This is a genomic window from Streptomyces sp. NPDC045678, assembly GCF_056432085.1.
Window position 1 is genome coordinate 1,207,794 of sequence record NZ_JBWKJS010000001.1, and the last position, 57,311, is coordinate 1,265,104.

Consider the following 57,311-nt stretch of genomic DNA (forward strand, 5'->3'; position numbering starts at 1 on the left):
TCGCCGCCACCAAGCACGTCGAGGACCGCATCGTCCCCGCGCTGAGCGGCCGCCAGTCCGCGATCGTCCTGGTCGACGGCCTGGAGGAGGGCCTGCGGGTCGTCGACGCGTACGGCGCCGAGCACCTGGAGATCCAGACCGGTGACGCGGCCGCCGTCGCGGGACGCGTGAAGAACGCCGGCGCGATCTTCGTCGGCCCGTGGGCGCCCGTCTCCCTCGGCGACTACTGCGCGGGCTCCAACCACGTCCTGCCGACCGGCGGCTGCGCCTGCCACTCCTCGGGGCTCAGCGTCCAGTCGTTCCTGCGCGGCATCCACATCGTGGACTACTCCCGCGACGCCCTCGCCGACGTCGCGCACCACGTCGTGACGCTCGCCGAGGCGGAGGACCTGCCGGCGCACGGCGCGGCGATCAAGGCGCGTTTCGAGTGGAAGGTGCCGAGGACCAAGTGACCGGAATCGACGACCTGCCCGTGCGCGACGAGCTGCGCGGCAAGTCCCCCTACGGCGCACCCCAGCTCGACGTGCCCGTACGCCTCAACACCAACGAGAACCCCTATCCGCTGCCCGAACCGCTCGTCGAGCGCATCGCCGAGCGGGTCCGCGAGGCCGCCCGCGACCTCAACCGCTACCCCGACCGGGACGCCGTCGAGCTCCGCACCGAGCTCGCCCGCTACCTCACCCGCACCGGCGGCCACGAGGTGACGCGCGCCCACGTGTGGGCGGCCAACGGGTCGAACGAAGTCATCCAGCAGCTGCTGCAGACCTTCGGCGGACCCGGCCGCACGGCCATCGGCTTCGAGCCCTCGTACTCGATGCACGGCCTCATCGCCCGCGGCACCGGCACCGGCTGGATCTCGGGACCGCGCCACGACGACTTCACCATCGACGTCGACGCGGCCACGGAGGCCATCGCCGGGCACCGCCCGGACGTCGTCTTCATCACCACACCCAACAACCCCACGGGCAACGCCGTCCCGGCCGACGCCGTCCTCGCCCTGTACGAGGCGGCGCAGGCCGCGAAGCCGTCCCTCGTCGTGATCGACGAGGCGTACGTGGAGTTCAGCCACGGCGACTCGCTGCTCCCGCTGATCGAGGGCCGGCCGAACCTCGTCGTCTCCCGCACCATGTCGAAGGCGTTCGGCGCGGCCGGGCTGCGCCTCGGCTACCTCGCCGCCGACCCGGCGGTCGTCGACGCGGTGCAGCTCGTACGCCTGCCCTATCACCTGTCGGCCGTCACCCAGGCCACGGCGCTCGCCGCCCTGGAGCACACCGACACGCTCCTGAAGTACGTCGAGCAGCTCAAGGGCGAGCGCGACCGCCTCGTCACCGAGCTGCGCGCGACGGGGTACGAAGTGACGGACTCCGACGCCAACTTCGTGCAGTTCGGGCGGTTCCCGGACTCGCATGAGGTCTGGCAGCGGATTCTCGACCGGGGCGTCCTCGTCCGGGACAACGGAGTGCCGGGATGGCTCCGGGTATCCACCGGAACCCCCGCAGAAAACGACGCGTTCCTCGATGCGGTACGCGAACTGAAGAAGGAGCGAGACGCATGAGCCGCGTAGGACGGGTCGAACGCACCACGAAGGAGACGTCGGTCCTCGTCGAGATCGACCTCGACGGCACCGGCAAGGTCGACGTGTCGACCGGGGTCGGCTTCTACGACCACATGCTCGACCAGCTCGGCCGCCACGGCCTCTTCGACCTGACGGTCAAGACCGACGGCGACCTGCACATCGACTCGCACCACACCATCGAGGACACCGCGCTCGCCCTCGGCGCCGCCTTCAAGCAGGCGCTCGGCGACAAGGTCGGCATCTACCGCTTCGGCAACTGCACCGTCCCGCTGGACGAGTCGCTCGCCCAGGTGACCGTCGACCTGTCCGGCCGCCCGTACCTCGTGCACACCGAGCCCGAGAACATGGCGCCCATGATCGGCGCGTACGACACGACGATGACCCGGCACATCCTGGAGTCCTTCGTCGCGCAGGCCCAGATCGCGCTGCACGTCCACGTGCCGTACGGGCGCAACGCCCACCACATCGTGGAGTGCCAGTTCAAGGCCCTGGCCCGCGCCCTGCGGTACGCCTCCGAGCGCGACCCGCGCGCCGAAGGCATCCTTCCCTCCACGAAGGGCGCGCTGTAACCCATGACCGGGCTCAACACCATCCTCATCGTCGTCGGTCTCTTCCTGATCGGCGGCATCATCTCCTTCGTGAAGCAGGGCATGCCCAAGAGCCTCATCACGCTGCTCTCCATCGCCGCCGTGATGTGTCTGGCCGCGGGCATCCTCCGGCTCGACTACTGGAACTGACGGGAGGCGTACGCACATGAGCACTCCCAAGAAGGTCGTCGTCTTCGACTACGGCTTCGGCAACGTGCGCTCCGCCGAGCGCGCCCTCGCGCGCGCGGGCGCCGACGTCGAGATCACCCGTGACTACGACAAGGCCATGAACGCCGACGGCCTGCTCGTGCCCGGCGTCGGCGCCTTCGCCGCCTGCATGCAGGGGCTCAAGGAGGCGCGCGGCGACTGGATCGTCGGCCGCCGCCTGTCCGGCGGGCGGCCCGTGATGGGCATCTGCGTCGGCATGCAGATCCTCTTCGCGCGCGGCATCGAGCACGGCGTGGAGACCGAGGGCCTCGACGAGTGGCCCGGCACGGTCGAGCCGCTGAAGGCCGAGATCGTGCCGCACATGGGCTGGAACACGGTCCAGGCCTCGGCGGGATCCCCGCTCTTCAAGGGCCTCGACGACGACGCGCGCTTCTATTTCGTGCACTCCTACGCGGTCCACGACTGGTCCCTGGAGGTCGCGAACCCGGCGATGCGCGCCCCCTACGTGCACTGGTCCACGCATGGCGAGCCCTTCGTGGCGGCCGTCGAGAACGGCGCCCTGAGCGCCACCCAGTTCCACCCCGAGAAGTCCGGCGACGCCGGCGCCCAGCTCCTCACCAACTGGATCGGAACCCTGTGAGCACCCTCGAACTCCTTCCCGCCGTCGACGTCCGCGACGGCCAGGCCGTACGCCTCGTCCACGGCGAGTCCGGCACGGAGACCTCCTACGGCTCCCCGCTGGAGGCCGCCCTCGCCTGGCAGCGGTCGGGCGCCGAGTGGCTGCACCTGGTCGACCTGGACGCCGCGTTCGGCACCGGCGACAACCGCGCCCTGATCGCCGAGGTCGCGGGCGCGATGGACATCAAGGTCGAGCTGTCGGGCGGCATCCGCGACGACGCCTCCCTGGCCGCGGCGCTCGCCACCGGCTGCACCCGCGTCAACCTGGGCACGGCCGCCCTGGAGACCCCGGAGTGGGTCGCCAAGGTCATCGCCGAGCACGGCGACAAGATCGCGGTCGGCCTCGACGTACGCGGCACGACGCTGCGCGGCCGCGGCTGGACCCGCGACGGCGGTGACCTCTACGAAACCCTGGAGCGCCTGAACGCCGAGGGCTGCGCGCGCTACGTGGTCACGGACATCGCCAAGGACGGCACGCTGCAGGGCCCCAACCTGGAGCTCCTGAAGAACGTCTGCGCGGCGACGGACCGCCCCGTGGTCGCCTCCGGCGGCGTCTCGTCCCTGGACGACCTGCGCGCCATCGCCGAGCTCGTCCCGCAGGGCGTCGAGGGCTCCATCGTCGGCAAGGCGCTGTACGCGAAGGCGTTCACCCTCGAAGAGGCGCTCGCCGCGGTGGCGTCGTCATGAGGGACGCCATCCGCAGGGTGAGCTCGGGCGGCCCGTGGGAGGACGCCATCGGCTACTCCCGCGCCGTCGAGCTGCCCAACGGCCTCGTCCTGGTGTCCGGCTGCACGTCCGTGGTGAACGGCGCGATCGACGCGGGCACTCCCTACGAGCAGACGATCAACGCCTTCCAGGTCGCGTTCGATGCGCTGAAGAAGCTGGGCCTCGGCCGCGAGCACGTGGTCCGCACCCGCATGTACCTCACGCACGCGCGGGACGTGGACGAGGTGGGCCGCGCCCACAAGGAGCTCTTCGACGACGTGCGCCCCGCCGCGTCGATGCTGATCGTCTCCGGCTTCGTCGACCCCAGCCTGGTCGTCGAGGTCGAGGTGGAGGCGTACGGTCCGCGTGCCGCCCGTGGAGGTGCGGAATGACTCTCTCCGTGCGCGTCATCCCCTGCCTGGACGTGGACAACGGCCGCGTCGTCAAGGGCGTCAACTTCCAGAATCTGCGCGACGCGGGCGACCCCGTCGAGATGGCCAAGGTGTACGACGCCGAGGGCGCCGACGAGCTCACCTTCCTGGACATCACCGCGTCGTCCGGCAACCGCGAGACGACGTACGACGTGGTCCGCCGCACCGCCGAGCAGGTCTTCATCCCGCTCACGGTGGGCGGCGGCGTCCGCACGGCCGAGGACGTCGACAAGCTGCTGCGCGCGGGCGCGGACAAGGTCGGCGTCAACACGGCGGCGATCGCGCGACCCGAGCTGATCCGTGAGATCGCGGAGCGGTTCGGCCGCCAGGTGCTCGTCCTCTCCGTGGACGCGCGGCGCACGCCTGCCGGCTCCTTCGAGGTGACCACCCACGGCGGCCGCAAGTCCGCGGGGATCGACGCGGTCGAGTGGGCGCACCGGGCCGCGGAGCTCGGCGCGGGGGAGATCCTGCTCAACTCGATGGACGCGGACGGCACGAAGGACGGCTACGACATCGAGATGATCTCGGCGGTGCGCAAGCACGTGACCGTTCCGGTGATCGCCTCCGGTGGCGCGGGCCGCCTCGAACACTTCCCGCCCGCCGTCGCGGCGGGCGCGGACGCGGTGCTCGCGGCATCGGTCTTCCACTTCGGCGATCTGCGGATCGGCGAGGTCAAGGAGACGCTGCGGGGGGCGGGCCACCCGGTCCGCTAGTGGTTCGTTTCTGCCTGGTCCCGGTCGCCCTGGTGGGTGGCCGGGGCTTTTTCTCGGTCGGATGCGAAGGGAAAGTTGCGCAATATTTGTTGTGCAACTTTTCTTTCGTATCTACGGTGGGGGTATGGAGAACCGACGCCGCATCACGGATCTGGGCACCCTCAAGGCCTTCGGCAACCCCCTGCGCATGAAGCTGTACAGCACCCTGCGCGTGGGCGGCCCCGCGACCGCGTCGCACCTGGCCGCGCAGGTCGACGAGGCCGTCTCACTCGTCAGCTACCACCTGCGCAAGCTCGCCGAGCACGGCCTCATCGAGGAGGCCGACGCACAGAGCGAGGACGCGCGGGAGCGCTGGTGGCAGGCCGCGCAGGACACGCTCAGCTTCCGCCACGAGGACTTCAAGGACACGCCCGAGGGAGCGGCCACACACGCGGCCGTCCTCCGCGGCCTGATCGCACACCGCAGGGAGCAGTACGAGACCTACCTCGACCAGCAGACGGCCTGGGGCGCGGAGTGGCGCAGGGCGGCCGACCAGTCGGACTTCCTCGCGCGCCTCAACCCCGCCGAACTCACGGCCCTGAACGCCGAGATCCAGGCCCTGGTCCAGACGTACACGGAACGCGGCAAGGCCGCCGAGGCGGCCGGGGACACCGAAGGCCGCGAGAACGTCGCCGTGCACCTGGCCAGCTTCCCGTTCCGGCTCTGAGAGGCCACGCCGTGACCACCGCGACCGCCCCCGTGGCGACGGACCGCCCCGCCCACCGCGACGCCAACGTCCTGCGCTGGCTCGGCGCCTACACCACGTCCATGATCGGCGACGGGATCTACTTCGTCGCCCTGTCCTGGGCCGCGGCCCGCAGCGGCAGCCCCGGCCAGGCAGGCCTCGTCCTCGCCGTCGGGGCCGTGCCCCGCGCCGCCCTCATGCTCGGCGGGGGAGTCGTCGCCGACCGGCTCGGCCCGCGCCGCGTCGTGATCGGCAGCGACGCCGTCCGCTGCGCCGTGCTCCTCGCGGCCGCCCTGCTGCTCCTCGTCTCCTCGCCCGGCATCTGGCTGCTCGCCTGCCTCGCCCTCGTCTTCGGCGCCGTCGACGCCGTGTTCCTGCCCAGCGTGGGCGCGCTGCCGCCCCGCATCACCGCGTCGGACCAGCTGGGACGCGTCCAGGGCATGCGGGGCCTCGCCCAGCGCGTCGCCACCGTCGTCGCGGCACCGCTGGGCGGCCTCGCCGTGGCGCTCGGCGGACCGTCGGCCGCGTTCGCCCTCGGCGGCGCGCTGTTCGTCCTCTCGCTGGTGCTGCTCGCGGCCGTACGCCTGCGCCCACTGCCCGCCGACGACGCCACGGCGCGCGGCGAACCGGCCCTGCGGCAACTCGCCGACGGGCTGCGGTACATCCGCGGGCACCGGCTCCTCGCCCCGCTGACGCTCGTCGCGGCGGTGACGGAACTCGGCTTCGCCGGGCCCGCCAACATCGGCTTGGTGCTCCTCGCCGACCGGCGCGGCTGGGGGGCGTCGGGGATGGGCTGGATCATCGCGGGATTCGGCGTCGGGGCGGGCCTCTCCGCCCTCCTGCTCGCCGTACGCGGCCGGATACCCCGGGCCGGAGCGGTGCAGTCCGCGGGAGTCATCGCGGGCGCGGTCGCCCTGGGCGGCATCGGCTTCGCGCCCTCCGTCGCGGCGGCCACCGCGGCCGGACTCTGCGTGGGGCTGTGCACCGGGCTCGGCGGCGCCCTGATCGCGGCCCTGATGCAGACCGCCGCCGACCCCGCCTACCTGGGGCGCGTCACCTCCGTCGCCACCCTGTTCACCATGGGCGTCGCACCGCTCTGCTACCCGGTCGTCGGCGCGGCGATCGGGGCATGGGGCGTCGAGCCGGTGTACGCCGTGTGCGCCGCGCTCAGTGCGACGGGCGGCGTCATCGGCCTCTGCTCACGCCCCCTGCGCCGCGCCGAACTCCCGCGCTGAGCAGGGCCTTTCAAAGAACCGTCACAGACCGAGCTGCTTCGATTCGTGCAGCCTGGCGATCGCCTGCTTGTCGCCGTCGAGCTCCACGTCCGCGACGTCCTGCCTGCCGTACGCGTACAGCAGCAGCTCGGACGGCTCACCGGTCACCGTCACCACCGGCGCGCCCCGGTGGGCCACCGCCGTCTGACCGTCCGGGCGGCGCAGCACCAGGCCCACCGGCGCCTTGCGGCCCACCAGACGGGCCGAGCGCTCCAGGCGGGACCAGAGGGTGTCCGCGAAGACCGGGTCGAGCTCGCGCGGCGTCCAGCCGGGCCGCGCGCGGCGCACGTCCTCCGTGTGGATGTAGAACTCGACGGCGTTCGACAGCTCGTCGATCTGCTTCAGGGCGAAGGGGGAGAACCGTGGCGGGCCCGTACGGATCAGCTGGATCAGTTCCTCGTACGGCTTCGCGGCGAACTCGGCCTGCACCCGCTCGAGGCGCGGCGCGAGCTGCTTGATCAGGAGCCCGCCCGCCGCGTCCGCGCGGCGCTCGCGCACCACCACGTGGGCCGCGAGGTCACGCGTCCTCCAGCCCTCGCACAGGGTGGGCGCCTCCGGGCCCTCCGCCTCCAACAGATCGGCGAGAAGAAGTCGTTCACGCTTCGCATGGGTCGACATGCAGCCACCCTACGACCGGTCACGAGGTCCGGACAGTGGACGCCGCGAAGGACGGCCCGCCGGGCGCGGCACAATGGGCCCATGACCAGCGCGCCCCCGCCCAGCAGCAGCCTCGCCCCGGACATCGCCGCGCGCCTCAGGCGCAGCGCCGACGGGCTCGTCCCCGCCATCGCCCAGCAGTACGACACCGGTGAGGTGCTCATGCTCGGCTGGATGGACGACGAGGCGCTGCACCGCACCCTCACCACGGGCCGCTGCACCTACTGGTCGCGCAGCCGCCAGGAGTACTGGGTCAAGGGCGACACCTCGGGGCACTTCCAGTACGTCAAGGAGGTCGCGCTCGACTGCGACGCGGACACCGTCCTCGTCCAGGTCGACCAGATCGGCGCGGCCTGCCACACCGGCACCCGCACCTGCTTCGACACCGACGTACTGCCGGTGCTGCCCGTGCCCGGCGAGCCCGGCACCGGTCAGTAGGGTCGGCTGACATGGACCTCGAGACCTTCCGCAAGCTGGCGTCCGACCGCCGCGTCATCCCCGTCAGCCGCAAGCTCCTCGCGGACGGCGACACCCCCGTCGGCCTCTACCGCAAACTCGCCGCCGAACGCCCCGGCACGTTCCTCCTGGAATCCGCGGAGAACGGGCGATCGTGGTCCCGGTACTCCTTCGTCGGCGTCCGCAGCGCCGCCGCCCTCACCGTCCGCGACGGCGAGGCCCACTGGCTCGGCACCCCGCCCGTCGGCGTGCCCACCTCCGGCGACCCGCTCGCCGCGCTGCGCGCCACCATCGGGATACTGCACACCCCCCACGACGTCGTCAGCGCCCAGGGCCTGCCGCCCTTCACCGGCGGCATGGTCGGCTACCTCGGCTACGACATCGTGCGCCGCCTGGAGAAGATCGGCCCCGGCGACCGCGACGACCTGCGGCTGCCCGAGCTGACCATGCTGCTCACCAGCGACCTCGCCGTCCTCGACCACTGGGACGGCTCGGTGCTCCTGATCGCCAACGCGATCAACCACAACGACCTGGAGACGGGCGTCGACGAGGCGTACGCCGACGCGATCGCCCGGCTCGACGCCATGGAGACCGACCTCTCCCGGCCCGTCTCCCAGCCCCCGGCCGCCCTGCCGCCCTCCGAGCTCCCCGACTACACCGCCCTGTGGGGCGGCGAGCAGTACCAGGAAGCCGTCGAGGACATCAAGGAGCGCATCCGGGCCGGCGAGGCCTTCCAGGTCGTGCCCTCGCAGCGCTTCGAGACCCCGTGCACGGCGAGCGCGCTGGACGTCTACCGCGTCCTGCGCGCCACCAACCCGTCGCCGTACATGTACCTCTTCCGCTTCGACGGGTTCGACGTGGTCGGCTCCTCGCCCGAGGCCCTCGTCAAGGTCGAGGACGGACGCGCCATGGTCCACCCCATCGCCGGGACCCGGCACCGCGGCGCCACCCCGCAGGAGGACCAGGCGCTCGCCGACGAGCTGCTCGCCGACCCCAAGGAGCGCGCCGAGCACCTGATGCTCGTCGACCTGGGCCGCAACGACCTGGGCCGGGTCTGCGAGCCGGGCTCCGTCGAGGTCGTCGACTTCATGTCGATCGAGAAGTACTCCCACGTCATGCACATCGTGTCGACGGTCACCGGACAGGTCGCCCAGGGCCGCACCGCCTTCGACGTCCTCACCGCCTGCTTCCCCGCGGGCACCCTCTCCGGCGCCCCCAAGCCCCGCGCCATGCAGATCATCGACGAGCTGGAGCCGTCCCGCCGCGGGCTCTACGGCGGCTGCGTCGGCTACCTCGACTTCGCGGGCGACTCCGACACCGCCATCGCCATCCGCACCGCCCTGCTCCGCGACGGCACGGCATACGTGCAGGCCGGAGCAGGCGTCGTCGCCGACTCGGACCCCGTCGCCGAGGACACCGAGTGCCGGAACAAGGCCGCCGCGGTGCTCCGCGCCATCCACACGGCGAACCGCCTGCACGATCGTTCGAGCGGTGAGGGATAGTGGACAGGTGACTTCTGCCGTACCACCGCCCCGTACCGAGGACACGTCCGAGAGTCCGGCCCAGCGCAGCAGCAGACGCAGCATCGCCGTCGCGCTGCTGCTCGGCGCCGTCGGCGCGGCCCTCGCGCTGCTCGCGTCCCGCCAGGCCTGGGCCCACGGCACCGCGTCGGTGGCCGGCGGCGAGCTGCCGCTGACCGCCAAGGGCAGCGACGTCACGGGCGTGCCCGCGGCCCTCGCGATAGTGGGCCTCGCCGCCCTCGTCGCGGTCTTCGCGGTCCGCCGTGCCGGCCGCTTCCTCGTCTCGCTGATGCTCACCCTGAGCGGCGGCGGCATCGTGGCCGCGGCCCTGCTCGGCGCCGAGGACAGCGACGCCCTCGACGAGAAGGCCGCCACCGCCTCCGGCGACGCCGCCACCACCATCGGCGACCTGTCGCACACCGGCTGGCCGTACGCCGCGGCCGCCGCGGGCGCGCTGATCCTCCTCGCCGGCCTCCTCGCCCTCACCTACGGCCGCTCGTGGCCCGCCATGTCGGGGCGGTACGAACGCGACGGCACGCCGAGCCCCCGCAAGGCGCGCCGCGCCCCGGACCCGGAGCGGCCCGAGGAGCTGTGGAAGGCCCTCGACCGCGGCGAGGACCCGACGCACGGAACATGACCCCCGCGCTCGGCCCACACGCGCGCGTACGGGACAATGACCGCGAGCGTCCGACTCGCGGTGGGCTTCCCACCCACCACCACGCACACAGCAACGAGGAGCAATTCAATGGCGGGCAGCAGCCACGGACACACCCCGGCCGCCTGGACCGGTGTCATCATCGCCTTCATCGGTTTCTGCGTCGCCGGTGCCTTCATGGTGATGGCCAATGTGCCCGGCTTCTGGGCCGGCATGGCCATCATCGTCATCGGCGGCCTCGTGGGCGGAGCGATGCGTGCCGCGGGTATGGGTCAGGTCAAGCGTCCGCACCGGCAGGGCGTACGGTCCGAGAGCTGATCTCCGCAGGACGACGAGAGGCGGTCCGGCAGGTGCCGGGGCCGCCTCTTTCGCGTACCGCGACACGGGCCCCGGGCCCGGACGTCGGGCGACGCGCCCGGGCGCGTAGCAGAATGCACGGGTGACCGCCGACACCGACAGCGCCGCGCCCGCCGTCCTGACCCGCCTGCTCGTCCCCGCGGGACTGCTCGCCTCGGTCGCCGGAGCCTTCGCCTACGTCGGCGCCGTCGACCCGAACGAACCCGGCCACTACCCCGCCTGCCCGCTGTTGCGCCTCACCGGCATCTACTGCCCCGGCTGCGGCGGCCTGCGCAGCGCGCACGCGTTCGTCCACGGCGATCTCACGGCGGCCCTGGGCGCCAACGCGCTCGCCGTCGCCGGGTACGTCCTCTTCGCCGTGGTGTGGGCCGTGTGGGTGGTCCGCACGGTGCGCGGGCGGCCGTTGCGGATCACGTTGGGGACGGCGCAGCTGTGGGGCGTCGGCGCCCTCGTGGCGGTTTTCACCCTGGCACGCAATCTGCCGTTCGGGTCATGGCTGCATCCCTGAAACCGCAGGCAGCGGGCCCGGCGCCTGTCCAGGTCGTGGGACGGGCGTCAACCGGATGCGGGCCCTTCGCCCTCCTGCGGATACCATCGCAGTGACCAGCTTGAACGTCAGCTCAACCGTCAGGAAGGGGGCCGCTCGCGTGAGTGTGCTCGACGAGATCATCGACGGAGTCCGTGCCGACCTCGCGGAGCGGCAGGCACGCGTCAGCCTCGACGAGCTCAAGGAGCGTGCGGCCAAGGCTCCCGCGGCCAAGGACGGCGCGGCGGCCCTGCGCGGCGACGGCGTCAAGGTCATCTGCGAGGTGAAGCGCTCCAGCCCCTCCAAGGGCGCGCTCGCCGCGATCGCCGACCCGGCAGGTCTCGCCGCCGACTACGAAGCGGGCGGCGCCGCCGTCATCTCCGTGCTCACCGAGGAGCGCCGCTTCGGCGGTTCGCTCGCCGACCTGGAGGCCGTCCGCGCCAAGGTCGACATCCCGGTGCTCCGCAAGGACTTCATCGTCACCTCGTACCAGCTGTGGGAGGCCAGGGCGTACGGCGCCGACCTCGCCCTGCTGATCGTGGCCGCCCTGGAGCAGCCCGCCCTGGAGTCCCTCATCGAGCGCGCCGAGTCGATCGGCCTCACGCCGATCGTCGAGGTCCACGACGAGGACGAGGCCGAGCGCGCCGTCGACGCGGGCGCCCGGGTCATCGGCGTCAACAACCGCGACCTCAAGACCCTCAAGGTCGACCGCTCCACCTTCGAGCGCGTCGCCCCCGAGCTGCCGGACAGCGTCGTCAAGATCGCCGAGTCCGGCGTGCGCGGCCCGCACGACCTCATCGCGTTCGCCAACGCGGGCGCCGACGCGGTGCTCGTGGGCGAGTCCCTGGTCACCGGCCGCGACCCGAAGGGCGCGGTCTCCGACCTCGTCGCCGCGGGCACGCACCCGGCGCTCCGCCACGGACGGAGCTGACCCCCCCGTGTCGATCTCCGCCCGCCTCGCACCCGGCTGCCGCCCCCGCGGCTGCCGGGCGCCCGCGCGGCGCGTGCGGGGCCGGCGGGTGCGGTACCACATCGGCTCTGAGCCCGGCCAGATTCCCGGGATGCGATGGCGACGGCGCCCTGAGCGCCGACCGAGCTGAGAAGCGCCCCTTCAGGGGCGCGGGGAACTGCGCGATCAGCCCACACCGGGCCGCGATCGCGACGGAACCCGCTCCAGCTACGGCGGTCGGGCGATTTCATGCCAACCGCCAACGCCAGCCATTGCGAGGTTTCCGCATGTCCAGCGAGTACTTCATCCCCGACCCGGAGGGGCAGATCCCCAGCGCCGAAGGCTACTTCGGCGCGTACGGCGGCAAGTTCATCCCGGAGGCCCTCGTCGCCGCCGTGGACGAGGTCGCCGTCGAGTACGACAAGGCCAAGAGCGACCCCGCCTTCGCCGCCGAACTCGACGACCTGCTCGTCCACTACACCGGCAGGCCCAGCAGCCTCACCGAGGTGCCCCGGTTCGCGACGCACGCCGGCGGCGCCCGCATCTTCCTCAAGCGCGAGGACCTGAACCACACCGGCTCGCACAAGATCAACAACGTGCTCGGCCAGGCCCTGCTCACCAAGCGGATGGGCAAGACCCGCGTCATCGCCGAGACCGGCGCGGGCCAGCACGGCGTCGCCACGGCCACCGCCTGCGCGCTCTTCGGCCTCGAATGCACCATCTACATGGGCGAGATCGACACCCAGCGCCAGGCCCTGAACGTGGCCCGCATGCGGATGCTCGGCGCCGAGGTCGTCGCCGTGAAGTCCGGCAGCCGCACCCTCAAGGACGCCATCAACGAGGCGTTCCGCGACTGGGTCGCCAACGTGGACCGCACCCACTACCTCTTCGGCACCGTCGCGGGACCGCACCCCTTCCCCGCCATGGTGCGCGACTTCCACCGCGTCATCGGCGTCGAGGCCAGGCGCCAGATCCTGGAGCGCGCCGGGCGCCTGCCCGACGCCGCCGTCGCCTGCGTGGGCGGCGGCTCCAACGCCATCGGCCTCTTCCACGCCTTCATCCCGGACACGGACGTACGCCTCATCGGCTGCGAGCCCGCCGGACACGGCGTGGAGACCGGCGAGCACGCCGCCACCCTGACCGCGGGCGAGCCCGGCATCCTGCACGGGTCGCGGTCGTACGTCCTCCAGGACGAGGAGGGCCAGATCACCGAGCCCTACTCGATCTCCGCGGGACTCGACTACCCCGGCATCGGCCCCGAGCACGCCTACCTCAAGGACAGCGGCCGCGGCGAGTACCGCGCGGTCACCGACGACGCCGCGATGCAGGCCCTGCGCCTCCTGTCGCGCACCGAGGGCATCATCCCGGCCATCGAGAGCGCCCACGCGCTCGCCGGCGCCCTGGAGGTCGGCAAGGAGCTCGGCAAGGACGGCCTCATCGTCGTCAACCTGTCCGGGCGCGGCGACAAGGACATGGACACGGCCGCACGCTACTTCGGCCTGTACGACACGGACGCCGTCGTCGAGGCGGACGCCTCCGCGACCGGTGCGGAGATCGAGGGGGACGCCAAGTGAGCGGCAACATCCGGCTGTTGAACGACGCCCTCGCCGGCGCCAAGGCCGAGGGCCGCGCCGCCCTCATCGCCTACCTGCCCGCGGGGTTCCCCACCGTCGACGGCGGCATCGAGGCCGTCAAGGCGGTCTTCGACGGCGGCGCCGACGTGGTCGAGGTCGGCCTGCCGCACTCCGACCCGGTGCTCGACGGCCCGGTCATCCAGACCGCCGACGACATCGCGCTGCGCGGCGGCCTCAAGATCCGCGACGTCATGCGCACCGTCCGCGAGGCCCACGCGGCGACCGGCAAGCCGGTGCTCGTCATGACGTACTGGAACCCGATCGACCGCTACGGAGTGGAGCGCTTCACCGCCGAGCTCGCCGAGGCGGGCGGCGCGGGCTGCATCCTGCCGGACCTGCCCGTCCAGGAGTCCGCGCTGTGGAGGGAGCACGCCGAGAAGCACGACCTGGCGACGGTCTTCGTCGTCGCGCCGAGCAGCAAGGACGAGCGGCTCGCCACGATCACCGCGGCGGGCTCCGGCTTCGTCTACGCGGCGTCCCTGATGGGCGTCACCGGCACCCGTGAGTCGGTGGGCACCCAGGCGCAGGACCTGGTGCGCCGCACCAAGGCCACCACCGGACTGCCGGTCTGCGTCGGTCTCGGCGTCTCCAACGCCCGCCAGGCCGTCGAGGTCGCGGGCTTCGCCGACGGAGTGATCGTCGGCTCCGCGTTCGTGCAGCGGATGCTGGACGCGCCGGACGAGGCCGCCGGGCTCGCCGCCGTGCGCGCGCTCGCCGGTGAACTCGCCGACGGGGTCCGTGGGAAGGCGTAACTCGTACGGGTGGACCTGGACCGGGGAGGCACGCTCGTGCCTCCCCGGTTCGTTTGGCCGGGTGTGAGCGAGAAGAACCGTGAGGGAAATCGATCGGCCCGTGAGCGGCTGGCGGAAGAGCGAGATCGGCAGAAGGCGCGCGACAAGCAGCGCCGGGCACTGATCGTGGGCGCCGCGGTGGTCGGCGTCCTCGGACTCGCCGCCGTGGTGGGGCTGCTCGCCGCCAATTCCGGCGACGACAAGAGCGACAAGGCGGGCCCGGTGGTCGCGCCCGAGGGGGCGAGCGACAAGGACGGGCCGGTGATCCCCGTCGGCAAGGAGAGCGCCAAGTCCACCCTCACCATCTGGGAGGACTTCCGCTGCCCGGCCTGCAAGGGCTTCGAGGACGGCTATCGCTCGACGATCCACGAGCTCGCCGACAAGGGGCAGCTCAAGGTCGAGTACCACCTGGCCACGCTCATCGACGGGAACATGGGCGGCAGCGGCTCCAAGCGCGCGGCCAACGCCGCGGCCTGCGCCCAGGACGAGGGCAAGTTCCTGCCGTACCACGACGTGCTGTTCAAGAACCAGCCCGGCGAAGCGGACGACGCGTTCAGCAAGAACAGCAAGCTGATCGAGCTCGCCGGGCAGGTCGACGGCCTGGACGGCGACTCCTTCAAGAAGTGCGTCGAGGACGGCAAGCACGACAGCTGGGTCGACAAGTCCAACAAGGCGTTCCAGGACGCGAAGCTGCGGGGCACGCCCACGGTGCGGCTCAACGGCAAGGACATCTTCGCGGACCAGAACAACCCGCTGTCGCCCCAGAAACTGAAGCAGAAGGTCGAAGAGGCGAGCCGGAACTGACGCCCGCGGCGGCAACCGGAACGGCACGGGCTGTTATGGACCCGTAGCCGGACCGGTTGCCGCCCCCGCTGCCCGGCACGGTAGCGTCGGTCGTGTCATGGACCTTGCCTTCATTCCCAGTCCGTCGCGCGGTGTGGTCGAACTCGGACCCATCCCGTTGCGCGGCTACGCGTTCTGCATCATCATCGGCGTCTTCGTAGCCGTCTGGCTCGGCAACAAGCGGTGGATCGCTCGCGGGGGCCGGTCAGGCACCGTGGCCGACATCGCCGTGTGGGCCGTGCCGTTCGGCCTCGTCGGCGGACGCCTCTACCACGTGATCACGGACTACCAGCTGTACTTCAGCGACGGTCGTGACTGGGTGGACGCCTTCAAGATCTGGGAGGGCGGCCTCGGCATCTGGGGCGCGATCGCGCTCGGCGCGGTCGGCGCCTGGATCGGCTGCCGCCGCCGCGGGATTCCGTTGCCGGCGTGGGCCGACGCGCTGGCCCCCGGCATCGCCCTCGCCCAGGCCATCGGCCGGTGGGGCAACTGGTTCAACCAGGAGCTGTACGGCAAGGCCACGGACGTGCCCTGGGCGCTCAAGATCACTTCGGCGGAGGACGGCCGGGTCCCCGGCACGTACCACCCGACGTTCCTGTACGAGTCGCTGTGGTGCATCGGCGTCGCCGCCCTGGTCATCTGGGCCGACCGCCGCTTCAAGCTCGGACACGGCAGGGCGTTCGCGCTGTACGTCGCCGCGTACTGCGCGGGGCGCGGCTGGATCGAGTACATGCGGGTCGACGACGCGCACCATGTCCTCGGCCTGCGCCTGAACGTGTGGACCGCCATCGTGGTGTTCCTGCTCGCGGTCGCGTACTTCGTGGTGTCGGCGAAGAAGCACCCCGGGCGCGAGGAGATCGTGGAGCCGGAGGAGGAGTCGACTCCCTCTTCCGACTCCTCCGGCTCTTCCGGCTCTTCCAACGGGAGCGCCCCCGGTGCCACGAAGCTGACGAAGTCCGCGGACAGGTCCTCCGAGGCCGACGGCTCGAAGGAGAAGGCCGCGGCCTCCGACGAGGAAGCCGGGTCGGCCAAGAAGAGCTGACGTTCATCGGTCGTACGCCGAAGGGCCGCCGGATCACAGGATCCGGCGGCCCTTCGCGTTCTCCGGCCACGGCACCGCACGGTCACTTCCTGCGGGCCAGCGCCAGGACCCGCCGGGCCCCCTCCACCACCGCCTTGTCCACGAAGCGGCCGTCCGGCAGGGCCAGGGCGCCCTCGTCCGTCGCGGCCGCCTTCGTGATCTCCTCCGCCCGCTCGATCTCCGCGGGGGTGGGGAGGTAGGCCCGCTCGATCACGGGGAGCTGGCGGGGGTGGATCGCCGCGCGGCCCAGGAAGCCGAGGGCGCGGCCCCGGGCGCAGGACGCGGCGAGTCCGGCCAGGTCGCGGATGTCCGGGTGGACCGACTGCGCGGGCGGCGCGAGGCCCGCCGCCCGCGCGGCGACCACGACGCGGGAGCGGGCCCAGTCGAGCCCCGTGTCGTCGCGTACGCCCAGGTCGGCGCGGAGGTCGGCCTCCCCGAGGGAGATGCCGCGCAGGGCGGGGTGCGCGGTGGCGATGGCGAAGGCGTGCTCGAGGCCGAGCGCGGACTCGACGAGGGCGTGCAGGGCGGGGGCGCCGCCGTCGGCGGGGACGGCGCGTTCGGCGACGCGGATGACCTCGGCGCGGGTGGTCACCTTGGGCAGCCGCAGCCCGGCCACGCCGGGAAGCGGGGCGACGGCGCGCAGATCGGCCTCGGCCAGGGGCCCGTCCAATGCGTTCACGCGCACGTGGACGGGCAGCGGCTGCGGCGAGGAGAGGAACTCGGCGGTCGCCGCACGCGCGTACTCCTTGCGGTCGGGGGCGACGGCGTCCTCCAGGTCGACGATGACGGCGTCTGCCCCCGCGCGCAGGGCCTTGGCGACGACGTCGGGGCGGTCGCCGGGGGCGTAGAGCCAGGTGAGGGGGGAGGCGGTGGTCACGAGACGGCCTCCTTGCGGGGTGGGGCGATCGTGCCTGGGTGGGGGGCCTCGGCGACCACTTCTGGCCGGTACCCGGCAACGTACAGCCGGGTCAGCGGGGGAGGGGCGGTCACAGGGCGCCCTCCTTGCGGAGGGTGGTGATCTCCTGGGGCGTCAGGCCCAGTTCCGTGAGGACCGCTTCCGTGTCGGCGCCGTGGGGGCGGCCGGCCCAGTGGATCGCTCCGGGGGTGGCGGAGAGGCGGAAGAGGACGTTCTGTATGCGCAGGGGGCCGAGTTCGGGGTCGTCGACCGTGGTGAGGGTCGAGAGGGCCGTGTACTGGGGGTCGGTCATGACGTCGCGTACGTCCTGGACGGGGGCGACCGCCGCCTCCGCCTTCTCGAAGGCCTCGATCACCTCGGCGCGGGTGTGCTGGGCGATCCAGGCGCCGACCGCGCCGTCGAGGACCTCCGCGTGGCGGGCCCGGTCCGCACCCGTCGCGAACCACGGCTCCGCGATCAGCTCGGGGCGGCCGACCAGACGCATGAGCCGTTCCGCGATCGACTGGGCCGACGTGGAGACGGCGACCCACTTGTCGTCCGCCGTGCGATAGGTGTTGCGCGGCGCGTTGTTGGTGGAGCGGTTGCCGGTGCGGGGCTGTACGTGGCCGAGCTGGTCGTACCAGGTCGGCTGCGGGCCGAGGACCGTGAGGATCGGCTCGATGATCGCCATGTCGACCACCTGACCCTCGCCCGTGCGGTCGCGGGCCGCGAGGGCGGTCATCACCGCGTACGCGGTCGCCAGGCCAGCGATCGAGTCGGCGAGGCCGAACGGCGGCAGGGTCGGCGGCCCGTCCGGCTCGCCCGTGATCGCCGCGAAGCCGCTCATCGCCTCGGCGAGCGTGCCGAAGCCGGGACGGCGCGAGTACGGGCCGAACTGGCCGAAGCCGGTGACGCGGGTGAGGACGAGGCGGGGGTTGGCCGCGCTCAGCTCCTCCCAGCCCAGGTCCCACTTCTCCAGGGTGCCGGGGCGGAAGTTCTCGATGATCACGTCACTGGTCGCGGCCAGGCGCAGGAGAGTGGCGCGGCCACCGGGCTTCGACAGGTCGAGCGTCGTCGTGCGCTTGTTGCGGCCGAGCAGCTTCCACCACAGGCCGACGCCGTCCTTGGAGGGGCCGTGGCCGCGTGACGGGTCGGGGCGCGTGGGGTGTTCGATCTTGATGACCTCCGCGCCGAAGTCGCCGAGCATCGTGGCGGCGAGGGGGCCCGCGAAGAGCGTGGCGAGGTCGAGGACGCGGAGGCCGGTGAGCGGGGCGGGCGCAGCAGCGGGCACGGGGGTGGTCCTGGGGGTGGTCATGACGTCGTGCCTGCCTCGTCGTCGATCTCCTTGCGGCACGGCATGGACGCCGATGCCCCCGGGCGCTGCACGGACAGCCCCGCCGCCGCCGACGCCCAACCGAGCGCGTCCGTCACGGAGTTGCCCTCGGCGAGCGCCACGGCGAGCGTGCCGGCGAAGGTGTCGCCCGCGCCGGTGGTGTCGACCGCGGCGACCTGCCGGGCGGGCACCGTCACGGGTTCGGCGCCGCGCGACGCGTACAGGCTGCCGCGCGAGCCGAGGGTGATGACGACCTCCGGCACCTGGGAGAGCAGAGCGTGGGCGGCGGCGTGCGGGTCGTCGGCGATGCCCGTGAGGGTGGCGGCCTCGTGTTCGTTGGGGAGCAACAGGTCGACCGAGGCGAGGAGTTCGGGTGGCAGGGGCTGGGCCGGGGCCGGGGTGAGGATCGTACGGACGTCGTGGCGCCGGGCGGCCCGCGCGGCGGCGAGCACCCCTTCGAGGGGCACCTCCAGCTGGAGCAGCAGCGCGTCCGCGGAGGCGATCAGGCCCTCGTCGCCGGCGGCGAGCGCGGTGACGGTGCCGTTCGCGCCGGGGATCACGACGATCGCGTTGCCGCCCTCGTCGTCGACGACGATGTGCGCGGTGCCGGTGGGCGCCTCGACGGTGCGCAGGGAGTCGGTCTCGATGCCGGAGTGTTCGAGGGCGGACCGGAGCTGTGCGCCGTACGCGTCGTTGCCGACGGCACCGATCATCGAGACGGTGGCGCCCGCGCGGGCCGCCGCGACGGCCTGGTTGGCGCCCTTGCCGCCGGGGACGGTGCGGAACTCGCGGCCCGTCACGGTCTCGCCGCGTTGCGGGGCCCTGGCGACGTACGCGACGAGGTCCATGTTGGTGCTGCCGAGGACGGCGATGTGGGGCGTGGGGGTCATGAGGGGGGTGCCTCCCGGGTGGAGAGTTCGGTGGTGAGGTCTGCCAGGGCGTCGAAGCCGATGCCGTTGAAGTCGCCCACGGAGGTGGCGAGCCGGTTCTTGAGCGGTGCTGTCCACCGGTCGGGGAGCGCGTCGGCGCGGCCGGCGAGCAGTCCGGCGACGGAGCCCGCGGTCGCGCCGTTGGAGTCGGTGTCCCAGCCGCCGGACACCGCGCGGGTGATGGAGCCGGTGAAGTCGCCGTCGGCGTGGGTGAGCGCGGCGGCGAGCAGGGCGGCGTTGGGGACGACGTGGACCCAGTGGTGGGTGCCGTGGCGTGCGTGGAGGTCGTCCACGACGTCGTCGAAGTCCGTGGTGTCGTGGGCGAGTCGCACGGCGTGGCGGACCGCGCGGGCCAGGCGCGAGTCGGCCGGTACGACGGAGAGGCCCGCGTCCAGACAGGCGTGGACGTCGGCGCGGCCGCCCGCCGCCGCCGCGATCGTGGCCGCGGTGAACATGGCGCCGTACACGCCGTTCTCCGTGTGGCTCAGGACGGCGTCGCGGCGCGCCTGCCCGGCGGCCGCCCCGGGCGCGCCCGGGTTGGTCCAGCCGTGCACGTCGGCGCGGATCAGGGCGCCGATCCACTCGCGGAACGGATTGCGGTGGGTGGCGGTTTGCGGGGGTTCGATGCCCTGGAGGAGGTTGCGGTAGGCGACGCGTTCCGCGGTGAAGGTGCGGCCCGCGGGGAGCTCGTCCAGCCAGAGCCGCGCCACGTCGTCGGTGGTGAAGCGCTTGCCGTGGCGCTGGAGCAGGACGAGGTTCAGGAGCGGGAAGTTGAGGTCGTCGTCCTCGGGCGTGCCGTCGATGTTCTCGGCGAGGGAGGTCGGGGCGGAGCGGCGGTTCCAGGGGTACGCCGCCTTGAGCTTCGGCGGGACGCCGCGCTCCGTGAACCAGGTCGTGAGCGGCCAGTTGCCGGTGGCTTTCGCGAGGCTTCGGATGCCGTCCAGGGGGAGCTTCTCGACGGGTTTGCCGAGGACACAGCCCGCGGCCCTGCCGAGCCAGGCGGCGTGCAGGCGGTCGCGCAGTCCTGCCGCGTCGGGCGCCCCGGCCGCGGGGTCCGGCGCGGGGATGCTCGGCCCGCCGTGCCACGGGGGAGGCCGCAACTCGTCGAGGAGCCGCTCGGCGAGGAGGCGGAGGCGGGCCGGTGCCGGGGCCGGGGACGCGCCCGCCGTCGCCGGGGCCGTCTCGCCCCCCGCCGTCAGCCAGCGGCACCGCACCGCCGACACGTCGCGCCCCTCCAGCTCGGCCTGGCGCAGTTCGTGGCCGACGAGGTCCTCCGGCTGGACCCAGGTCAGGCGGATCACCGTTCCGCCGTCAGGGCCGCGAACGCCGCCTCGTGGGCGCGGCGGCGCCCGGTGTCACGGGCGAAGATCTCCCGCGCCACCTCCGTCAGGGCTACCGCCGGTGCCCGCAGGTCGAGGCGGCTGGCCTCGGCGACCTGTGCGGACCAGTCGTCGGGCACCGCCTCCTCGCCGTGCAGTGCGCCGACGATCGCGCCGCTCATCGTGGCGATGGAGTCGCAGTCGCGGCCGTAGTTGACGGACCCGAGCACGGTGCGGCGGTAGTCGGAGCCGCCGACGAGGAGCATGCCGAGCGCGACGGGGAGCTCTTCGATGGAGTGCAGCCGGGAGGGGCGGCGGGCGCCGAGCGAAGGGGCGCGGTAGTCCGGCCCGACGGTGTCGAAGGGGGCGACCGCGGCACGGACGGGGGCCAGCGCCGTCTCGAAGTCCCGGTGGCGCGCGGCGACTTCGGCCACCGCCTCGATCGCGGCGCGCGTGCCGTCCTTGGCCAGGGCGAGGCACTCCTCGACCACCGACTCCGCCGTGGCGCCCGGCGCGCAGGCCGCCGCGACCGCCGCGGCGAAGACACCGGCCGCCTCTCTGCCGTACGACGACTGGTGGGCGCCGGCGACGTCGACGGCCTCGGCGTACGCGCCCCTCGGGTCGGCCGCGTTGACCAGGCCGACCGGCGCCATGTACATCGCCGCACCGCAGTTGACGATGTTCCCGGTACCGGCCTCCCGCGGGTCGACGTGACCGTAGTGGAGGCGGGCCACGAGCCACTTCTCGGCGAGGAAGATCCGGTGCAGGGGGAGTGCGTCGGCCTCCAGCTCCGGGATCCAGCGCGGGGTCGTCATCAGGTCGGGGACCAGGTGGTCGGCGACGGCGTAGGCGTCGAGGTGGTCGCGGACGGCGGTGTACACGCGGACCAGCGCATGGGTCATCAAGGTGTCGTCGGTGACGTGTCCGTCGCCCTTGTGGTACGGCGCGATGGGCCGGGCGGTGCGCCAGCGGTCGCCGTTCCAGGGGCCGACGACGCCGTGCACGCGGCCGCCGTGCCGCTCGGCGATCTGCTCGGGCGCGTACCCCTCGACGGGGCCGCCGAGCGCGTCGCCCACGGCGGCGCCGACGAGGCAGCCCGTGATGCGGTCGGACAGCGAGGGCTCAGCGCGCGCCGCCGTTCCCGTTGTGGTCGTTGTGGCGGTTGTGGTCTTCGTGGACGTTTCCGTCGTCATGGACGTCATGTCGGGATTGTCCACCTGGGGTGGGCTGTTCCGTGTCTGCCAGGCGCCCGGCGAGTTCCACCAGGTCGGTACCGGCGAGCCGGGGGAGCGCACAGCCCGACAGGGTGCGGCAGGCGTCGCGCCAGGCGGCGGGGATCGCGGCCGCCGTGCCCAGGACGCCGGTCAGCGCCCCGGCCAGCGCGGGCGCGGAGTCCGCGACGCGCGACAGGCACGCGGCGGCGGGCACCGCCTCGCCGATGCGGCCGCGCGCGGCGGTGGCCAGGGCGAGGGCGACCGGCACGGTCTCGGCGGCGGCGATGCCGTAGCTGTAGACGTGGTCGACGATCTGGTGCTCCAGGAACGGTACGAGGGCGAAGGCGCCGTCCTCCTCCGGCTGGGCGCGGGCCGTCTTCACGGCGTGCCGGGCGTTCCTGCCGATCTCCGTGTGCTCCGGGAGCTGGTCGAGCGCGCGGTCCACGGCGGTGTCGACGTCGGCCGACCCGAGCGCGGCGGCGATCGCGGCGGCCATGGCGCGGGCGCCGTGCACGCCGTCGCCGTCCTGGGTGTAGCGGGCGTCGAACTCAGCGAGGTCGGCGGCGCGTTCGGGGTCGCCCGGGTGGACCAGGGCGAGCACGCAGGCCCGTACACAGGCCGCGTCGTCGAAGTAGTGCGGGTTGTCGTGGCCGGTGGCGGGCGGGCGCAGGCCCGCGGCGAGGTTGCCGAGGCCCGCGCGGACGGAGATGCGGGCGCGCAGGGGCAGGACCGCGGACTCGACCTCGGGGGCGCGGGCCGCCGCGGCGGCGATCTCGGCGGCGAGGGTGGTCCAGGCGAGGTCGAGTGCGGCGCGGACGTGGTGATCCCGGTCCGGCCCGGCGCGGAGTACGGACTCCGCGGTGAACGCCGCCCACTCCGCGTCGTCGGAGGGGCCGAGGCGCAGGGGTTCCGGGGGCTGGTTCAGGGCGATGGGGACGGGGAGGGTGGTGGTGGCGTTCTGCTCGGCGAAGGTGTCCAGTTCGCGGGTGAGTCTGCGTGTCCACTCGGGCATCCGCGCGGCGCGGTGTCTGGCCGCGGGCCAGCCTGCGGCGTCGCCTGCGGCCAGGCCCAGCAGGAGCGCTTCGGCGGGGGGAGCCTGGTTGACGCCTCCCTGATCGGCACCCGGCACCGCGGGCTGTGCCCACCCTCCCCCAAGCTCTCGACTGCGCTCGACCAGGGGGGACCCCCACCGCCGTGCGGAACGCCTGCCCGCGGCGGGGAGGGCGCGGTCGCCTACGGCGGGACCGGCGCGTCTGTCCGCAGTGGGGGCGGCATGATCGCCTACGACGGGATTGGCGCGCCTGTCCGCGGCGGGGGCGGCACGGTTGCCCGCGGTGGGATCGGTATGCCTGTCCGCAGTGGGGACGGCACGGTTGCCCGCGGTGGGATCGGTATGCCTGTCCGCGGCGGGGAGGGCACGGTCGTCCACGGTGGGATCGGTATGCCTGTCCGCAGTGGGGACGGCACGATCGCCCGCGGTGGGATCGGTACGGTCGTCCACGGTGGGGAGGACACGGTCGTCCGCGGTGGGATCGGTGCGCCTGTCCGCGGCGGGGACGGTACTCATCACGCTTCCCCGTCCGGCGTGAGCAGGTCCGCCACGTCCAGCACGTGATGGCCCCTCATCGACGGCAGGCAACTGCCCCGTGCCGGGCCGATCGCCGTCGACCAGGGGAGGGGGATCGCCGCCGCGCCGCACGTGGCGCCGGACAGCGCGCCCGCCACCGCCGCCGTCGTGTCCGCGTCCCGGCCCATGTTCACCGCGCAGAGCACCGCGTCGCCGAAGTCCCCGCGCGCCACCGCGTACGCCCCGAACGCGAGGCCCACCGCCTCCGGCGCGAGGTCCGTCCAGGGGTAGCCGCCGATGACCACCGCGGAGCGCACCGCGCGTTCGCCGCGGTCCGCGACCGCCACCGCGCGGCGCAGGGAGCGGGACGTCCAGGAGTCCTCGGGGATGACCGAAAGGGCCGCCCCCACCACCGCCTCCACCGGGGCGCCCGCCATGGCCGCCGCGACGCCCGCCGCCACCGCCCGGCCGCCGTAGATCCCCTCGCCGTCGTGGCTGACGGAGCCGTCGATCGCGACGAGGCGGGCCGCTTCGTGCGGGTCGCCCGCCGCGAAGACGCCGAAGGGCGCGGCCCGCATCGCGAGGCCGTCGCTCCACGCGTGCCGGTGCTGGGCGGAGATCGGGGCGGCGAGGCCTCTGCGCAGGTTCTCCAGGGTGCCGCGTTCGCTGAAGCCCGCACCGCGGAACGGCCCCTCGTCCAGGTCCGCGATCCACCGGTGCCAGGCCTTCTCGACGTGCGCGACCGTGAGCGCGGAGCCGTGCCGGGCGAGCAGCAGCCCGGAGAAGATCGCGTACTCGGTGTCGTCCGTGCCCGCCGGATGTTCGGCGACGTATCCCGTGATGCGGCCCCAGCGGCGGCGGATCTCGGACGGCTTCATGTTCTCGGCGGGCGCGCCGAGCGCGTCGCCGACCGCGAGGCCGAGCAGCGCGCCGCGCGCCCGCTCGCGGAGGTCGTCGGCGTCGCCGGGCGCCGGGACCGCGGGAACACATGCGATGGACGCCATGCGGTGCCTCCCTGGTGCGCGGACCGCCCGCCGGGGGCGGAACCGCTGGACGGGTGGTGCTTGGTGCATCCCTGCCACGCCGGGCGCTCAAAAGAGCATGCGTGAGCTCAGATCACCCCTTCGCGCCTCCCGGGGGTGCGGACCGCCGTGCCCGGGTGGACCCTTCTCCACCCACCTCCGCGGCGCGTTTTCGCAGGTAAGTACGGCCTTCCTTGCTGGCGGGAGATTTTTTTCGCGCGTACTTTCGAGGTCGTCCAACACATACGAGGGGGCTCACCATGGCGATCATCGAGACCGAAGCGGCACTGCACGAGGCGCACCGCGACAACCACACCCACCGCGATGTGAACGGCGGCTGGCTGCGTCCGGCGGTCTTCGGGGCGATGGACGGACTCGTCTCCAACCTCGCGCTGATGACCGGCGTCGCCGGCGGCGCGGTGTCGCGGGAGACCATCGTCATCACCGGCCTCGCGGGGCTCGCCGCGGGCGCCTTCTCGATGGCGGCGGGCGAGTACACCTCCGTGGCCTCGCAGCGCGAGCTCGTCCAGGCCGAGCTGGACGTGGAGCGGCGCGAGCTGCGCAAGCACCCGCAGGACGAGGAGCGTGAGCTCGCCGAGCTGTACGCGTCGCGCGGCGTCGAGCCCGACCTGGCCCGCGAGGTCGCCCGCCAGCTGTCCAAGGACCCCGAGCAGGCCCTGGAGATCCACGCCCGCGAGGAGCTGGGCATCGACCCGGGCGACCTGCCCTCGCCGACCGTCGCCGCGGTGTCGTCCTTCGGCTCGTTCGCGCTGGGCGCCCTGCTCCCCGTACTGCCGTATCTGCTGGGTGCCACCGTGCTGTGGCCCGCCCTGCTGCTCGCGCTCATCGGGCTCTTCGCCTGCGGTGCGGTGGTGGCGAAGGTGACCGCGAGGTCCTGGTGGTTCAGCGGTCTGCGGCAGCTCGCGCTCGGTGGAGCGGCCGCCGGTGTGACGTACGTCCTGGGCAGTCTGTTCGGTACCGCCGTAGGATGAGCCTTTGCAGGCCTATGCGGGACTCTGCATAAGTAGCCGTTACTCGGCGGTTTCGACACCGTGATCACGGGGCATGAGCCGTAAGCGCTGCGGGCAATGAGGCCTGTGCCGCGCCGGGCCTTCGGTCATGGATCTGCCCGCAGAGGTCCCCCTCGAACCGCTCCCACCTTCATGAGCGGTGTCCACATGGTGGAACCAGCTATCCGCTTTTCGAGAAGCGTTCCATCATGTAATCTGCACGAAATTTTGCCAGGGCCAACGTCGTCCCTTGCCACATGTAGTTGCCCCGACGACGACGGGAGTGCCGATGCGTACCCACGCCTGGTCGCCCATGGACGGTCGCCCCGCCCCCCAGGGCATGTACGACCCCCGCAACGAACACGACGCCTGCGGTGTCGGATTCGTGGCCACCCTTACCGGTGTGGCCAGCCATGAACTGGTCGAACAGGCGCTGACCGTACTGCGCAATCTCGAGCACCGCGGCGCCACCGGCTCCGAGCCGGACTCGGGTGACGGTGCGGGCATCCTGCTCCAGGTTCCCGACGCCTTCCTGCGCGAGGTGGCCGGATTTGAACTGCCCGCGGCAGGCGCCTACGCCGTCGGCATCGCCTTCCTGCCGGTCGACACCGCGGGCACCACGGACGGCGCCGTCTCACAGATCGAGACGATCGCCTCCGAAGAGGGCCTGACCGTCCTCGGCTGGCGCGACGTCCCCGTCGCCCCCGAACTTCTCGGCGCCACCGCCCGCTCGACGATGCCCGTCTTCCGACAGGTCTTCGTCGCCGACGGCGACACCCAGGGCCTGGAGCTGGACCGCAAGGCGTTTGTGCTGCGCAAGCGCGCCGAACGCGAGGCGGGGACGTACTTCCCCTCCCTCTCGTCCCGCACCATCGTCTACAAGGGCATGCTGACCACCGGCCAGCTGGAGCCCTTCTTCCCCGACCTGTCCGACCGCCGTTTCGCCACGGCCGTCGCGCTCGTCCACTCCCGTTTCTCGACGAACACGTTCCCGAGCTGGCCGCTCGCGCACCCGTACCGCTTCGTCGCGCACAACGGCGAGATCAACACCGTCAAGGGCAACCGCAACTGGATGCGGGCCCGCGAGTCGCAGCTCGCCTCCGAGCTCTTCGGCAACGAGAGGCTCGACCGGATCTTCCCGATCTGCACGCCCGACGCCTCCGACTCCGCGTCCTTCGACGAGGTGCTCGAACTCCTCCACCTCGGCGGCCGTTCGCTGCCCCACTCGGTCCTGATGATGATCCCGGAGGCCTGGGAGAACCACGCCTCCATGGAGCCGGCACGCCGCGCCTTCTACCAGTACCACTCCACGATGATGGAGCCCTGGGACGGCCCCGCCTGCGTCACCTTCACCGACGGCACCCAGGTCGGCGCGGTCCTCGACCGCAACGGTCTGCGCCCGGGCCGCTACTGGGTCACCGACGACGGCCTCGTCGTCCTCGGCTCCGAGGTCGGCGTCCTCGACATCGACCCCGCGAAGGTCGTCCGCAAGGGCCGCCTGCAGCCGGGCCGCATGTTCCTCGTCGACACCGCCGAGCACCGCATCGTCGAGGACGACGAGATCAAGGCCGGACTCGCCGCCGAGAAGCCCTACCAGGAGTGGCTGGAAGCCGGCGAGATCGAGCTGTCCGACCTGCCCGAGCGCGAGCACATCGTGCACACGCACGCCTCCGTCACGCGCCGCCAGCAGACCTTCGGCTACACCGAGGAAGAGCTCCGCATCATCCTCGCGCCGATGGCCAAGACCGGCGGCGAGCCGCTCGGCTCCATGGGCACGGACACCCCCATCGCGGCCCTCTCCGCCCGCCCGCGGCTGATCTTCGACTACTTCACGCAGCTGTTCGCGCAGGTCACCAACCCGCCGCTGGACGCCATCCGCGAAGAGCTCGTCACCTCGCTGCACAGCTCGCTGGGCCCGCAGGGCAACCTGCTCGACCCGACCGCCGCGTCCTGTCGCAGCGTCACCCTGCCCTTCCCGGTGATCGACAACGACGAGCTCGCCAAGCTCATCCACATCAACGCCGACGGCGACATGCCCGGCATGAAGGCCGCGACGCTCTCCGGCCTCTACCGCGTCGGCGGCGGCGGCGACGCCCTCGCCGCCCGCATCGACGAGATCTGCACCGAGGCCGACGCCGCCATAGAGGCCGGCGCCCGCCTGATCGTGCTCTCCGACCGGCACTCCGACGCCGAGCACGCGCCGATCCCGTCGCTGCTGCTCACCTCGGCCGTCCACCACCACCTCATCCGCACCAAGCAGCGCACCCAGGTGGGCCTGCTCGTCGAGGCGGGCGACGTCCGCGAGGTCCACCACGTGGCCCTCCTCATCGGCTACGGCGCCGCGGCCGTCAACCCCTACCTCGCGATGGAGTCCGTCGAGGACCTCGTCCGCGCGGGCACCTTCCTGGAGTCCGTCGACGGCGGCGCCGAGCAGGCCATCCGCAACCTCATTTACGCCCTCGGCAAGGGCGTCCTGAAGGTCATGTCCAAGATGGGCATCTCGACCGTCGCCTCCTACCGCGGCGCCCAGGTCTTCGAGGCCATCGGTCTCGAAGAGGCCTTCGTGGAGCGGTACTTCAGCGGTACGACGACGAAGATCGGCGGCGCCGGCCTCGACGTCATCGCCCAGGAGGTCGCCGCCCGGCACGCGAAGGCCTACCCGGCCTCCGGCGTCCCCTCCGCGCACCGCGCCCTTGACATCGGCGGCGAGTACCAGTGGCGCCGCGAGGGCGAACCGCACCTGTTCGACCCGGAGACGGTCTTCCGCCTCCAGCACTCCACGCGCGGCCGCCGCTACGACATCTTCAAGCAGTACACGGGCCGCGTGAACGAGCAGTCCGAGCGCCTGATGACGCTGCGCGGACTCTTCGGCTTCAAGTCGGGCCGCCCCTCGATCCCCATCGACGAGGTCGAGCCCGTCTCGGAGATCGTCAAGCGGTTCTCGACCGGCGCGATGTCGTACGGCTCGATCTCCCGCGAGGCGCACGAGACCCTCGCCATCGCCATGAACCAGCTGGGCGGCAAGTCCAACACCGGTGAGGGCGGCGAGGACCCGGAGCGCCTGTACGACCCGGCGCGCCGCTCCTCCATCAAGCAGGTCGCCTCCGGCCGCTTCGGTGTGACCAGCGAGTACCTCGTCAACGCCGACGACATCCAGATCAAGATGGCGCAGGGCGCCAAGCCCGGCGAGGGCGGCCAGCTGCCCGGCCACAAGGTCTACCCGTGGGTCGCCAAGACGCGTCACTCGACGCCCGGCGTCGGCCTCATCTCGCCGCCGCCGCACCACGACATCTACTCCATCGAGGACCTGGCCCAGCTGATCCACGACCTGAAGAACGCGAACCCGCAGGCGCGGATCCACGTGAAGCTGGTCTCCGAGGTCGGTGTCGGCACGGTCGCCGCGGGCGTCTCCAAGGCCCACGCGGACGTCGTCCTCATCTCCGGCCACGACGGCGGCACCGGCGCCTCCCCGCTGACCTCCCTGAAGCACGCGGGCGGCCCCTGGGAGCTCGGCCTCGCCGAGACCCAGCAGACGCTGCTCCTCAACGGCCTGCGCGACCGCATCGTCGTGCAGACCGACGGCCAGCTGAAGACCGGCCGCGACGTCGTCATCGCCGCGCTGCTCGGCGCCGAGGAGTTCGGTTTCGCCACCGCGCCGCTCGTCGTCTCCGGCTGCGTCATGATGCGCGTCTGCCACCTGGACACCTGCCCGGTCGGCATCGCCACGCAGAACCCGGCGCTGCGCGAGCGCTTCTCCGGCAAGGCCGAGTACATCGTCAACTTCTTCGAGTTCATCGCCGAAGAGGTCCGCGAGATCCTCGCCGAGCTGGGCTTCCGCACCATCGAGGAGGCCGTCGGCCACGCCGAGCTCCTCGACACCGAGAAGGCCGTCAGCCACTGGAAGGCGCAGGGCCTGGACCTGGAGCCGCTGTTCCACGTGCCGTCGCTGCCCGCGGGCGCCGTCCGGCACCAGGTCACGATCCAGGACCACGGCCTGGAGAAGGCGCTCGACAACGAGCTGATCAAGCTCGCCGCCGACGCGCTCGCCGCGAACAGCGCGACGGACGCGCACCCGGTCCGCGCGCAGGTCGCCATCCGCAACATCAACCGCACGGTCGGCACCATGCTCGGCCACGAGGTGACGAAGAAGTTCGGCGGCGCGGGTCTGCCCGACGACACCATCGACATCACCTTCACCGGCTCGGCGGGCCAGTCCTTCGGCGCCTTCGTGCCGCGCGGTGTGACGCTGCGCCTGGAGGGCGACGCCAACGACTACGTCGGCAAGGGCCTCTCCGGCGGCCGTGTCATCGTCCGCCCGGACCGGGGCGCCGACCACCTCGCCGAGTACTCGACGATCGCGGGCAACACCATCGCGTACGGCGCGACCGGCGGCGAGCTGTTCCTGCGCGGCCGTACCGGCGAGCGGTTCTGCGTCCGCAACTCCGGCGCGACCGTGGTGTCCGAGGGCGTGGGCGACCACGGCTGCGAGTACATGACCGGCGGCCACGCGGTGATCCTCGGTGAGACGGGCCGCAACTTCGCGGCCGGCATGTCGGGCGGCATCGCGTACGTGATCGACCTCGACCGCGACAACGTCAACGCCGGGAACCTGGCGGCCGTCGAGCCGCTGGACGAGACCGACAAGCAGTGGCTGCACGACGTCGTGCGCCGCCATCACGAGGAGACGGCCTCCACCGTCGCGGAGAAGCTCCTGGCGGAGTGGGACACGGCCGTGGACCGCTTCAGCAGGATCATCCCCAGCACGTACAAGGCAGTGCTCGCCGCCAAGGACGCCGCCGAGCGAGCCGGTCTCTCCGAGACCGAGATCACCGAGAAGATGATGGAGGCGGCGACCAATGGCTGATCCCAAGGGCTTCCTTAACCACGGCCGCGAGGTCGCGCAGACCCGCCCGGTCGGCGAGCGCGTCCAGGACTGGAACGAGGTCTACGTTCCCGGCTCGCTCCTCCCGATCATCTCCAAGCAGGCCTCGCGCTGCATGGACTGCGGCATCCCGTTCTGCCACAACGGCTGCCCGCTCGGGAACCTGATCCCGGAGTGGAACGACTACGCGTACCGCGAGGACTGGTCGGCGGCCTCCGAGCGCCTGCACGCCACGAACAACTTCCCGGAGTTCACGGGCCGCCTGTGCCCGGCGCCCTGCGAGTCGGCGTGCGTGCTCGGCATCAACCAGCCGGCCGTCACCATCAAGAACGTCGAAGTCTCCATCATCGACAAGGCGTGGGACGCCAACGACGTCAAGCCGCAGGCGCCCGAGCGGCTCTCCGGCAAGACGGTCGCCGTCATCGGCTCGGGCCCGGCGGGTCTCGCCGCCGCCCAGCAGCTGACCCGGGCGGGCCACACCGTCGCCGTCTACGAGCGCGCCGACCGCATCGGCGGCCTGCTCCGCTACGGCATCCCCGAGTTCAAGATGGAGAAGCGGCACATCAACCGCCGCATCGAGCAGATGCGCGCGGAGGGCACCAAGTTCCGCACCGGCGTGGAGATCGGCCGCGACATCGACGCGGCGAAGCTCCGCAGGCGCTACGACGCGGTCGTCATCGCCGCGGGCTCCACCACCGCCCGCGACCTGCCCGTCCCCGGCCGTGAGCTCAAGGGCATCTACCAGGCGATGGAGTACCTGCCCCTGGCCAACAAGGTCCAGGAGGGCGACTACGTCACCACGCCCGTCTCCGCCGAGGGCAAGCACGTCGTCGTCATCGGCGGCGGCGACACGGGCGCGGACTGCGTGGGCACCGCCCACCGCCAGGGCGCGGCCTCCGTGACGCAGCTGGAGATCATGCCGAAGCCGGGCGAGGACCGCGCCCCGCACCAGCCGTGGCCGACCTTCCCCATGCTGTACAAGGTCACCTCCGCGCACGAGGAGGGCGGCGAGCGGGTCTACGCCGTCAACACCACCCACTTCGAGGGCGACGAGGACGGCAACGTCCAGTTCCTGCACCTCGTCGAGGTGGAGTTCATCGAGGGCAAGCTCACCCCGAAGCCCGGCACCGAGCGGAAGATCCCCGCGCAGCTCGTCACCCTCGCGATGGGCTTCACCGGCACCGACCGCGAGAACGGCCTCGTGGACCAGTTCGCGCTGGAGCTCGACGAGCGCGGCAACGTCGCACGCGACGGCGAGTTCCAGACGAACGTCCCCGGTGTCTTCGTCGCCGGTGACGCGGGCCGCGGCCAGTCGCTCATCGTGTGGGCGATCGCCGAGGGCCGCTCGGCGGCGCGCGGCGTGGACCGCTTCCTCACCGGCGCGAGCGACCTGCCGGCCCCGATCCGCCCCACGGACCGCGCCCTCACCGTCTGACGGCCCGACCCGTACGGTTGATCCCGTACGACCCCTGAGACGTCCCGTACAACGGCGTACGGAACTGAGCGACGCCCGCCTCGTCCCCGACCGGACCTGAGGCGGGCGTCGTGGCGTTTGCGGCCGTTTGTGCAACCAGAGCGTTGCGTGGTGCGCAATGCTATGAGCGTATGTTGCGTCACCCGCAACCCTCATTACGGTTCGGCCGCTTATACCAATGGGTCTAGACCGCCCCCGTCTGGTGTGACCACAATCGCTCCCACCAATCGGAACCTGGAGGGGGCCGGCATGAATCGACGCGTCATCGCCGCTGGTTGTATCGCCATGAGTCTCGGACTGACCGCCACGGCGTGCGGTGGGGATGACGGCGACTCGGGCGACAAGGCCACCGACGGCAAGGGCAAGACCCTCACCGTGTGGATCATGGAGGGGACCAACCCCGACGCGCGCCCGTTCTTCGAGGAGGCCGAGAAGGCCTTCACCAAGAAGACCGGCGCCAAGATCAAGGTCGAGTACCAGCAGTGGGCCAGCGCCCAGAAGAAGTTCACGACCGCCATCGAGGGCGGCGAGGACCAGGTACCCGACGTCGCGGAGGTCGGCACCACCTGGGTGCCGCAGTTCGCCGAGACCGACGCCCTCGTCGACGTCACGGACGAAGTGAAGAAGTCGGGCCTGAACGACGACCTCGTCGAGGGCCTCAAGGACGCGGGCACGCTCGACGGCAAGCAGTACGGCATGCCCTGGTACGCGGGCGTCCGCTCGATCGTCTACCGCAAGGACATCTTCGAGAAGCACGACCTGAAGCCCCCGACCACGTGGAAGGAGCTCCAGGAGACCGCCAAGACGCTCAAGGAGAAGGAGCCGAAGCTCGTCTCCTTCCCGGTGGCGGGCGGCGCGGAGATGTTCGCGGCCCCCTTCGTCTGGGGCGCGGGCGGCGAACTCGCCACCGAGTCCGGCGGCAAGTGGAAGTCCGGCATCAACTCGCCCGACGCCATCAAGGGCATCGAGTTCTACACGGGCCTCGCCACCAAGGACAAGGTCTCCCCGGCCAAGGTCAACACCTGGACCGAGAAGGAGGTCGGCGACGCCTGGAACAAGGGCGAGATCGCCATGGCCATCGGCGGCAACTGGACCCCGAAGGCCATCATCGACGCCAACCCGGACCTCAAGGGCAAGCTCGGCGCGGTGCCGATCCCGGGCCAGAACGGCGGCATGAGCAAGTCCTTCCTCGGCGGCTCCTACCTGTCCACGTTCAACACGGACAAGAAGGAACTCGCCTGGGAGTTCGTGAAGCTGGTGACCACCGGCGAGTTCGCCGCCAAGTGGGCCGAGGAGACCAACTACTTCCCCGGCCAGAACTCCGAGCTGAAGAAGATCGAGGCGAAGAAGGACCCGCTCGTCGAGCCCTTCGCCAAGCAGATGCTGGAAGCCGGCGCGACCGTCCCCAAGACCAAGTCGTACGGCGAGATCCAGGCCTCCAAGGTCATCCCCGGCATGGTCCAGTCGATCCTCACCGGCAAGGCGTCCGTGAAGGAAGCGGCGGACAAGGCCGCCAAGGACATGGACGCGATCTTCGCCAAGGACGAGTAGACAAAGGCGAGTTCGGCACTGTGAAGGACTTACCGTGAAAGACACGCTCGTCAGCGGGGGGCCGAAGAAGATCCCGGCCCCCCGCGGCCCCCGGCAGCCCGACAGCGCCGCCGAAGCGGCCCGCCGTCGCAAGAGACTCATCACACTCACCCGCCCCTGGCTCCTCCTCGCACCCTCCCTCGTGGTCCTCGCGGGCCTGCTCCTGTGGCCGCTGATCCAGGTCGGCAAGCTCTCCATGGAGGACTACGAGGTCAAGTTCGGCGGCGGCGTCAGCACATTCACCGGCTTCGACCACTACAGCGACCTGCTCTCCAGCGGTTTGCTGTGGAAGACGGTCCTGCCCAACACCGTCTTCTTCGCCTTCGCCTGCGTCGGCCTCACCGTCGCGCTCGGCACCCTCGTGGCGCTGCTCCTCAACCGCCTCGGCGCCACCTGGCGGCTGATCTGCTCCATCGCGATCCTCGCCGCCTGGGCCATGCCGGCGGTCACGGGCACGTACGTGTGGATCTGGCTCTTCCAGCCGCAGGACGGCATGGTCAGCCAGATCGCCGGGTCGGTCGGCCTGATCGACCCGGAGACCACCAACTGGTTCACCGAGCGCGGCCCGTTCTACGCCATCGCCACGCTCAACGTCGTCCACCACGGCTTCCCGTTCGTCGCCATCACCGTCCTCGCGGGACTCATGACGATCCCCAAGGAGCTGTACGAAGCCGGGGAACTCGACGGTGCCAACGCCTGGCAGCGGTTCTGGAACATCACCGTGCCGACCATCAAGCCCGTCTTCCTCGTGGTGACCATCCTCTCCACGATCTGGGACTTCAAGGTCTTCACCCAGGTGTACCTGCAACCCGGCGGCGACGGCTCCAACGAAGAGGTCTACAACCTGGGCGTCTTCTCGTACATCCAGGCCTTCGCCAAGAACGACTACGGCACGGGCGCCGCGGCCGCGGTCCTGCTGACCGTGCTGCTCCTGGCCATCACCGTCGTCTACATCCGCACGCTGTTCCGCCAGGGGGAGGAGGACCTGTGACCACCCGCCGCACCACGCTCGCCTCGCGCATCGGCCTGCCGGCCGCCGTCGTCGGGCTCCTCCTCTTCACCCTGTTCCCGGTCTACTGGATGGTCTCCACGGCGCTCGACCCGAAGGCGTCGCTGCGCGGCTCGGACGTCCTGCCCAGCGGCATCAGCTTCGAGCACTTCGAGTTCGTCTTCGACAAGGGCAACTTCGGCACGTACCTGATGAACTCGGCGATCGTCGGCCTCGCCACCATCGCCGCGGCCGCGCTGCTCTCGCTCTTCGCCGCCATCGCGGTGGCACGGTTCAAGTTCCGCTTCCGCACCTCCGTGCTGATCATGATCCTGATCGTGCAGATGGTGCCCCTCGAGGCCCTCGTCATCCCGCTCTTCATCCAGATGCGGGACTACGACATGCTCAACTCCCTGCTGGGCCTGAGCATCGTCTACATCGCCCTCTCGCTCCCCTTCGCGATCTGGACGCTGCGCGGCTTCGTCGCCACCGTCCCCAAGGAGGTCGAGGAGGCCGCGTACATCGACGGGGCGTCCTGGCCGCGGATGTTCTGGTCGGTGCTGCTGCCGCTGGTCGCGCCGGGGCTCGTCGCCACCTCGATCTTCGCGTTCATCACGGCGTGGAACGAGTTCGTGTTCGCGTACACGTTCATGAAGGGCAGCGACAAGTACACGGCGGCCGTGGGCATCTACCAGTTCTTCGGTGAGAACTCCACGGCCTGGGGGCCGGTCATGGCCAGCTCCACGCTGGTGACCGTGCCGGTGATGGTCTTCTTCGTGATCGTCCACCGGAAGCTCGGCTCGGGTCTGGCGGCGGGAGCCGTCAAGGGCTGACCGTTCACGGAGAGGCGTCGGGTGGCCGCAGCGCGGTGCCCGGCGCCTCTTGGTGTGCAGGGACCCGCGTGCAGGGACCCGCATGCAGGGACTCGCATGTATTGACTAAAAGTCAATTCGGCGCCACTCTCTGGACCCGTACGCGGCCACAGGTCATCCCCCGGGAGGCGAAGTGAGCACCGAAACGCGGCAGCAACGCGAGCGGCTCGGCACGGAGCTGCGCGACGAACCACCGGAATCCTTCGGCCAGTTGGCGCCCGAGCAGCTCGCGACGCTGGCCGACGCACTGGAGCGGCAGCGCGAGAGCCGCGCCGCGGGACTGACCGAAGCGGCCGAGGAGGCACTCAAACTCGTGCCCGCCCTGGCCCGCGGCCCCGTCCGCCGCATCCTCTTCCGCTAGCCGAGCATCGCGAGGAGCCAGGAGTCAGCATGGACAAGCTGCGCGGCAGGGCCGAGACCCTCAAGATCGCCCACCTGCTCGACGTCGAACCGGACACCCTCACCTTCCTCCAGGACCTCCCCGTCGACGACGTACGCCGCTTCCGCACCCAGACCGTCGCGGCCCTCTTCGACCGGGCCCCCGACATGCTCGACCGCATCGCCGCCGCGACCAAGCTCGTGCCCTCCGGAGTCGCGGCCGCCATCTCGCAGAAGGCCCTCGGGCCGCGCCTGGCCGCCGCCGTCGCCGGACGCCTCGACCCCGCGCGCGCCGCCGACATCATCGAGAAACTCCCGGTGCCGTTCACCGCGGAGTCCTGCGCCCACCTCGACCCGCGCCGCATCGACGGCATCGTGGGCCGGCTCGACGAGAACCTGGTCGTCCGCATCGCCGTCGCACTCGCCGAGCGCGGCGACCACCTCACGATGGGCCGCTTCGTCGGCCACCTCCCCGACGCCGCGCTGCGCCGCATCCTGCCGCAGGTCGACGACGCGGTGGTGCTGAGAACCGGGTACGTGATCGACGCCCCCGAACGGCTGGGCCACATGCTCGACTTGCTGGGCGAGGAACGGCTGGCATCGATCATCGCCTCCGCCTCCGCGTCCGACTCCGACTCTGCCTCTGCATCTGCTTCTGCCTCCGCCTCCGCCTCCGCCTCCGCCGAAAGACTGTGGCCCGAGGCGCTGGCCGTCGCCGGCATGGTCACCGGCGCCCAGCGTGCCCGCATCGCCTCGCTCACCGCGGCCCAGCCGCGGGACCGCCTCGACACGCTCGTCCTGACGGTGGCGGAGCAGGACCTGTGGGAGTCCCTCCTGCCCCTGGTCGCGCTGCTGAGCGAGGAGGAACGGCGCGCGGTGGCCGAGCTGCCGTCGCTGCGGGGCGCGGACGTGCTCGGCGGCGTGGTCCGCGCGGTCGTCGCCACCGCCCTGTGGGCAGAGTTCCTTCCCCTCGTGGACGCGCTGCCCCCCGACTCCCGGAAAATCGTCGCCGACACGGCAGGCGCACTGCCCGAGCCCGACCTGGACGCGCTGGCCCGGGAGGTCGACAAACAGAACCTCTGGGAACTGGTCATGCCGCTCGTCGAGCTGATGGACGACGACGCGAAGACACGGATCTTCGCGCTGCCGGCGTTCCGCGAGCAGACGGGGTCGTAGCGGCCGAGGCGCGGGGCGGCCGTGCGGTAGTCCACCCGGCGGGCGCAGGATCGATTCGGCTGCCCCCGCGCGGGTGACAGCGCGCGTGCGCGGGCCGCCGACAGGGGAGGGCAGAGCCGGACCCGTCGACTCCCGGACGGGTCCGGCCACCCCCTGCGCCGGACGCCCCGGTCCGGCGCCCGTACGGAAACGGACCCCATGCGCCTTCGCCACACCGTCGCCGCCGCCCTCGGCGCGCTCACGCTCGTCGTCACCCTGCCGACCTCCGCGAGCGCCGCCACCGGTGACTTCTCCTACACGTTCGTGGGCCTCGACGGCATGCCCCGGTCCGCCACGCTCCACGACCCGGAGAGCCCGTCCTGCGTCATGCTTCCGGAAGTCGCCGACCCGGACGCCTCCGAGCCCGCGTTCGCCCCGCACAACGACACCGATACGTGGGCGATGGTGTTCACCGAGGAGGACTGCACCGGCGACTCCTGGACGCTGAGGCCGCACGGCAACCCCGCCACGGACCGCCTCAAGCTCCGCTCGGTGTACTTCTCCGACCGTCACTGACACCCGGGACGGTCATCCCGTCGTCGAACCGCCGTCCACGGTGAACTCCGCCCCCGTGACGTACGACGAAGCGTCCGACGCCAGGAACAGCACCAGCTCCCCGACCTCCTCCGGGCGGCCCATCCTGCCCAGCGGCAGGTGCGACCAGTCCCGCCCGGCGGAGGCGGTGGAGATCATCGGGGTGTCGACCGCCCCCGGATGCACGGAGTTGACCCGCACCCGGTACTTCGCCAGGTCCAGCGCCGCGGAGCGGGTCAGCCCCCGCAGCCCGAACTTCGTCGACCCGTACGCCGCGTGTCCCGGGATGCCGACGAGCCCCGCCGTCGACGACACGTTCACGACCGACCCGCCGCCCGCCTCCTTCAGCGCGGGCAGCACCGCCTGGATGCCCAGGAACGGCCCCAGCAGATTGACCCGGAGCAGGGCCTCGAAGTTCTCGTACGTCTCGTCCTCCACGGACGCGGTCCGCCACAGCGCGGCATTGTTCACCAGGATGTCGAGCCGCCCGAACGCACCGAGCGCCCCCGCCACGGCCGACGCCCAGCTCTCCGCGTCCGTGACGTCGTGCCGTACGAACAGCCCCTGCCCGCCCAGGGAGCCGGCGACCGCCCGGCCCTCCTCCTCCCGTACGTCCGTCACCACGACCCGCGACCCGGCCGCCGCGAAGAGCCGCGCCTCCGCGGCCCCCTGCCCCCGGCCCGCCCCGGTGACGAGGACGACCTTGCCTTCCAGGCCGTGGTTCATGCCATCCTCCGTACGTCCGTATGTGCCGAATCGGCATGTGTCCAGCAGTCATATGTGCAAGGTGGAAGGGCGGGGCGGGACATGGGATCCGCGATCGATCTGCGCAAGGTGGAGGACTCGGCGCCGGCTCTGGTCAGCCTGTACAAGAGCGCCGGGGTCTCCCTGCGCAAACACGGCCTGGACGGGGTGCGCGCGGCCGTCTACCTCGTCGTCGACTACTCCGGCTCCATGAAGCCCTACTACAAGGACGGCAGCGTCCAGGCGCTCGCCGACCGCGTCCTCGGCCTCTCCGCGCACTTGGACGACGACGGGGTCGTGCCCGCCGTCTTCTTCTCGACCGACGTCGACGCGGTGACGCACATCGCGCTGGGCAACCACCGCGGCCGGATCGACGAGATCGTCGCCGGGCTCGGACACATGGGCAGGACCAGCTACCACCTGGCGATGGACGCCGTGATCGACCACTACGTGGACAGCGGTTCCACCGCGCCCGCCCTCGTCGTCTTCCAGACCGACGGGGGGCCCGTCAACAAGCTCGCCGCCGAGCGCTATCTGTGCAAGGCGGCGAGGCTTCCCCTCTTCTGGCAGTTCATCGGCTTCGGCGACCCGAAGAGCAAACAGTTCGACTATCTGCGCAAGCTCGACGAACTGGCCGTCCCCGCCAAGCGCCCGGTCGACAACGCGGGCTTCTTCCACGCGGGGGAGGACCCGCTCGCGGTGGCGGACGACGAGCTCTACGACCGGCTGGTGGGGGAATTCCCCGCGTGGCTCGCGGCGGCGCGGGCGGGCGGGATCGTCGCCCCCGTGTCCGGCCAGCACCCTTTCCGGCATTCCGGCTGCTAGCCCACCATGCGGTCGCGCAGCATCAGGATCGTGCGTGCGTCCAGGCCGAGCCCCTTGGCCAGATAGCCCTGGAAGCCGCCGTACCGTTGCGTGGCCTCCGTGAGGGCCGTGTCGAGGTAGTCGGCGCGGACCTCCTGGAGTGGGATGATCAGGTCCGGGTTCTGCATCAGCCCGCCCTGCTTCAGCGCCTCGCGGAGCTTCGCGTCGTACGCGGCCCGGTAGGTGTTGGAGGCCAGGTAGTCGCCGGCCGCGGTCCGCTCGGGGACGCCCACGAGACGCAGCAGCAGATACGTCGTCCAGCCGGTGCGGTCCTTGCCCGAGGTGCAGTGGTAGAGCAGCGGCGAGCGGCTCGCGGCGATGTCGCGCAGGGTCGCCGCGAACTGCGCGCGGTTGGCGGCGTCGGTGACGAAGGTGCGGTAGACGTCGCGCATGAACGCGGCCGCCCTTCCGTTGCCGAGCATCTCCTCCTGCTTGACCGGGTCACGGGAGCCGACGGCGGTGAGGAGCTGGGTGAACAGGCCGTTGTCGGTGATCGGCCGTGACGTGGGGGAGAGCCCGGCGGGCAGCCGGTCCACCCCGTCGTACCCCACCTCGGCGGGCACCCGGAAGTCGATGACCTTCGTCAGGCCGAGCTTCGCGATCGTGCCGAGGTCGGCGTCGGTGAGCTTGCTGAGGCCGTCGGCGCGGAAGACGCGTCCCTCGCGGACGCGCTCCCCGTCGTACGTCCGGTACCCACCCACGTCCCGGACGTTGACCGCGCCCTGGAGGAGCACCTGGCGGCCGGCCGTCTCGGAGGCGGCGGCCGCGTGGCGGGGCGCGGTGGGCGCCCCGGCTTCCGAGGGGGCCGCCCAGGCGGGCAGCGTGCCCAGGGCGAGCGCGGAGATCGCCAGTCCGGTTGCGGTACGGGTACGGGAGATACGCATCGGTCCGCCTTCCTTCGGCCTACCAAGCGATTGTTAGGCCGAAGGTAGCGATGTGATCTTGAGGGGGGAAGGGGTGTGCGCGAGGAGGTGCCGTGCGGACCGGTCCGTGAGCATGTTAGGGTTATGTGTTGCAGTTTTGGTACCCATGAACTTTATGTGCGCCTGACGGGAATGCTCCGAGGGCGCATTATTGTTTTTCCGGTTCTCTCCGGTATGGGGGTCATTGCAGCGCTGGAGTCACGCAATTCGGTGTGTCTCCATTCACTGCCCCTGTTGAGGAGATTGACATGGCAACCGGCACCGTTAAGTGGTTCAACTCGGAAAAGGGCTTCGGCTTCATCGAGCAGGACGGCGGCGGCCCCGACGTCTTCGCCCACTACTCGAACATCGCGTCCTCGGGCTTCCGTGAGCTCCTCGAGGGCCAGAAGGTCTCCTTCGAGGTGACGCAGGGCCAGAAGGGCCTGCAGGCCGAGAACATCGTTCCTGCCTGATCGTCGCAGCGCGCGAACCTCACAGCCGAGGCCCGCACCGGAAGGTGCGGGCCTCGGCTTGCGCTGTCATCGGGCCCAACCGGGCCCAGAGCCGCACCGGCTCAGAGGTCCGGAAGTCCAGCGACCAGGAAGGCATTACTGCATGAACCGCTCCGAACGCCCGGCACGCCCCGCCCGCAAGCGCCCCGCCACCGCAGGCGGAAACGCAGGCGGCAGCGCAGGCGGCAGGGGACGGCCGTCCGGCCAGGGGAAGGGCTCCGCGCAGTCCGCGAGGAAGTCCGGCAACCGCAGGCCGAAGCCGGTCCAGGGCGGCGAATTCGCCCTGCCCGAGAGCATCACGCCCGCCCTGCCCGCCGTCGAGGCCTTCGGCGACCTGGACATGCCCGAGGCCCTCCTGAAGACGCTGGCCGCCCAGGGAGTCACCGACCCCTTCCCGATCCAGGCAGCCACGCTCCCCAACTCCCTCGCCGGCCGCGACATCCTCGGCCGCGGACGGACCGGTTCCGGCAAGACCCTCGCCTTCGGCCTGGCCCTCCTGGCCCGCACCGCCGGGCACCGCGCCGAGCCGAAGTCGCCGCTCGCCATGGTCCTGGTCCCCACGCGCGAGCTGGCCCAGCAGGTGACGGACGCGCTCACCCCGTACGCGACGTCGGTCAACCTCCGCATGGCCACGGTCGTCGGCGGCATGTCCATCAGCCGCCAGTCCGGCACGCTGCGCCGCGGCGCCGAGGTCCTCGTGGCCACCCCCGGCCGCCTCAAGGACCTCATCGAGCGCGGCGACTGCGACCTGTCGCAGGTGCGCACGACGGTCCTCGACGAGGCCGACCAGATGGCCGACATGGGCTTCATGCCGCAGGTCACGGCGCTGCTCAAGCAAGTCGAGCAGGGCGGCCAGACGATGCTCTTCTCGGCGACGCTCGACAAGAACATCGACCGGCTCGTACGGATGTTCCTGACCGATCCCGTCGTGCACTCCGTGGACCCGTCCGCGGGCGCGGTGACGACGATGGAGCACCACGTGCTCTACGTCGCCGACGAGACGGACAAGAAGGCCGTCGCCATGCGCATCGCCGCCCGCGAGGGCCGCGTGATCATGTTCCTGGACACCAAGCGCGCCGTGGACCGCTTCACCAAGCGGCTCCTCGCCAACGGCGTCCGCGCCTCCGGTCTGCACGGCGGACGCTCGCAGCCGCAGCGCAACCGGACGCTCGACCAGTTCAAGACCGGCCAGGTCACCGCGTTGATCGCGACGAACGTCGCGGCGCGCGGCATCCACGTCGACGATCTCGACCTCGTCGTCAACGTCGACCCGCCCACCGACCACAAGGACTACCTCCACCGCGGCGGCCGCACCGCGCGGGCGGGCGAGTCCGGCAGCGTCGTCACCCTCGTCCTCCCCGACGAGAAGCGCGAGATGACGCGGCTCATGACCGACGCCGAGATCCGGCCGAACACGGCGCGCGTCACCTCCTCCGACGAGGAGCTGGTGCGCATCACCGGGGCGCGTGAGCCCTCCGGCGTGCCGGTGGTCATCGAGGTGCCGCAGCCGCAGCAGCAGCCCGCCGCACGGGGTGGCGCGCAGCGGCGCCGGCGTCCCCGTGGCGCCGGGAGCGCTGCGGCAGGCCAGGGCCAGGGTCAGGGGCAGCGCAGGGTTCCCCGTCAGGGTCAGGGCCAGGGCCAGGGCGGTCAGGGCGGCCAGGCCAGGAGCGGTTCCGCCGGAACCGGTGGCAGCGGCGGCGGACGTGCCCGCCGCGGTCGCGCCGGTGGCGGGGCGCAGGGAGGCCGCCGCTCCGCCGCGTGACACCGCTTCCAGCAGTACCCGTACGAAGTCGCGGCCCGCAGCCCCTGCCGAGGCTGCGGGCGGAAGAAGGAGCCCGCCCGATGACACCGGAGCGCGAACCCGTCGTCCTGCCCCTGCTCGACGACGACCGCGCGGCCCTGCGTGCCGACTGCGGCAGCTGTTCCGGGCTGTGCTGTGTGGCGCTCACCTTCTCCAAGTCCTCGGACTTCCCCGTGAACAAGGACGCGGGGAAGCCGTGCGGCAACCTGGCGGAGGACTTCCGGTGCGGCATCCACCGCGACCTCAGGGACAAGGGGTATCGGGGCTGCACCGTGTACGACTGCTTCGGCGCGGGGCAGCGGGTCTCCCAGGGCACCTTCGAGGGGCGCGACTGGCGTCGGGATCCGGCCACCGCGCGGCAGATGTTCGAGGTGTTCCCGCTCATGCGGCAGATCCACGAACTGCTCTGGTACCTGACCGAGGCGCTCACCTACCCGCAGACCCGGCCGATCGCCGCCGACCTCGAGCGCGTCCTCGCCGAGACGGAGCGGCTGGCGCAGGGCACCCCTGACGCGGTCGCCGGCACGGACGTCGCCGCCCACCGTCAGACCGTCAACACGCTCCTGCTGCGCACCAGCGAACTCGTCCGCGCCGAGCACCGGGGCCCGGGGGGCGATGGCACCAAGGGCGGCGGAGGCGGCAAGGGCGGTCGCGGCGGCAAGGGCGCCAAGGGTGCGAAGGGCGCCAAGAAGAATGACCGCAGGGGCGCCGACCTCATCGGGGCGCGGCTCAAGGGCGCCGACCTCAAGGGTGTCGACCTGCGCGGCGCGTATCTCATCGGCGCCGACCTGCGCGACGCCGACCTGCGGGCGGCCGACCTCATCGGCGTGGACTTCCGCGACGCGGACCTGCGCGGCGCCGACCTGACCGGCGCGCTCTTCCTCACCCAGTCGCAGGTGAACGCGGCCAAGGGCGACGACCGCACGAAACTTCCCGGCGCCCTCCACCGCCCCGGGCACTGGTCGCAGGACTGACCCGGCCACGCACCGCAGGCCACCCGCGGCACACCGCTACGTGTCGCACTCCAGCACCGTCCGGCACAGCGTGCACCGCACCCGCATCCGCCCCCGCACGGGCACCCGGATCCGCTGGTGGCACGTGGGACAGGGGAACGTCACGCGGAGCGCGCCGGGACCGTCGCCGGAGAAGCTGTACGCACCCGCGGCCCCGAACGCTCCGGACCCTCCGTTCGCCCCGGCCGCCCCGCCCCGCGCCGCCGTCCCGTGCTCACGCGCGTACCGCCGGTCCTTCGCGTACCGCCGCCGTCCCGCCCACCCCGCGGCCGTGAGCGGCGGCTGCTGCTCGTCGCGGCGGGCCTGGGCGAGGCCCTTCGTGTACGCCGTGTAGGCCTGCGCGCTGGTGAACCACGTCTCCGGAGCCTCGCCGAAGGCCAACGCCCGCTTGGCCAGGACGTATCCGAACTCCTCAGGGGTCAGATAGCCGAGCTTCTGCGAGGAGGCGCCGTCCTCGCGGTAGGCGTCGAGGAGCAGCCAGCCCGCGCCCAGATAGGTCGTGGCGGTGTCGGTCAGGATCTCGTTGTCGCGCGTGCCGGGGAACGACAGGTCGAGCCGGTGCAGATACACGTGCATGACCTCGTGGGCGAGGGCCGCGCCGATGTCCCTGCGATGCGTGCGGAAGCGGTCGTTCAGCTCGATGAAGTACTCGGGCCCCGCGGCGAGTTCGACGGACGCGGCGTGCTGCATCTCGCGGAAGCCGACGATCATCCGGGCGTCGGGCAGGTGCAGGTGCCGCACCATCTCGCGGGCCACCCGCTGCGCGCCGAGGTGCAGGTCGTCCTGGTCGCCGAAAGCCACGTCGGCGGGGGCCACGCTGGTCTCGAAGGAGTGCACCGTGTCGTACGAGAGGCGTTTGTAGAGCGCCGTGACGGCGGCGCGCACGGTCTCCAGATGGGGGTAGCCGTGCACGACGGGACCGCCGGTGACCGTCACATCCGCACCCCCTGAGGACTCCACCGGGACACTGCGACTCGCCCACCACTCTACGGGCGTCGCGCCCTGTTGTACGGGCCTCGTACGCGTCGCGGGCCGCCCCGCTCGACAGGTCTGGCCGGAAACGGCCCCTTGTCCTGAGCGGACACCGATCTCCATAATCCGCAACAACGCTTTGGCGGGCACATGTCACCCACGCGCATCCGGCGACAGCGCGACCGGACGGCAGGGTTCGTCACGCGTGCACCGCCCCGCGAACCCCCCACCAAGGAGAGTCAGTTGAAGACCAAGATGCGTGGAGTCAAGAGAGCCGCCACCCTCGGAGCGATCGCGCTCGCCACCGTCAGCCTTCAGCCCGTGGCCGCCCAGGCGGCCCCGCACCCGGGCCCGCAGCCGAGCGAGAGTGTCGTCGGCGGCACCCGCGCCCAGCAGGGCGAGTTCCCGTTCATGATCCGTCTCTCGATGGGCTGCGGCGGCGCGCTGTACGCGCAGAACATCGTGCTGACCGCCGCCCACTGTGTGGACGGCTCCGGCAGCAACACCAGCATCACCGCGACCGCCGGCACCGTGGACCTGCAGAGCAGCTCCGCGATCAAGGTGAAGTCCACCAAGGTCCTCCAGGCCCCCGGCTACAACGGCAAGGGCAAGGACTGGGCGCTCATCAAGCTGGCGAAGCCGATCGACCTGCCCACGCTGAAGATCGCCAAGGACACCAAGTACAACAAGGGCGACTTCACCGTCGCGGGCTGGGGCGCCACCAGGGAAGGCGGCGCCCAGCAGCGCTACCTCATGAAGGCGACCGTCCCGTTCGTCAGTGACGCCGACTGCCAGGCCGCCTACGGCAACGAGCTGACGCCCGCCGAGGAGATCTGCGCGGGCAGGCTCGCCCAGGGCGGCGTGGACACCTGCCAGGGCGACTCGGGCGGCCCCATGTTCCGCAAGGACGACACCGGCGCGTACATCCAGGTCGGCATCGTCAGCTGGGGCAACGGGTGCGCACGGCCGCAGTACCCCGGCGTCTACACCGAGGTGTCGACCTTCGCGAGCGCCATAGCCACGGCGGCCTCACAGCTCTGAGGCCGGGCACCGTCGGGACCTCACGGCACGCCGTGAGTTCCTGACGGTCCGTCGGGGCCTCCGCGGCCCCGACGGTTAGTCCAAGACCTGTCCCTCCTTTGTCCATGGGCGCGTCCGCCCCACCCGACACATGGTGAGCGGCACGAATTCCGTCCCGTGGAGGGGTGCCGCATGCCGCCGTCAGACAGGTCAGGGCCGAGCCGTCGAGTCGTGGTCGCCACCGGCGCGATCGCCGGGGTGGGGGCCGCGCTCGGCGCGGGCGGCAGCGCGTTCGCCCAGAGTGCGACCAAGGGCCGGGGCGCCCCCGCCGGGCCCCACGCCGACGAGGTGGTCCTGCGCTCGAAAGACCTGGACGTGCGCGTCGCCACCGCCTTCCCGAGCGTCGTCTCGTACACCGACCGCGCGAGCGGCGCCCTGCTGCACGGCCGCGCGGACACCCCCGCCACCGTCCTCATCGACGACGCCGAGCACACCCCCAAGGTCACCGTCACGACGCGCCGCTCACGCGCCGCCTACGTCCTCACCTTCGACGGCGGCACCCGCATCGACGTGGAGATCACGGTCGAGGGCCACCAGGTCCACTGGCGCGTCACGCGGATCGCGGACACGGCCGCGCTGCGCGTCGGCACCCTCCGCATCCCCGGACTCACCCTGCTCGCCGTGCGCAGCGACCAGCCCGGCGCCGCCCTCCTCGCCGCCAAGGTGCAGCTCGACAAGGCCAAGAGCGGCGACACCCTCGTACGACCCGCGAAGGACACGCCCGCGCAGGCGCCGACCGGATGCGCGTACGCCGTCGTCGCACACGACCGGCTCGGCGGCGCCGTCGAGACGAACACCGTCTACGACAAGCCCACCTCGGAGGCGGGCACCACCTGGGAGAACGGCCGCCTGTGGCGCGAGACGGTACGCCCCACCGCGAACGCCGACTACGTAGAGGCCCGGTTGAGCCCCGGACAGTGGACGCACCGCGCCGCGACCGCCCCCGTCGACGCCACCGAACCCCTCCCGTACGCCACCGTCGTCATCACCGGCGACCGCAACGGCGACGGCAAGGTCGACTGGCAGGACGCCGCGATCGCCTTCCGCGACATCATGGTCACCCCGCTCGGCGCCGACGAGCAGCACCTGAGAGTCGTCCCGCACATCCCCTTCAACTTCGCCTCGCAGGCCACCAACCCGTTCCTCGCCACCCTCGACAACGTCAAGCGGATCCACCTGGCGACCGACGGCCTGCGCCAGTACACGCTCCTCAAGGGCTACCAGTCCGAGGGCCACGACTCCGCCCACCCCGACTACGCGGACAACTACAACACCCGCGCGGGCGGCCTCGACGACCTCAACACCCTGGTCCGCGAGGGCAAGAAGTGGAACAGCGACTTCAGCGTGCACGTCAACGCCACCGAGTCGTACCCCGTCGCCAAGGCGTTCTCCGACAAGCTCGTCGACAAGAACAACGAACAGTGGGACTGGCTCGACCAGAGCTACCGCATCGACCAGCGCCGCGACCTCGTCTCCGGAGACATCGTCCAACGCTTCGCCGACCTGCGCGCCCAGACACACCCCGGCCTGAACGCCCTCTACATCGACGTGTTCCGCGAGTCGGGATGGACCTCCGACCGCCTCCAGCGCGCCCTCCGCGAACAGGGCTGGACCATCACCACGGAGTGGGGCCACGGCTTCGAACGCTCCGCGATCTGGTCGCACTGGGCCACCGAGACCGACTACGGCGGCGACACCTCACGCGGCATCAACTCCCGCCTCATCCGCTTCGTCCGCAACCACCAGAAGGACGTCTTCGCCGACAAGTGGCCCACCCTCCTCGGCGTCGCCCGCATGGGCAACTTCGAGGGCTGGGTCGGCAAGACCGACTGGCACGCCTTCTACGACCTGATCTGGACCCACTCGCTGCCCGCCAAATACCTCCAGGCGTACCCCATCAAGACATGGGACGAGCACGACATCACCTTCTACGGAGACAAGCGGTCCGGAGCGGCCACCACGGTCTCCGACGCCACCGGGAAGCGCCGCATCACCACGGACGGAAACGTCGTCTACGAAGACGGCCGCTACCTCCTGCCCTGGGAACCCCGCACGGCACACGACCCCGCGAAGCTCTACCACTACAACCCCTCCGGAGGGACCAGCAGCTGGCAGCTGCCCCGCGGGTGGGCCCGCCGCTCCCGCGTGGCCCTCTACCGGCTCACCGACCAAGGGCGCGTCTTCGAGTCGTACGTCTCCGTAGCGGGCGGAAAAGTCACCCTCGAGGCCGAGCCGAAGCAGCCCTACGTCCTCTACCGCGAGCGCGCCGCCGCCCTGCCCGACCCGCACTGGGGCCAGGGCACCCCGCTGCACGACCCGAGCTTCCACTCCGGGTCCCTCAAGGGGTGGCAGGTCAGCGGCCCCGCCTCCGTGGAACTCAGCCCCCTCGGCGACCACGAACTGGTCATCGCCGCGGGCGGCGCGGCCTCCGTCGGACAGCGGCTCGCCCGCCTCAAAGCCGGCACCTACGTCGCGTCCGTGCAGGTCGAGGTCGGCGAGAAGCCGGGGGAGCGGCGCACGGCCACCCTGGAGGTGCGCACCGCGGACGGCATCACCGCCGCCAACTCCACCGACACGTCCACCGCGGGCAACTACGTCGCCGCCGACCGCAAGCACGGCACCCGCTTCCAGCGCATGTTCACGTACTTCACCGTCCCCGAAGGGGGCGGCACCGCCGAGCTGACGCTGCGCGCCGGGAAGGGCGACGCGCGCGTGCGCTTCGACAACGTACGGATCGTCGCGACCCCGCGCCCCGCCGTGCCGCCCCGCGCGACCGTCGTCCGCGAGGACTTCGAGTACGTCCCACAGGGCTGGGGCCCCTTCGTGAAGGGCGACGCGGGCGACGTCACCGACCCGCGCACCCACATCGCGCAGCGCCACGGCCCGTACACGCAGCGCGGCTGGAACGGCAAGGCGATCGACGACGTCATCGACGGCTCGAACTCACTGAAGTCACGCGGCGAGAACACCGGGCTCGTCTACCGCACCGTCCCGCACACCGTCCGCTTCGAGCCCGGCAAGCGGTACCGCGTCTCCTTCCGGTACGAGAACGAGAAGGCGGGCCAGTACGCCTGGATCACCGCCGTCGACGAACCGGCACCCCGCGAACTCGACCGCAAGGACCTCCCGGTCGCCACCGGCCCCACCACCCTCACCCACGAGTTCACCGCCCCCGCCAAGGGCGAGGCCTGGGTGGGCCTGCGCAAGACCGGCGACGACGGCAAGGCGGAGTTCGTACTGGACGCGTTCGAGGTCAGGGAGGTCTAAGAGCCTGTCTTTGAAGCCGACCCCCGCCGAACGGACCTCAGGGAGCCAGTGCACGACAGGGCCCGCCCCCTCCAGGAGAGGGAGCGGGCCCCGGCAACGGGAGCCTCACTCCAGCCGGATCGTCCCCCCACCCTCCTCCAGCTCCAGGACCCACACCTCGTTCACCCCGGCCCGCAGCACCGGACCAGGCACGTACAGCGTCGTCTGCGGGCCCGCCGACCAGTAACGGCCCAGGTTGAAGCCGTTCACCCACACGAAGCCACGGGTCCAGCCCGGCAGGCCGAGCGACGCGTCACCGGGGGAGGACACCTCCACCGTGCCCCGGTACAGGCCGGGCCGCCCCTCCCCGGGACCCGCCGAAGCGATCGCCCGCACCGCCGACGGCACGTCGAACGCGTCCAGGCGCAGCGCCCGCGCCCGCACCCCGTGCAGATACTGCCGCTCGTGCAGGATCCCCCCGGTGATCCCCTTGGCCTCACCCGTCCGCGGCCCGTAATTGACCCTCCCCAGGGACTCCACCCACAGCTCCACGCGCGCGTGCCCCGCCACCGGATCGAGCAGCGTGGGCGTGCCCTCCGTCAGGACACCGGCCCGCTCCCCGTCGACGTACACCACCGCCCGGTCCCGCAGCCCCCGCACACTCAGCGGATACGGCTCGCGCGGCCCCGGCACCGTCACCGCGTACCGCACCAGACCGCGGTCCACGTCCAGCTCCTCGAACGTGGGCGGAACGGCGTACTCCGCCTCCGGGGAGCCGAGCGCGTCCAGGACCGCGCCCAGCGGCGCCCACTCCGACAGAGCCGCCGACACGGACTCCTCCAGCGACGGCGGCGGCGCAGGCGGCTCGGGCAGGGGAGCGGACGCGTACTCCGCGAGGACCTTCCTGAACGTCCAGAACTTGGGCGTCGCCCGCCCGGACTCGTCGACGGGCGCGTCGTAGTCGTACGACGTCACATCCGGCTGCAACTCCCCGTCGTGCAGCGAACCGCCGCCCCGATTGGCGCCCGCCCAACCCGCGAAGTTCGTACCCCCGTGCGCCATGTACAGATTCACCGACGCACCGCACTCCAGGATCTCGCGCAGCGCCGCCGCGGCGTCCTCCGCATCCCGCACGACGTGCTCCGCACCCCAGTGGTCGAACCAGCCGCACCAGAACTCCATGCACATCAGCGGCCCCTTCGGCCGGTGCCTGCGCAGCGTCCCGAAACCCGCCCCGGCACCCGACCCGAAGTTCACCGTCGCCAGGACCCCCGGAATCGACCCCCCGGTCAGCATGTGGTCCTCGGGCCCGTCCGACGTGCACAACGGCACCTCGACACCCTCCGCGAGCAGCAGGTCCGCAAGACGCCGCAGATACACCCCGTCCGAACCGTAACTGCCGTACTCGTTCTCGACCTGCACCATGATCACCGGGCCGCCCCGGTGCCGCTGCCGCCCCACGACCTGCGGCAGAAGCCGCCGGAACCAACGGCTCACATGCCCCAGATACTCCTCGTCACGCGTCCGCGCCCGCACCCCCACCGCACCCGTCAGCCAGTGCGGAAGCCCACCGTTCTCCCACTCCGCGCAGATGTACGGACCCGGCCGCACGATCGCCCACAAGCCCGCATCCTGAGCCGCGTCCAGGAACCGGCCGAGCGCCTCGACATCGCGGTACGCGCCCGGCCGCGGCTCGTGCAGATTCCACGGAACGTACGTCTCCACACAGTTCAGGCCCATCGCCCGCAGCATCGCGAGACGGTGCCCCCACTGCGCCTCGTGCACCCGGAAATAGTGCATCGCACCGGACAACAGCCGCACCGGCCGCCCGTCCACCTCGAAATCGTCCTCGCCGACCCTGAACCCGTTCATCGCGTCCTCTCGCTCACGTCCCGCCCACGATCACCTCTGGCGGGGCGCAGGGTCCATGGACAAAGATCGATCCCGGTTGGACGCAAGGAGCGGGCCAGCGCCCGGACGAAAGGGACGCACGCGGATGTACCACACGTGGATGCGGTATTTCACTCCCAGCCCCGCCCACCACAAACTCGGCCTCGCCTGCCTCGGCGTCGGCCTGCAACACGGCCTCCTGCCGACCGTCGGCCCCCGCACCCTCGACCACCACGTCGCCGTCGTCATCAGCTCCGGCGGCGGCTGGTTCCGCGGACCCGACGGCCGCCGCACCGCCGTCACCGCACCCGCCCTGATCTGGCTCACCCCCGGCGCACGCCACCACTACGGACCCGACCCCGACACCGGCTGGGACGAGTGCTTCGTCGACTTCACCGGACCCGCCACCACCACATACACCGAACTCGGCTACATCGAACCCACCCGCCCCGTCGTACCGCTCTCCGACGCCGCCGGAGCCCGCGCCGTCGTCGCCCGCATCGCCCGCGCCGCCCGCCGCGGCAACCCCCTCCTCGAAGTCGAGACCGGCGCCGCCGTCCACGAACTCCTCGTCGCCCTGCGCCGCGCCCGCGCCGACATCGCCCCCGACGGCGACCCCGTCCTCCAAGCCCTCGCCCGCGACGCCTTCCAGCCCCTGTCCGTCGCCGAACACGCCGCCCGGCACGGCATGACCCCCGCGGAACTCCGCACCGCCGTACGACGCGGCGCCGGCTGCAGCCCCAAGGACTACCTCCTCGGCATCCGCCTCGGCCGCGCCAAAGAACTCCTCGCCGCCACCGAACTCCCCGTCGCCGCCGTCGCCCGCCGCGTCGGCTACGACGACCCGGCGTACTTTTCACGCCTCTTCACCCGCCGGGTCGGAATGGCCCCCATACGCTTCCGCGACCAACAAGGAAGGGCCGTACCCGGCGGCTGGTCCCAACAGATACCCGACCCCGAGCACCCACCCATTTTGCGCTCTTCCGCCGACAGCGGCCCCGGACCGGCCACGTAGGCTCGGGGACCATGACCACCAGCCACACCAGCGACGACAACGTGAACGGCACCACCCCCGCACAGACCGCGGACGAAGCCGTGCGCGCCGAGCTCTCCCGCCTGCGCGACAGCATCGACAACATCGACGCCGCCGTCGTCCACATGCTCGCCGAACGCTTCAAATGCACCCAGCAGGTCGGCCACCTCAAAGCTCAGCACCACCTGCCGCCCGCCGACCCGAACCGCGAGGCCCGCCAGATCACCCGCCTCCGCGAACTCGCCGAAAGCGCCAAACTCGACCCGGCCTTCGCCGAGAAACTCCTCAACTTCATCATCGCCGAGGTCATCAGGCACCACGAAACGATCGCCAAGTCCGCCTAGGGCCTGAGATGTGAGTCCTACACCCCTGCCCGCACCATCGGGCAGCATGGCCCCATGCCCGTACTGACGCGCGACGAAGCGCAGACCCGAGCCCAGCTCATCGACGTCCACCGGTACACGGTCGAGCTCGATCTGACCCGGGCGGCCGACCCCGCCCGCGACACCTTCGACTCCCACACCGTCATCCGCTTCAGCGCCCGCACCCAAGGCGCCACCTTCGTCGAGCTCAAGCCCGCCGAGCTGCGCTCCGTCACCCTCGACGGGCACCCCATCGACATCACAGGCCCCGCCGCACTCGACGACAACCGGCTCACCCTCGACGCGCTCACCCCCGGCGAACACGAACTCCGCGTCGACGCCGCCATGCGGTACTCCCGCACCGGCGAAGGCATGCACCGCTTCACCGACCCCACCGACGGCGAAACGTACCTCTACACCCAGCTCTTCATGGAAGACGTCCAGCGCGTCTTCGCCGCCTTCGACCAGCCCGACCTCAAAGCCGTCTTCGAGCTGACCGTCACCGCCCCCGAACAGTGGACCGTCCTCGCCAACGGCACCACCGAACACCTCGGCGCAGGAAAGTGGCGGGCCGCACCCACCCCCCTCATCTCCACCTACCTCGTCGCCGTCGCCGCAGGCCCCTGGCACTCCGTCCGCACCGAACACCACGGCCTGCCCTTCGGCATCCACTGCCGACGCTCCCTCGCCCCCCACATGGACGCCGACGCCGAAGAAATCCTCGACATCACCCGCGCCTGCTACGACCGCTACCACGAAAAATTCGAGGAACCCTACCCCTTCGACTCCTACGACCAGGCATTCGTCCCCGAATTCAACGCCGGCGCCATGGAGAACCCCGGACTCGTCACCTTCCGCGACGAATTCATCTACCGCTCCGCCGTCACCGACACCGAACGCCAGACCCGCGCCATGGTCATCGCCCACGAAATGGCCCACATGTGGTTCGGCGACCTCGTCACCCTCCGCTGGTGGGACGACATCTGGCTCAACGAGTCCTTCGCCGAGTACATGGGATTCCAGACCACCGCCGAAGCCACCCGCTTCACCGACCCCTGGACCGACTTCGGCATCGCCCGCAAATCCTGGGGCTACGACGCCGACCAGCGCCCCTCCACCCACCCCGTCGCCCCCGACCCCGACGCCGTCCCCGACACCGCGTCCGCCATGCTCAACTTCGACGGCATCTCCTACGCCAAGGGAGCCAGCGCCCTGCGCCAGCTCGTCGCCTGGCTCGGCGAAAAAGACTTCCTCACCGGCATCAACACCCACTTCGCCCGCCACAAATTCGGCAACGCCACCCTCGCCGACTTCATCGACTCACTCGCCCACGCCACCGACCGCGACGTCCACGCCTGGGCCGACGCCTGGCTGCGCACCACCGGCGTCGACACCCTCACCCCGAAAGTCACCCACACCGGCCGCACCTGGACCCTCACCGTCGACCGCGACGGCGGCCCCGACCACGAAGCCGGCCGACCCCACCGCATCGCCGTCGGCGTCTACGACCGCGACCTCTCCGGCGCCCCCGCCCTCGTCCTGCGCGAACGCTTCGAGACCGACATCCCCGCCACCGGCACCGACACCCCCCGCGACGGCGGCCGCCCCGCCCTCATCGTCCCCAACGACCAAGACCTCACCTACGCCAAGATCCGCCTCGACGACGTCTCCGAGGAAACCGCCCTGCGCGGCCTCTCCGGCGTCCCCGACGCCCTCACCCGCGCCGTCCTGTGGAACAGCCTCCGCGACATGGTCCGCGACGGCGAACTCGACGGCACCACCTACCTGGAAGCCGCCCGCACCCACCTCCCCGAGGAAACCGACCTCGCCATCGTCCAAGGCGTCCTCACCTTCGCCACGGTCCACATCGCCGACCGCATCACCACCCCCGACGAACGCCCCGCGGCCCTCGCCGTCCTCGGCGACCTCTGCCGCGACCTGATCCGCCGCACCGAAGACGGCACCAACCCCGGCCTGCGCCTCACCGCCGTCCGCGGCTTCATCGACATCGCCACCCAGCCCGCACCCCTCCAGGCCTGGCTCACCGAAGGCACCGTCCCCGGCGGACCCGAACTCGACCCCGAACTCCGCTGGCGCATCCTCACCCGCCTCGCCGTCCTCGACGCCACCGACGAGACAGCCATCGCCGCCGAACTCGAACGCGACCCCAGCGCCACCGGCCAGGAAGGCGCCGCCCGGTGCCGCGCCGCACTCCCCGACGCCGCCGCCAAACGAGCCGCCTGGGACGCCATGTTCGGCTCCGACGACCTGTCCAACTACCTCTTCACCGCCACCGCCCAGGGCTTCTGGCAGCCCGAACAGGCCGACCTCGTCAGGGAATACGTCCCCCGCTACTACGAAGACGCCGTCGCCCTCGCCGCACGCCGCGGCCCCGCCATGGCCGAAGCCGCCGGACGGTACGCCTTCCCCGCCCCCCTCGTCGACCCCGAAACCCTCCGCCTCGGCGAACGCTGCCTCCGCGACGCCGACCCCACCCCCGCCCTGCGCCGCAAACTCGTCGACCAGCTCGACGACCTGGCACGGGCCCTGCGCGTACGGGAGAGCAGCGCGGACACGAACGACACCGCGAGGTGACGCCGGTCAGGGGCGGCTGAGAAAGGCGGGCGGGGGGTGGGGCAATGCCCTTGCCCCCGGGGCCCCGCCTCCCGGCTGACGTTCCCCCTCTCCGCGGAGCGCCCGGGGCACGGGCCCGGAGCGACAATCTGCCCTCGCCGGGACCGGCCCCCCCCGGCCCAGAGCCCGGGGTCCCCGGGATCTGGAACCCGCAAGATCCCCGCTTCGCTCTCCGCCGGGACCGGCCCCGAGGCCCAGAGCCTGAAGGGGGGGTCCCCGGGATGTGGAACCCGCAAGATCCCCGCTTCGCTCTCTGCCGGGACCGCCCCCCCAGGCCCAGAGCCTGAAGGGGGGAGCCCCGGGATCTGGAATCCGCAAGATCCCCGCTTCATTCTCTGCCGGGACCGCCCCCCCAGGCCCAGAGCCTGAAGGGGGGAGCCCCGGGATCTGGAATCCGCAAGATCCCCGCTTCGCTCTCCGCCGGGACCGGCACCCCCGGCCGAGAGCCTGGCGGGGGCGAGCCCCGGACTCTGGAACCCCCGGGATCGCCACCCCCGCCCTCCGTCGGGACCGGCCTCCCGGTCCAGAGCCCAGCGGTCCCCGGACTCTGGAACCCGCAAGATCCCCGCCGGGACCGGCCCCCCCCGGCCCAGAGTCCCGGGGGCGGTCCCCGGAATCCGGAACCCGCAAGATCGGCCCCCTGCCCCCGTCGGGGCCGGCCTCCCGGCCCAGAGGCCGGCGGGGGGCGGTCCCCGGATCCCGGAACCCCCAAGATCGCCGCCCCGCCCCCCGGGGCACCCCTAGCACTCCCCGCACCCCCAACACGTTTTCTCCGCACGGCAGTACCACTTTCGGGTTCCCTTCGCCGCGGTATTCGGGCGAACCCCTCACGCGACGTACAGGCTGGTGCCCCGTACGCGCACCCGAAGGACAGCCCCATGAGTACCCCGCGCACCCCACCGCCCCTCGCCGGAGGCGCCCAAGGAGCCGATGCCCTGGAGCCGTTGCTCGACATCGCGCTCAGCGCCCTCCGCACAGGCGCCACCGCCCGCCGCGGCCCCCTCCCCGCAGGCGGACCCCGAACCGTCGCAGCCCACGTCCGCGCCGCCGCCCACCCCGTACTCCCCGAACACGGCACAGGACCCGAAACCGCGCTGCGCACCCTCATCCACACCCTCACCGAAGGCGCCGCCGACCCCGCGGAACCCCTCTGCGCCGCCCACCTCCACTGCCCGCCCCTCGCCGTCGCCACCGCCGCCGACCTCGCCGCGTCCGCCCTCAACCCCTCCATGGACTCCTGGGACCAGGCCCCCGCCGCGACCGCACTCGAAACCCTCGTCACCCACGCCCTCGCCACCCAGATCCACGACAACGGCGACGCCCTCATTACCACCGGCGGCACCGAAGCCAACCAACTGGCCCTCCTCCTCGCCCGCGAAACCCACGCCAACAGCGGCCCCGTCCGCCTCATCACCGGCGCCAACGCACACCACTCCCTCGCCCGCGCCGCCTGGCTCCTCGGACTCCCCGAACCCGTCACCGTGCCCGCCCCCGCCGGCACCCTCGACCCCGCCGCACTCGACGACGCCCTCACCGAACTCGGCGGCCCCCCGGGCACCCACCTCGTCGCCGCCACCGCGGGCACCACCGACGCAGGCCTCATCGACCCCCTCGACGACATCGCCGACCTCTGCGCCGCCCACGGCGCCCGCCTCCACGTCGACGCCGCCTACGGCGGAGGCCTCCTCTTCAGCGACACCCGCAGAACACAACTGCACGGCATCGACCGCGCCGACACCGTCGCCCTCGACCTCCACAAACTCGGCTGGCAACCCGCCGCCGCAGGCCTCATCGCCGTCCGCGACCCCCACGACCTCGACGCCCTCAACCACCGCGCCGACTACCTCAACGCCGACGACGACACCGACGCCGGACTCCCCGACCTCCTCGGCCGCTCCCTGCGCACCACACGACGCCCCGACGTACTCAAAATCGCCGTCACCCTCAAAGCACTCGGCCGCACCGGACTCGGCCACCTCGTCGACCAAGTCTGCGACCAGGCACAGCAGTTCGCCGAGCTCATCGACGCCCACCCCGCCTTCGAGCTCTACGACACCCCCACGATCAGCACCGTCCTCTTCCGCCCCACCGACGCCACCGACCACCACATCGCCCACGTACGACGACGCCTGCTCACCGAAGGCACCGCCGTCCTCGGCCGCACCGACCTCGACGGCCGCCGATGGCTCAAAGCCACCCTCCTCAACCCCCACACCCGCCCCGGCGACCTCACCGCACTCCTCAAACTCGTCGAGGACATCGAACCCGAAAAGGTTGAAGCCACCCACACGAAAGGAACCACCCCCAGATGACCGACACCCCCGACCACCCCGGACCCCAACCGCCCTCCACCACCCCCGAACACCCCCGAGACCTGGTCGGCATCGGCATCGGCCCCTTCAACCTCTCCCTCGCCGCCCTCGCCCACCCCCTCACCGAACTCGACACCGCCTTCTACGAACAGCACCCCGCCTTCCACTGGCACCCCGGACTCCTCATCGACGGCGCCACCCTCCAAGTCCCCTTCCTCGCCGACCTCGTCACCCTCGCCGACCCCGCGAACCCCTGGTCCTTCCTCAACTACCTCAAGACCCGCGAACGCCTCTACCCCTTCTACTTCGCCGAGCGCTTCCACATCCAACGCGCCGAATACGACGCCTACTGCCGCTGGGTCAGCGAAAACCTCCCCGCACTCCACTTCGGACACCAGA

53 protein-coding genes (2 of these 53 cut by a window edge) are annotated in these 57,311 nt (G+C 71.7%); 41 read left to right on the forward strand and 12 right to left on the reverse strand.

The genetic code is table 11. The features are described 5' to 3' along the window. From hisD to AC07DO_RS05370, 10 genes are all read left to right on the forward strand, one after another. Window positions 1-452 carry the final stretch of a histidinol dehydrogenase gene (gene hisD, locus AC07DO_RS05325; RefSeq protein ID WP_479057215.1) on the forward strand. It extends 883 nt beyond the left edge of the window, so only the last 452 of its 1,335 coding nucleotides appear in the window; its start codon lies beyond the left edge, outside the window; its stop codon occupies window positions 450-452. Beyond that, complete coding sequence (locus AC07DO_RS05330; protein ID WP_479057217.1) at window positions 449-1,555, forward strand: histidinol-phosphate transaminase; 1,107 nt, start codon at window positions 449-451, stop codon at window positions 1,553-1,555. The genes hisD and AC07DO_RS05330 overlap by 4 nt, the downstream gene beginning before the upstream one ends. Beyond that, window positions 1,552-2,145 carry an imidazoleglycerol-phosphate dehydratase HisB gene (gene hisB, locus AC07DO_RS05335; RefSeq protein ID WP_479057219.1) on the forward strand — a complete coding sequence of 198 codons (594 nt, stop codon included), beginning with the start codon at window positions 1,552-1,554 and terminating at the stop codon, window positions 2,143-2,145. The genes AC07DO_RS05330 and hisB overlap by 4 nt, the downstream gene beginning before the upstream one ends. Before the next feature lie 3 nt (window positions 2,146-2,148). Further along, a complete protein-coding gene (locus AC07DO_RS05340; RefSeq protein ID WP_055527442.1) occupies window positions 2,149-2,313 on the forward strand; it encodes a hypothetical protein in 165 nt (54 codons plus the stop codon). A 16-nt stretch (window positions 2,314-2,329) separates the two neighbouring features. Next, entirely contained in the window at window positions 2,330-2,971 is a 642-nt protein-coding gene (gene hisH, locus AC07DO_RS05345; protein ID WP_479057221.1) for an imidazole glycerol phosphate synthase subunit HisH, read from the forward strand. Then, window positions 2,968-3,696: a bifunctional 1-(5-phosphoribosyl)-5-((5-phosphoribosylamino)methylideneamino)imidazole-4-carboxamide isomerase/phosphoribosylanthranilate isomerase PriA gene (priA, locus tag AC07DO_RS05350; RefSeq protein ID WP_479057222.1), complete on the forward strand. Its 729-nt coding sequence runs from the start codon at window positions 2,968-2,970 to the stop codon at window positions 3,694-3,696. The genes hisH and priA overlap by 4 nt, the downstream gene beginning before the upstream one ends. Continuing rightward, window positions 3,693-4,106, forward strand: a complete 414-nt coding sequence (locus AC07DO_RS05355) for a RidA family protein (RefSeq protein ID WP_479057223.1) — start codon at window positions 3,693-3,695, stop codon at window positions 4,104-4,106. The genes priA and AC07DO_RS05355 overlap by 4 nt, the downstream gene beginning before the upstream one ends. Then, entirely contained in the window at window positions 4,103-4,858 is a 756-nt protein-coding gene (hisF, locus tag AC07DO_RS05360) for an imidazole glycerol phosphate synthase subunit HisF (RefSeq protein WP_479057225.1), read from the forward strand. The genes AC07DO_RS05355 and hisF overlap by 4 nt, the downstream gene beginning before the upstream one ends. 124 nt (window positions 4,859-4,982) lie before the next feature. After that, entirely contained in the window at window positions 4,983-5,564 is a 582-nt protein-coding gene (locus AC07DO_RS05365; RefSeq protein ID WP_479057227.1) for an ArsR/SmtB family transcription factor, read from the forward strand. Window positions 5,565-5,575: 11 nt separating this feature from the next. After that, the gene (locus AC07DO_RS05370) at window positions 5,576-6,817 is read left to right on the forward strand and encodes an MFS transporter (protein ID WP_479057228.1); all 1,242 of its coding nucleotides are present in this window, start codon (window positions 5,576-5,578) and stop codon (window positions 6,815-6,817) included. 21 nt (window positions 6,818-6,838) lie between these two features. Here the strand turns inward: AC07DO_RS05370 and AC07DO_RS05375 are convergent, their stop codons facing one another. Next, window positions 6,839-7,474: a TIGR03085 family metal-binding protein gene (locus AC07DO_RS05375; protein WP_479057230.1), complete on the reverse strand. Its 636-nt coding sequence runs from the start codon at window positions 7,472-7,474 to the stop codon at window positions 6,839-6,841. A gap of 81 nt (window positions 7,475-7,555) precedes the next feature. On the opposite strand from AC07DO_RS05375, the gene hisI reads away from it, so the two are divergent. From hisI to lgt, 11 genes are all read left to right on the forward strand, one after another. Continuing rightward, a complete protein-coding gene (hisI, locus tag AC07DO_RS05380) occupies window positions 7,556-7,951 on the forward strand; it encodes a phosphoribosyl-AMP cyclohydrolase (protein ID WP_479057231.1) in 396 nt (131 codons plus the stop codon). An 11-nt stretch (window positions 7,952-7,962) separates the two neighbouring features. Continuing rightward, window positions 7,963-9,471 (forward strand): anthranilate synthase component I, encoded by a 1,509-nt coding sequence (locus tag AC07DO_RS05385; RefSeq protein WP_479057232.1) that lies wholly within the window; start codon window positions 7,963-7,965, stop codon window positions 9,469-9,471. A gap of 7 nt (window positions 9,472-9,478) precedes the next feature. Further along, window positions 9,479-10,126, forward strand: coding sequence for a TIGR02234 family membrane protein (locus tag AC07DO_RS05390; RefSeq protein WP_479057234.1), 648 nt, complete (start codon window positions 9,479-9,481; stop codon window positions 10,124-10,126). Between the two features lie 108 nt (window positions 10,127-10,234). Next, entirely contained in the window at window positions 10,235-10,462 is a 228-nt protein-coding gene (locus tag AC07DO_RS05395; protein ID WP_479057235.1) for an HGxxPAAW family protein, read from the forward strand. Between the two features lie 121 nt (window positions 10,463-10,583). Continuing rightward, window positions 10,584-11,009 (forward strand): DUF2752 domain-containing protein, encoded by a 426-nt coding sequence (locus AC07DO_RS05400; RefSeq protein ID WP_479057236.1) that lies wholly within the window; start codon window positions 10,584-10,586, stop codon window positions 11,007-11,009. Window positions 11,010-11,148: 139 nt separating this feature from the next. Continuing rightward, window positions 11,149-11,958, forward strand: coding sequence for an indole-3-glycerol phosphate synthase TrpC (gene trpC / locus AC07DO_RS05405; protein WP_398307283.1), 810 nt, complete (start codon window positions 11,149-11,151; stop codon window positions 11,956-11,958). Between the two features lie 7 nt (window positions 11,959-11,965). Next, window positions 11,966-12,127: a tryptophan biosynthesis modulator TrpM gene (gene trpM, locus AC07DO_RS05410; protein WP_371934713.1), complete on the forward strand. Its 162-nt coding sequence runs from the start codon at window positions 11,966-11,968 to the stop codon at window positions 12,125-12,127. A gap of 136 nt (window positions 12,128-12,263) precedes the next feature. After that, window positions 12,264-13,550, forward strand: coding sequence for a tryptophan synthase subunit beta (gene trpB, locus AC07DO_RS05415; RefSeq protein WP_479057238.1), 1,287 nt, complete (start codon window positions 12,264-12,266; stop codon window positions 13,548-13,550). Further along, window positions 13,547-14,362 carry a tryptophan synthase subunit alpha gene (gene trpA / locus AC07DO_RS05420; RefSeq protein ID WP_479057240.1) on the forward strand — a complete coding sequence of 272 codons (816 nt, stop codon included), beginning with the start codon at window positions 13,547-13,549 and terminating at the stop codon, window positions 14,360-14,362. Before trpB ends, trpA begins: the two co-directional genes overlap by 4 nt. 63 nt (window positions 14,363-14,425) lie before the next feature. After that, window positions 14,426-15,205 carry a DsbA family protein gene (locus AC07DO_RS05425; RefSeq protein ID WP_479057242.1) on the forward strand — a complete coding sequence of 260 codons (780 nt, stop codon included), beginning with the start codon at window positions 14,426-14,428 and terminating at the stop codon, window positions 15,203-15,205. A 97-nt stretch (window positions 15,206-15,302) separates the two neighbouring features. After that, the gene (lgt, locus tag AC07DO_RS05430) at window positions 15,303-16,286 is read left to right on the forward strand and encodes a prolipoprotein diacylglyceryl transferase (RefSeq protein WP_479057243.1); all 984 of its coding nucleotides are present in this window, start codon (window positions 15,303-15,305) and stop codon (window positions 16,284-16,286) included. An 82-nt stretch (window positions 16,287-16,368) separates the two neighbouring features. Here lgt and AC07DO_RS05435 read toward each other — a convergent pair whose 3' ends face one another. The 7 genes from AC07DO_RS05435 to AC07DO_RS05465 all read right to left on the reverse strand — a co-directional run bounded on the left by AC07DO_RS05435 (window position 16,369) and on the right by AC07DO_RS05465 (window position 24,586). After that, complete coding sequence (locus tag AC07DO_RS05435; protein WP_479057245.1) at window positions 16,369-17,202, reverse strand: HpcH/HpaI aldolase/citrate lyase family protein; 834 nt, start codon at window positions 17,200-17,202, stop codon at window positions 16,369-16,371. A 109-nt stretch (window positions 17,203-17,311) separates the two neighbouring features. Continuing rightward, a complete protein-coding gene (locus AC07DO_RS05440) occupies window positions 17,312-18,535 on the reverse strand; it encodes a CaiB/BaiF CoA transferase family protein (RefSeq protein ID WP_479057246.1) in 1,224 nt (407 codons plus the stop codon). After that, a complete protein-coding gene (gene rbsK / locus AC07DO_RS05445) occupies window positions 18,532-19,443 on the reverse strand; it encodes a ribokinase (RefSeq protein ID WP_479057248.1) in 912 nt (303 codons plus the stop codon). Before rbsK ends, AC07DO_RS05440 begins: the two co-directional genes overlap by 4 nt. Beyond that, window positions 19,440-20,783 (reverse strand): ADP-ribosylglycohydrolase family protein, encoded by a 1,344-nt coding sequence (locus tag AC07DO_RS05450; protein ID WP_479057249.1) that lies wholly within the window; start codon window positions 20,781-20,783, stop codon window positions 19,440-19,442. Before AC07DO_RS05450 ends, rbsK begins: the two co-directional genes overlap by 4 nt. Continuing rightward, window positions 20,780-21,994, reverse strand: coding sequence for an ADP-ribosylglycohydrolase family protein (locus tag AC07DO_RS05455; protein ID WP_479057533.1), 1,215 nt, complete (start codon window positions 21,992-21,994; stop codon window positions 20,780-20,782). The genes AC07DO_RS05450 and AC07DO_RS05455 overlap by 4 nt, the downstream gene beginning before the upstream one ends. After that, window positions 21,924-23,444, reverse strand: coding sequence for an ADP-ribosylglycohydrolase family protein (locus AC07DO_RS05460; protein ID WP_479057534.1), 1,521 nt, complete (start codon window positions 23,442-23,444; stop codon window positions 21,924-21,926). The genes AC07DO_RS05455 and AC07DO_RS05460 overlap by 71 nt, the downstream gene beginning before the upstream one ends. A 137-nt stretch (window positions 23,445-23,581) precedes the next feature. Further along, complete coding sequence (locus tag AC07DO_RS05465; RefSeq protein ID WP_479057251.1) at window positions 23,582-24,586, reverse strand: ADP-ribosylglycohydrolase family protein; 1,005 nt, start codon at window positions 24,584-24,586, stop codon at window positions 23,582-23,584. Window positions 24,587-24,864: 278 nt separating this feature from the next. Here AC07DO_RS05465 and AC07DO_RS05470 point away from each other — a divergent pair, with 278 nt between their 5' ends. From AC07DO_RS05470 to AC07DO_RS05510, 9 genes are all read left to right on the forward strand, one after another. Beyond that, window positions 24,865-25,596: a VIT1/CCC1 transporter family protein gene (locus AC07DO_RS05470; protein ID WP_479057253.1), complete on the forward strand. Its 732-nt coding sequence runs from the start codon at window positions 24,865-24,867 to the stop codon at window positions 25,594-25,596. A gap of 307 nt (window positions 25,597-25,903) precedes the next feature. Further along, complete coding sequence (gltB, locus tag AC07DO_RS05475; protein ID WP_479057255.1) at window positions 25,904-30,478, forward strand: glutamate synthase large subunit; 4,575 nt, start codon at window positions 25,904-25,906, stop codon at window positions 30,476-30,478. Beyond that, window positions 30,471-31,931: a glutamate synthase subunit beta gene (locus tag AC07DO_RS05480; protein ID WP_479057257.1), complete on the forward strand. Its 1,461-nt coding sequence runs from the start codon at window positions 30,471-30,473 to the stop codon at window positions 31,929-31,931. Before gltB ends, AC07DO_RS05480 begins: the two co-directional genes overlap by 8 nt. A 288-nt stretch (window positions 31,932-32,219) precedes the next feature. Further along, entirely contained in the window at window positions 32,220-33,521 is a 1,302-nt protein-coding gene (locus AC07DO_RS05485) for a sugar ABC transporter substrate-binding protein (RefSeq protein WP_479057259.1), read from the forward strand. A 70-nt stretch (window positions 33,522-33,591) separates the two neighbouring features. After that, window positions 33,592-34,551: a carbohydrate ABC transporter permease gene (locus tag AC07DO_RS05490; protein ID WP_479057535.1), complete on the forward strand. Its 960-nt coding sequence runs from the start codon at window positions 33,592-33,594 to the stop codon at window positions 34,549-34,551. Then, window positions 34,548-35,381: a carbohydrate ABC transporter permease gene (locus tag AC07DO_RS05495; RefSeq protein ID WP_479057261.1), complete on the forward strand. Its 834-nt coding sequence runs from the start codon at window positions 34,548-34,550 to the stop codon at window positions 35,379-35,381. The genes AC07DO_RS05490 and AC07DO_RS05495 overlap by 4 nt, the downstream gene beginning before the upstream one ends. A 172-nt stretch (window positions 35,382-35,553) precedes the next feature. After that, a complete protein-coding gene (locus AC07DO_RS05500; RefSeq protein WP_479057263.1) occupies window positions 35,554-35,781 on the forward strand; it encodes a hypothetical protein in 228 nt (75 codons plus the stop codon). Between the two features lie 29 nt (window positions 35,782-35,810). Further along, window positions 35,811-36,974: a hypothetical protein gene (locus AC07DO_RS05505; protein WP_479057265.1), complete on the forward strand. Its 1,164-nt coding sequence runs from the start codon at window positions 35,811-35,813 to the stop codon at window positions 36,972-36,974. A 198-nt stretch (window positions 36,975-37,172) separates the two neighbouring features. After that, window positions 37,173-37,529 (forward strand): hypothetical protein, encoded by a 357-nt coding sequence (locus AC07DO_RS05510; RefSeq protein WP_479057267.1) that lies wholly within the window; start codon window positions 37,173-37,175, stop codon window positions 37,527-37,529. A 12-nt stretch (window positions 37,530-37,541) separates the two neighbouring features. Here AC07DO_RS05510 and AC07DO_RS05515 read toward each other — a convergent pair whose 3' ends face one another. Next, complete coding sequence (locus AC07DO_RS05515) at window positions 37,542-38,273, reverse strand: SDR family NAD(P)-dependent oxidoreductase (protein ID WP_479057269.1); 732 nt, start codon at window positions 38,271-38,273, stop codon at window positions 37,542-37,544. Between the two features lie 81 nt (window positions 38,274-38,354). On the opposite strand from AC07DO_RS05515, the gene AC07DO_RS05520 reads away from it, so the two are divergent. Continuing rightward, entirely contained in the window at window positions 38,355-39,116 is a 762-nt protein-coding gene (locus tag AC07DO_RS05520; protein WP_479057271.1) for a vWA domain-containing protein, read from the forward strand. On the opposite strand, the gene AC07DO_RS05525 is transcribed toward AC07DO_RS05520, so the two are convergent. Continuing rightward, a complete protein-coding gene (locus AC07DO_RS05525; protein WP_479057273.1) occupies window positions 39,113-40,039 on the reverse strand; it encodes a tyrosine-protein phosphatase in 927 nt (308 codons plus the stop codon). The genes AC07DO_RS05520 and AC07DO_RS05525 overlap by 4 nt on opposite strands. A 287-nt stretch (window positions 40,040-40,326) precedes the next feature. Here AC07DO_RS05525 and AC07DO_RS05530 point away from each other — a divergent pair, with 287 nt between their 5' ends. The 3 genes from AC07DO_RS05530 to AC07DO_RS05540 all read left to right on the forward strand — a co-directional run bounded on the left by AC07DO_RS05530 (window position 40,327) and on the right by AC07DO_RS05540 (window position 43,344). Then, complete coding sequence (locus AC07DO_RS05530; protein ID WP_030362889.1) at window positions 40,327-40,530, forward strand: cold-shock protein; 204 nt, start codon at window positions 40,327-40,329, stop codon at window positions 40,528-40,530. 142 nt (window positions 40,531-40,672) lie between these two features. Continuing rightward, window positions 40,673-42,331, forward strand: coding sequence for a DEAD/DEAH box helicase (locus AC07DO_RS05535; RefSeq protein ID WP_479057274.1), 1,659 nt, complete (start codon window positions 40,673-40,675; stop codon window positions 42,329-42,331). An 80-nt stretch (window positions 42,332-42,411) separates the two neighbouring features. Then, on the forward strand, window positions 42,412-43,344 hold the full coding sequence (locus tag AC07DO_RS05540) for a pentapeptide repeat-containing protein (protein ID WP_479057275.1): 933 nt from the start codon (window positions 42,412-42,414) through the stop codon (window positions 43,342-43,344). Window positions 43,345-43,380: 36 nt separating this feature from the next. On the opposite strand, the gene AC07DO_RS05545 is transcribed toward AC07DO_RS05540, so the two are convergent. Continuing rightward, window positions 43,381-44,319: a hypothetical protein gene (locus AC07DO_RS05545; protein ID WP_479057277.1), complete on the reverse strand. Its 939-nt coding sequence runs from the start codon at window positions 44,317-44,319 to the stop codon at window positions 43,381-43,383. 291 nt (window positions 44,320-44,610) lie between these two features. Between AC07DO_RS05545 and AC07DO_RS05550 the strand changes: the two genes are divergently transcribed. Beyond that, window positions 44,611-45,396, forward strand: a complete 786-nt coding sequence (locus AC07DO_RS05550) for a S1 family peptidase (RefSeq protein WP_479057536.1) — start codon at window positions 44,611-44,613, stop codon at window positions 45,394-45,396. Window positions 45,397-45,567: 171 nt separating this feature from the next. After that, entirely contained in the window at window positions 45,568-48,702 is a 3,135-nt protein-coding gene (locus AC07DO_RS05555; protein ID WP_479057279.1) for an endo-alpha-N-acetylgalactosaminidase family protein, read from the forward strand. Window positions 48,703-48,807: 105 nt separating this feature from the next. Here AC07DO_RS05555 and AC07DO_RS05560 read toward each other — a convergent pair whose 3' ends face one another. Continuing rightward, window positions 48,808-50,553 carry a beta-galactosidase gene (locus tag AC07DO_RS05560; protein WP_479057281.1) on the reverse strand — a complete coding sequence of 582 codons (1,746 nt, stop codon included), beginning with the start codon at window positions 50,551-50,553 and terminating at the stop codon, window positions 48,808-48,810. A 124-nt stretch (window positions 50,554-50,677) separates the two neighbouring features. Here AC07DO_RS05560 and AC07DO_RS05565 point away from each other — a divergent pair, with 124 nt between their 5' ends. The 5 genes from AC07DO_RS05565 to AC07DO_RS05585 form a co-directional block, all read left to right on the forward strand. After that, window positions 50,678-51,586 carry a helix-turn-helix domain-containing protein gene (locus tag AC07DO_RS05565; RefSeq protein WP_479057283.1) on the forward strand — a complete coding sequence of 303 codons (909 nt, stop codon included), beginning with the start codon at window positions 50,678-50,680 and terminating at the stop codon, window positions 51,584-51,586. Between the two features lie 11 nt (window positions 51,587-51,597). Continuing rightward, a complete protein-coding gene (locus AC07DO_RS05570) occupies window positions 51,598-51,948 on the forward strand; it encodes a chorismate mutase (RefSeq protein WP_479057284.1) in 351 nt (116 codons plus the stop codon). A 54-nt stretch (window positions 51,949-52,002) separates the two neighbouring features. Continuing rightward, window positions 52,003-54,561: an aminopeptidase N gene (pepN, locus tag AC07DO_RS05575; RefSeq protein WP_479057285.1), complete on the forward strand. Its 2,559-nt coding sequence runs from the start codon at window positions 52,003-52,005 to the stop codon at window positions 54,559-54,561. Between the two features lie 917 nt (window positions 54,562-55,478). Then, window positions 55,479-56,912 carry a pyridoxal phosphate-dependent decarboxylase family protein gene (locus tag AC07DO_RS05580; RefSeq protein ID WP_479057287.1) on the forward strand — a complete coding sequence of 478 codons (1,434 nt, stop codon included), beginning with the start codon at window positions 55,479-55,481 and terminating at the stop codon, window positions 56,910-56,912. Continuing rightward, window positions 56,909-57,311, forward strand: the beginning of a protein-coding gene (locus AC07DO_RS05585; RefSeq protein ID WP_479057289.1) for a lysine N(6)-hydroxylase/L-ornithine N(5)-oxygenase family protein. Its footprint extends 1,049 nt past the window's final position; the window shows 403 of its 1,452 coding nt (coding positions 1-403); it begins with the start codon at window positions 56,909-56,911; the stop codon falls past the right edge of the window. The genes AC07DO_RS05580 and AC07DO_RS05585 overlap by 4 nt, the downstream gene beginning before the upstream one ends.

Excerpts from the sequence above, each read along its gene's own strand:
- AC07DO_RS05465 (WP_479057251.1), bottom strand. The coding sequence starts at position 24,586 with ATGGCGTCCATCGCATGTGTTCCCGCGGTCCCGGCGCCCGGCGACGCC.
- AC07DO_RS05375 (WP_479057230.1), bottom strand. The coding sequence starts at position 7,474 with ATGTCGACCCATGCGAAGCGTGAACGACTTCTTCTCGCCGATCTGTTG.
- AC07DO_RS05455 (WP_479057533.1), bottom strand. The coding sequence starts at position 21,994 with ATGACGACGGAAACGTCCACGAAGACCACAACCGCCACAACGACCACA.
- AC07DO_RS05480 (WP_479057257.1), top strand. The coding sequence starts at position 30,471 with ATGGCTGATCCCAAGGGCTTCCTTAACCACGGCCGCGAGGTCGCGCAG.
- pepN (WP_479057285.1), top strand. The coding sequence starts at position 52,003 with ATGCCCGTACTGACGCGCGACGAAGCGCAGACCCGAGCCCAGCTCATC.
- AC07DO_RS05470 (WP_479057253.1), top strand. The coding sequence starts at position 24,865 with ATGGCGATCATCGAGACCGAAGCGGCACTGCACGAGGCGCACCGCGAC.
- AC07DO_RS05440 (WP_479057246.1), bottom strand. The coding sequence starts at position 18,535 with ATGACCACCCCCAGGACCACCCCCGTGCCCGCTGCTGCGCCCGCCCCG.
- AC07DO_RS05365 (WP_479057227.1), top strand. The coding sequence starts at position 4,983 with ATGGAGAACCGACGCCGCATCACGGATCTGGGCACCCTCAAGGCCTTC.
- AC07DO_RS05395 (WP_479057235.1), top strand. The coding sequence starts at position 10,235 with ATGGCGGGCAGCAGCCACGGACACACCCCGGCCGCCTGGACCGGTGTC.
- AC07DO_RS05530 (WP_030362889.1), top strand. The coding sequence starts at position 40,327 with ATGGCAACCGGCACCGTTAAGTGGTTCAACTCGGAAAAGGGCTTCGGC.
- AC07DO_RS05385 (WP_479057232.1), top strand. The coding sequence starts at position 7,963 with ATGGACCTCGAGACCTTCCGCAAGCTGGCGTCCGACCGCCGCGTCATC.
- AC07DO_RS05565 (WP_479057283.1), top strand. The coding sequence starts at position 50,678 with ATGTACCACACGTGGATGCGGTATTTCACTCCCAGCCCCGCCCACCAC.
- hisI (WP_479057231.1), top strand. The coding sequence starts at position 7,556 with ATGACCAGCGCGCCCCCGCCCAGCAGCAGCCTCGCCCCGGACATCGCC.
- AC07DO_RS05580 (WP_479057287.1), top strand. The coding sequence starts at position 55,479 with ATGAGTACCCCGCGCACCCCACCGCCCCTCGCCGGAGGCGCCCAAGGA.
- hisB (WP_479057219.1), top strand. The coding sequence starts at position 1,552 with ATGAGCCGCGTAGGACGGGTCGAACGCACCACGAAGGAGACGTCGGTC.
- hisF (WP_479057225.1), top strand. The coding sequence starts at position 4,103 with ATGACTCTCTCCGTGCGCGTCATCCCCTGCCTGGACGTGGACAACGGC.
- AC07DO_RS05515 (WP_479057269.1), bottom strand. The coding sequence starts at position 38,273 with ATGAACCACGGCCTGGAAGGCAAGGTCGTCCTCGTCACCGGGGCGGGC.
- AC07DO_RS05570 (WP_479057284.1), top strand. The coding sequence starts at position 51,598 with ATGACCACCAGCCACACCAGCGACGACAACGTGAACGGCACCACCCCC.
- AC07DO_RS05340 (WP_055527442.1), top strand. The coding sequence starts at position 2,149 with ATGACCGGGCTCAACACCATCCTCATCGTCGTCGGTCTCTTCCTGATC.
- AC07DO_RS05355 (WP_479057223.1), top strand. The coding sequence starts at position 3,693 with ATGAGGGACGCCATCCGCAGGGTGAGCTCGGGCGGCCCGTGGGAGGAC.
- AC07DO_RS05535 (WP_479057274.1), top strand. The coding sequence starts at position 40,673 with ATGAACCGCTCCGAACGCCCGGCACGCCCCGCCCGCAAGCGCCCCGCC.
- AC07DO_RS05550 (WP_479057536.1), top strand. The coding sequence starts at position 44,611 with ATGCGTGGAGTCAAGAGAGCCGCCACCCTCGGAGCGATCGCGCTCGCC.
- AC07DO_RS05510 (WP_479057267.1), top strand. The coding sequence starts at position 37,173 with ATGCGCCTTCGCCACACCGTCGCCGCCGCCCTCGGCGCGCTCACGCTC.
- AC07DO_RS05560 (WP_479057281.1), bottom strand. The coding sequence starts at position 50,553 with ATGAACGGGTTCAGGGTCGGCGAGGACGATTTCGAGGTGGACGGGCGG.
- rbsK (WP_479057248.1), bottom strand. The coding sequence starts at position 19,443 with ATGACCCCCACGCCCCACATCGCCGTCCTCGGCAGCACCAACATGGAC.
- AC07DO_RS05520 (WP_479057271.1), top strand. The coding sequence starts at position 38,355 with ATGGGATCCGCGATCGATCTGCGCAAGGTGGAGGACTCGGCGCCGGCT.
- AC07DO_RS05525 (WP_479057273.1), bottom strand. The coding sequence starts at position 40,039 with ATGCGTATCTCCCGTACCCGTACCGCAACCGGACTGGCGATCTCCGCG.
- AC07DO_RS05485 (WP_479057259.1), top strand. The coding sequence starts at position 32,220 with ATGAATCGACGCGTCATCGCCGCTGGTTGTATCGCCATGAGTCTCGGA.
- trpB (WP_479057238.1), top strand. The coding sequence starts at position 12,264 with ATGTCCAGCGAGTACTTCATCCCCGACCCGGAGGGGCAGATCCCCAGC.
- lgt (WP_479057243.1), top strand. The coding sequence starts at position 15,303 with ATGGACCTTGCCTTCATTCCCAGTCCGTCGCGCGGTGTGGTCGAACTC.
- AC07DO_RS05505 (WP_479057265.1), top strand. The coding sequence starts at position 35,811 with ATGGACAAGCTGCGCGGCAGGGCCGAGACCCTCAAGATCGCCCACCTG.
- AC07DO_RS05555 (WP_479057279.1), top strand. The coding sequence starts at position 45,568 with ATGCCGCCGTCAGACAGGTCAGGGCCGAGCCGTCGAGTCGTGGTCGCC.
- hisH (WP_479057221.1), top strand. The coding sequence starts at position 2,330 with ATGAGCACTCCCAAGAAGGTCGTCGTCTTCGACTACGGCTTCGGCAAC.
- gltB (WP_479057255.1), top strand. The coding sequence starts at position 25,904 with ATGCGTACCCACGCCTGGTCGCCCATGGACGGTCGCCCCGCCCCCCAG.
- AC07DO_RS05540 (WP_479057275.1), top strand. The coding sequence starts at position 42,412 with ATGACACCGGAGCGCGAACCCGTCGTCCTGCCCCTGCTCGACGACGAC.